Raw genomic sequence first — 40,624 nt, forward strand, 5'->3', positions numbered from 1 at the left:
AGCCCCCATCTTCCAGATCGCCGACTACGGACTGGTCGGCGACCTGTTCCAGGTGGTGCCGGAACTGACCGGGAAGCTGTGAGGGAAAGGGCAAAGTTTCATTGGCCCGGTTTTTCGCATGGCAGTTTCCCGAACCGATATGCATACTGACAATATCTAGGCGCACGAAATCCGCGGTATCCCGCTCGGTCGCAACCGCAGCCCTGCCGCATGACTGGAGGAGAGACCAACATGGCAAACGCACCCGCTTTCGAGGACATCATCTATGAAATCCGGGGCCGCGCGGCCTGGATCATCATCAACCGTCCGAAAGTCTACAACGCCTTTCGCGGTCAGACGCTGGAGGAAATGATCCAGGCCCTGCATCTGGCGGCGAACAACAAGGAGGTGGCGTCGATCGTCCTGACCGGCGCGGGCGACAAGGCATTCTGCACGGGCGGCGACCAGTCGGCGCACGAGGGAAATTACGACGGCCGCGGCGTGGTCGGCCTGCCCATCGACGAATTGCAGGGCCTGATCCGCGACGTGCCGAAGCCGGTGATCGCCCGCGTGAACGGCTTCGCCATCGGCGGCGGCAATGTCCTGGCGACGTTGTGCGACCTGACCATCGCGTCCGAAAATGCCAAGTTCGGCCAGGTGGGACCGAAGGTCGGCTCGTTCGATGCCGGTTGGGGAACCGCCCTGCTGGCCCGCATCGTCGGCGACAAGAAGGCCCGGGAAATCTGGTATCTCAACGAGATGATCCCGGCCCGCGACGCGCTTGGCTATGGCCTGGTCAACAAGGTCGTGCCGCTGGAGGAACTGGACGCCGCGGTCACGCAATGGACCGATACGCTGGCCGAACGCTCGCCCACCGCGCTGGCCTTCCTCAAGCGGTCGTTCAACGCCGACAGCGACGCGATCCGGGGCATCTCGAACCTGGCCCTGCACGCGGTCAAGCTGTACTACGCCACGCCGGAATCCAAGGAAGGGGTCAACGCCTTCAACGAGAAGCGCAAGCCCGACTTCTACAAGTTCCTGGAATAAGCGGTAACGGCCATGGCACCCCTGCGGATCGAACCGCGCGACATCGCCGGCCATCTTCCCGTCGGCTCCCGCATCTGGCTGCACGCCTGTTCGGGGGAAAGCGCGCTGATCCGCGAGGGGCTGGAGGCTGCGGATCTGCGCGGCCTTGCCTTTACGGGCATCTTCGTGCCCGGCCTGAACCGGCTGGCCGGGCTGCTGGCGGCGGGCGCGCGGATCGAAAGCTTCTTCATGATGCCCGAGTTTTCGGGCCACGAGGAACAGGTCCGCTTCCTGCCGTTCTGCTATCGCGAGATCCGGCTGCATCTGGCGGCGAACCCGCCCGATGCGGCACTGGTCATGGTGTCGCCGCCGGACGAGGCGGGCCTGTGCAGCCTTGGCCCCGTCAACGACTTCATCGCCGACCTTTGGCCGCGGATCCCGCGCATCATCGCCCATGTCAACCCGCTGGTGCCGCGGACCCATGGCCGGTCCATCCCCCATGACCGCTTCCATGCCGTGATCGAGGGCGAGGCGCCGCTGCCCGTCTCGGACCCCAGCATGGACGAGGTGTCGGCCCGCATCGCCGCGCTGGCCCGCGACCTGGTGCCCGAGGGCGCGACGATCCAGGCCGGCCTGGGCCGTACGCCCGAGGCCGTCCTGCGCGGCCTGACCGGCCACCGCGACCTGTCCATCCATTCGGGGCTGATCGGCGATTCGACCCTGGACCTGCTGGAAGCCGGCGCCTTGCGCGCGGATGCGCCGATCTGCGCCGGCGTCGCCATCGGCAGCCAGCGGCTCTACGATGCCGTGGCCCGGCCCGCGTTCCGCTTTGCCCCGCCCTCGGTCACGCATGACATCGCGCAGCTGGCGGGCTTCGGGCGTTTCGTCACCGTCAACTCGGCCATCGAGGTCGATCTGGCCGGCAACGGCTTTGCCGAAGCCACCCCCAAGGGCCTTGTTTCCGGTCCCGGAGGAGCTTCGGATTTCGCCGCCGGCGCCCGCGGATTGCAGGGACTGCGCCTCGTGGTGCTGCCCGCGACCGCCGCCGGCGGCACGATCAGCCGCATCGTCCTGCCCGGACGGGCGGCCGGGCCGGTGTCGCTGGGCCGGTTCGACACCGATGCCGTCGTCACCCAGTTCGGCATCGCGGATCTGCGGGGGGCCAGCCCCGCCGAGCGCCGCGAAAGACTGATCGCCATCGCCGCCCCCGAACATCGGGCCGCACTGGCGGATGATTGATCCCACCCCATCCGATTCGGCCTTGCGGCAACCGCCCTTCAGAAAGGACACACCATGATCGAACGCACCCTGTTCAACGAGGAACACGAGCTTTTCCGGGCCACGGTCAAGCGGTTCGTCGAAAAGGAGATCACGCCCCATCACGCCCAATGGGAAAAGGACGGCATCGTTCCGCGCGAACTGTGGCTGAAGGCGGGCGAACAGGGCCTGCTGTGCTGCACCGTCCCCGAGGAATACGGCGGGTTGGGTCTCGATTACCTGTTCGATGTCGTGGTGTTCGAGGAATTGTGGCGTGCGGGCGCCTCGGGTCCCGGCTTCCTGATCCACACCGACCTGGTGGCGACCTATATCCTGTCCTTCGGCACCGAGGAGCAGAAGCGCAGGTTCCTGCCCAAGATGGTGACGGGGGAATGGATCGGCTCGCTTGGCATGACCGAACCCCATGCCGGTTCCGACCTCAAGGCGATCCGCACCCGCGCCGTCCGCGACGGCGACGATTTCGTCATCAACGGGCAAAAGGTCTTCATCTCGAACGGGCAACATGCCGACGTGCTGGTCTGCGCCACCAAGACCGACCGCGACGCCGGGGCCAAGGGCGTGACGCTGTTCCTGATCGAAGGCGATCGCCCGGGCTTCCGCCGCGGGCGCAACCTGGAAAAGCTGGGGATGCACGCGCAGGACACCTCGGAGCTGTTCTTCGACGACGTGCGCGTTCCCGCGTCGAACATGCTGGGCGGCGAGGGCGAGGGTTTCGCCCTGATGATGACCAAGCTTGCCCAGGAGCGGCTGGCCCAGGCCATCCGGTCCGCCACCGTGGCCGAGACGATCATCGAATGGACGCTGGACTACACCACGCAGCGCCAAGCCTTCGGCAAGTCGATCTTCGATTTCCAGAACACCCAGTTCAAGCTGGCCGAACTGAAGACCCAGGCGACGCTGGGCCGCGTGTTCACCGACAAATGCATCGAGCTGTTCATGCAGGGCAAGCTGGATCCGGTGGATGCGGCCATGGCCAAGATGTACACCACCGAACTGCACTGCAAGGTGGCCGACGAATGCCTGCAACTGTTCGGCGGTTGGGGCTACATGTGGGAATATCCGATCTGCCGCGCCTATGCCGATGCGCGGATCACCAAGATCGCCGGCGGCTCGATCGAGATCATGAAGACGATCATCGCGCGCTCCATGAAGGCCGAGCATGATCGCCGGTAGAAACCGGCCTTGCCCTTTCGCCCGCCGACCTTGCCTTGACGGGGACCTGACCGGTCCCCGTTTTCTTCGGCCTACCGTGCCGCCTTGCCCGCGGCATATTCGGTTTCAAGGAACCGGACCATCGCCTCGGGGTCTTCAAGTCCCGCTTTCCGCGCGACATCGAACCAGTTGGCGCGGATCGGCTTCAGCCGCTCTTGCAGCGCGGCGACAAGGCTTTCGGGCGGGGTCTGCACCCGCACGCCTTCGTCGGGCATCGCCGCCAAGGCATCGGAAAGCGACCTTGCATAAACCTCGCCCATCTTCGTGACCAGGGGCAGGCCCGAAACCTCGCGGATGGCGGCCTGGTCCTCGGCCGAGATGCGGTCCCAGGCTTCATGGCTGAAGGCCAGCATGTTGACCGTGTTCACCACCCCGCCCGGCACCAGCACGTATTCCTTCATGATGCCCGCCAGCTTGAAGCTCAGCAGGGTATCGGGCGGAATGATCCCGCCGTCGATGGCGCCGCTGGAGGCCAGTTCATAAACCTCGGACATCGGCTTCGACACCGGCACCGCGCCCAGCAGATCGACCGAGGCCGAGGCCGCCTGCTGCGGGCTGCGCAGCTTTTTCCCCGCAAGGTCGGAAAGGTCGCTCACCTCGCCCGATCGCAGGGCGATATGGGCCGGATTGCCGGTGAACACGGCCAGCGGCACGACTTCCCTGAAGATCCCCTTTGGCTCCAGATAGGTTTCATAGGTGCGGTAGCTGACCGGCATCGAGACGCGCGGGTCGTCGCCCAGGAAGGGAAGCTCCAGCCCCTCGGACAGGGGGAACCGTCCCGGAGTATAGCCTGGCACCACCAGCGCCACATCGGCCAGCCCGTCGGCCAGAACGTCATATTGCCCTGCCACGGTGCCGACGACCTTCGGCGTGGGCACAATGGTCACCCGGCCCCCGGTCACGCGCGCGATCTCCTCGAACCAGGGCGCGATGATCTCGGCATGAAGCGGATAGCTCGCGGGTAGCCACTGGGAATAGCGCAGGGTCACGGCTTCCGCCCGGGCCGGTCCGGCCAGCGGCGCCGATGCCATGACCGCCAGCAGAATGCCCGGCAGCAGGTTCCTGGATATGAACGTCATGTGTCCTCCCTGCCCCGCGCAGGGGCCTGTTCCTGACGCCGCCCCCGTCTCAGGTCCGGTTCTTGAGGATCTGCGGCTGCACGGCACGGTGGAAGCCGTTGTATTCGGGGATGTTCGTTGCCGGATAGTCCTGGGTCCAGGTCTGCCGGCGGTTCGGGGCGCCCCCATCGACGCGCAGGCAACTGCCGGTCACATAGGCGGCCGCGGGCGACAGCAGATAGGTGATGGCGGCCGAGATTTCCGATTCGGTCCCATAGCGCGGCAGCGGCACCTGCGCCGGATAGGCCAGGAGACGCTCGGTGATCTCGGGGGTGTATTGGTCGAACCCCGACGAGGCGATGCCGCCCGGCGCCACCGCGTTCACGCGCACGCCGGAATGCGCCCATTCGCAGGCCGCGGTTTCGGTCAGCGTCCACATGCCCCCGCGCGCGGCGCCGGAATGCCCCATCTCGGGCCAGCCGTTCCAGATGTCGGCGATGATGTTGACGATGGCGCCGCCGTTGGCCTCCATCCAGCGGTTGTAGATTTCCCGCATGAAGATGAAGCCGCCCGTCAGGTTGTTGCGGACCACCGCCTCGAACCCCTTGGTGGAGATCGTCTTGAGTTCGGCCCGGTATTGCCCGCCGGCGTTGTTGACCAGCGCGTTGATGGCGCCAAAGCGTTCCAGCGTCCGGTCGATCAGGGCGATGACCTGGGCTTCGTCGCGGATGTCGCAGGGGGCGGCGTGAACATGGCCGCCGTCCTCGGTGATCTCCTGCCGGACGGTTTCCAGCTTTTCGGGGTTTCGGCCGACGATCACGACCTGCGCGCCCAGATGGGCCAGTTCGTGCGCGGTGCAGCGCCCGATGCCGCTGCCGCCGCCGGTGACGATGATGGTCTGGTCCTTGAACAGGCCAGGTGCATATACGGAATTGTAAGGCATTCAAATCTCGCTGCTGTTGCGGCGGCCCCGGGGCCGGCCTGTTGTCATGTCCCGCAGGGACCGCAAGGAAAGGTCTGCGGCGCAGCCTTGACGGCGCGCAATGGATCGCCCTGCCCCCGGGTCCGTACCCCCCCTCTTCCGATGCCGCGCCGGGCCTCGGCCCTCCGCTCCTCCAGACGGAAGTGAAGCATATCGTGTGCTGATATACTATATCTTTGGAAATGTGTCGCAACGATTATTTGCCGGGGTCCGCCAGGCCGAGCCTCCCTCGGGACGAAAGTCCCGCACGGCGGTAAAGCCGCTCGCTCTGGACCGAGACGATCACCGCCAGCCCGGCCACCACCCCGCCCGCCACGCCCAGCCAGTCATACCCCAACCCTGCCACGACGAGGCTGCCCAGGCCCGAACCAAGGGCAAAGCCCAGATAATTCATCGTGGCGTTCAGGCCCAGCACCACCGCCCCCCGGTCGGGATCGCGCTGCATCAGCAGGATCTGCTGCGGGATCATCATGCCGCCGGCCAGCAGGTGCCACAGCAGCGCCTGCGCGATCAGCAGCGGACCCGGAAGCGGCGCGATGCCGATCAGCGGCAGCGAAAGCACCGGCAGGATCACCACCTGGGAAGCGATGGCGATCATCCGCGTCCGCACCGGGCCAAGCCGCTGCGTCGCACGGCCCATCGTCAGCCCGGCGATCACTCCGCCGATACCGAAGGCCCCGACCGTCAGCCCGACATTGCCGCCATGCCGCATGACCAGCGGCGCGATCATCCCGTAGCAGAGGATCAGCGCGCAGGCGTGCAGCGCCATGATCGACACCGCCACCAGCGCCCTGATGTCGCGGCCCGCGTCCAGCAGCGTGCGCAACGAGGTCACCGGGACCACCACCCGCCGGGGCAGCGTCCACCACAACCCCGCCGCCGACACCGCGCCCAAGGCGGCCACGGTCATGAAGGTGGCCGGCCAGTCCAGTTGATGCGCGATGACCACGCCCAGCGGCAGTCCTGCCGCCTGCGAAAGCTGTATCCCGGCAAAGACAAGGCCAAGCGACCGGCCCCGCCGCGGCTCGGGCACGGTGGCGAACACGACCGAGGCGGCCACCGGCGTGTAAAGGCCGCCCCCGAAGGCCGCGGCCACCCGCGCCGCCAGCATCGCCTCGAACGAGCGGGTGGCGGCACAGACCAGCGCCGAAATCACCACCGTCGCCAAGGCGGCCAGCAGCAGGCGCCGCCGCCCGATCCCTCCGGTCGAGGAGATGAGCAGGGGCGAGCCGATCGCGTATGCCCCGGCATAGATGGTGAACAGCAGCGATCCCTGGGCCAGGCTGATGTCCAGCCCGGCGGTGATCTCGGGCAGGATGCTGACGACGACAAAGCCGCTGGTACCGACGACGAAGTTGCCTGCCGCCAGAAAGCCGATGGCAAGCGGTGATGCAGGAACCTGCTGCCCTCCGGCCGGATCGTCCATCTTTCCACGCCCCCGCCCGCTGCCGGATGTCCCGGCGTTCATATGCTTTATTACGATAAAGACATGTATCAGATGGGGGCAAGGAAAATGAACCCGGCCACGGGTCCGATCGGCATCGCGGCGGCGGCCCGCAGGGAACGCGCGCCTAGCTTGGGGTCAGCACCGCGCCGCCGCAGACGGAAATCACCTGCCCGGTGACATAGCCGGACAGGTCGCCCACCAGGAATTCCAGCACGTTCGCCATGTCCTCGGGCGTGGCAAAGCGGCGCAGCGCGATGGTCTCCAGCTGCTCGGGCGTGCCGACGCCGTTTTCGGGATCAAGCTTCATCAGGCGCGCGGTCAGCGTGATCCCGGGCGCGATGGCGTTCACCCGGATGCCCTTCGGTCCCAGTTCCGCGGCCAGGTTGCGGGTATAGGTGTTCACCGCCGACTTGGCCGCGCCATAGACCGCCATCGCCCCGCCCTTCAGCGGCTCCAGCGCCGTCTGGGACGACACGTTGACGATCACTCCGGCCCCCTGCCCCGCCATGATCGGCGCTGCCGCCTGACAGCACAGCACGCAGGACCGCAGGTTCACGTCGATCAGGAAATCGAAGCCCGCCTGCGTGGTCTGGCTGGGCAGCGGGCCGCTGTCGCGGTAAACCCCGGCCCCGGCGTTGTTGACCAGGATGTCCACGCGCCCGAAGGCCGCGACCGTTTCCCGGAACAGCCGCTCGACCGCTTCGGGTTTCCTCAGATCGCCCTCGACGCCCAAAGCGCGGGAACCAAGCGCCTCGACCTCGGCCATCACGGTCTCGGCGGTCAGTTCCTCGCCGATCTTGGCCGCGCCCTGCATGTTGAGGTCGGCGACCACGACATCGGCGCCCAGCCGTGCCAGACGCAGCGCATAGGCCCGCCCGATGCCGCGCGCCGCGCCGGTCACGATGGCCGTCTTTCCAAGCAAGGGCCTTGTCATCGCCTTCTCCGCTTATCCGCGCAACGTCGCATGGCCATGGGTCATGGCCACCACCCCGCGTTCGACCACCAAGGCACGGAAACGGACCGCCTGCCCTTCGCGCCACAGCTCGACCCGCAGCGTCTCGCCGGGAAAGACCGGCGCGCTGAACCGGCAGCCGATTTCCGCGATGCGGGCGGGGTCATGGCCGCACACCAGCCGCAGGATGGCGTGGCAGGCCATGCCCAGGCTGCACAGCCCGTGCAGGATCGGCCGGTCGAACCCCGCCGCGCGGGCCAGTGCCGGGTCGGCATGAAGCGGCATGCGGTCGCCGCTCAGCCGATAGATCAGCGCCGCCTGCGGCACCGTGGGCAGGTCGCAGGCCATGTCGGGCGCGCGGTCCGGCACGGGCGGCAGGGGGACGGGCGTTTCGCCATGCACGCCGCCGAACCCCCCGTCGGCGCGGGCAAAGGCAGTCCGCAGCGTGGTGGCGATCAGTTCGCCCGTGTCGGCGTCGCGCAGATCCTTGCGGCTGTGGACCAGCGCGCCGCGTCCCGCGCCCTTGTCGGCAAGGCCGGTGATTCGGGTCTGCCCGACCACGCGGCCCTCGGGCGCAAGCGGGCGGTGCAGGATCACCCGCTCCTCGCCGTGAAGGCACTGGCTCACGTCGATCCCCAGGCCGGGGTCATGGACCCAATCCATGGTCTCGCCCAGGACGACCGCCATGGTGGGCACCGCCTTCAGCCCGCGTTCATACACGAAGCCCAGTTGTCCAGGGTCGGTGGTGTCATGCCCGATGCCGATGCCCAGGGCGTAAAGCATCGTGTCCCGCTCGGTATAGGTTTGCGCCCGTTCGGGGATCCTGACCTGCAACGCCCTGTCCGGGATGATCGCCATGCCGTCAGCCCTGCGCCGGCGCGGGCTGAAGCATTGCCCCTTCGCTGTCCAGCCGCTCGCGCAGCGCCTGCGGCAGGTTCCAGTCGGCGCAGATCTCGCGGCCGTTTTCCCCCGGCACGGGCGTGGCGCGGCGCAGGCTGCCAGGGGTGCGCGACAGCCGAGGCGCGGGCGCGGGATGCACCAGCCCGTCGAAGGGGACATGCACCCCCCGCGCCTGCATCTGCGGATGCGTCCAGGCCTCGGCGATGCTCAGCACCGGCGAGAAACAGGCATCGCGCCCGGCCATGGCGGCTTCCCATTCCGCGCGGGTCCGCTGGCGGAACCGTTCGGCGAAAAGCTGCTTCAGCGCGGGCCAGTTCGCCCGGTCCGCCCGGTCGGGAATGTCCGCCGCATCAAGGCCCAGAACGTCCAGCAGCGCGGCATAGAACTGCGGCTCCATCGCGCCGACGGCGACATGCTTGCCGTCGGCCGTCTCGTAACAGCCATAATCGGGCGAGCCGCCATCGACGATGTTGTCGGCCCGCCGGTCGGTCCAGGTGCCCTGCTGGGTAAAGGCGATGAAGGCCGACATCAGATGCGACACCCCGTCGATCATCGCCGCATCCACCCTCTGCCCCTGGCCCGAGCGCCGGGATTCGTGCACCGCGGCCAGGATGCCGAAGGCCAGGTACATCCCGCCGCCGCCCAGGTCGGCGACCAGGTTCAGCGGCGGCGCCGGCGGCCGGTCGGGATAGCCGATGGCGTCCAGCGCCCCGGTCAGCGCCAGATAGTTGATGTCGTGGCCCGCCTCCATCGCCATGGGACCGTCCTGTCCCCAGCCGGTCATCGAACCATAGACGATGCGCGGGTTGGCCGCGGCGCAAGCATCATGGCCCAGGCCCAGCTTGTCCATCACGCCGGGCCGGAACCCCTCGATCACCACATCGGCGGCGGCAACCAGCGCCAGCGCGGCTTCCCGGCCGGCCGGAGACTTGAGGTTCAGGGCGATGGACCGCTTGTTGCGGTTGTAGAAGTCGTATCTCGGCGGCAGCAGCGGTTCGGCCGGGCGGTCGATGCGGATGACATCGGCGCCGAAATCGGCCAGCAGCCCCCCGGTGAACGGTCCCGGTCCCTGGGCCGAAAACTCGACGATCCGCAGATCGGACAACGGTCCGGTCATGATAGCCTCCTCCCTTCGCGGGCAGGGCGCCCGCCGGCGCAGCGGCAGGACGCTGAAGATGCCCGGATTGCGCTAGCCCACGAAAACGATGCTTGCGTTTATATTCGCTCTCATACAGTAATATTGCGAAACAAATATGGCAAGCCGGCGCAACGATTGGTCCCAGACAAGGACCACGGCTCTTTTGGGAGGAGGAGAGGCGCAGGATCCCCAGGCTCGACCGGGTACATCGTGAGCGGAAAAGGGAGGATGAGATGCAGGGAACGCTGCTGCTGAAACAGGCGGTGCATCGCAACCCGCAAGGCGTTGCCACGGTCTGCGGCACGCGCAAGCGCCTGTGGCATGAGGTTGGCGACCGCGTGCCGCGCATGGCGGCGGCGCTGCGCAAGCTGGGCGTGGAAAAGGGCGGCTTCGTCGCCACGCTGGCGATGAACTCGGACAGGTATCTGGAACTGTTCTATGCGGTGCCTTGGGCGGGCGGATGCTTCGCGCCGATGAATGTCCGCTGGTCGGCGCACGAGAACCTGTATGCGCTGCACGATTGCGATGCCGTGATCCTTTGCGTGGACGACGCCTTCGCCGAACAGGGCCAGCAATTGCGCAAGCAGTTCCCGACCCTCGGGGCCGTGATCCACATCGGGGACGCCCCGACCCCCGAGGGGATGCTGTCCTACGAGGATCTGATTGCCACCCACGAGCCGATGGAGGATGCCGACCGCAAGGGCGACGACCTTTATGCGGTGTTCTACACCGGCGGCACCACCGGCCAGCCGAAAGGCGTGGCGCTGAGCCATGCCGCGCTTGGCCATGCCGCGACCGCCTGGCTGGCCATGATCCCGGATGTCGAGGATCTGAGCTTTGCCTATGTCGGCGGCTTCTTCCATTTCTCGGGCGCAAGCCCGGTGCATTACATCACCATGGCCGGCGGCACCCATGTCGTGCTGCCCAAGTTCGAGCCGCTGCCGATGATGCAGGCCATCCACCGGCATCGGGTATCGAACGCGGTGATGGTGCCCACCATCGTCAACATGCTCATCAGCCACCCCGATTTCGACAAGTACGACCTGTCCAGCCTGCGCACCTGCGTTTATGGCGGCTCGCCCATGCCCGAGGCGTTGATGGCGGCGGCGGCGGCGAAACTGCCGCACCTGCGCTTTTATCAGATCTACGGCATGACCGAGACCGGCGGCTTTGCCACCATGCTGCGCTGGCGCGACCATGTGTTCAGCGGTCCCAAGGCCGAACGCATCCGTTCCTGCGGCCAGCCCGGGCCGGGGGTCGAGGTCCGGATCGTGTCGCCCGACGGCCGGACCCTGCCGCCGCGGCAATTGGGCGAGATCGCCATGCGTTCGGACTATCTGATGATGGGCTACCTGGGCAAGCCGGACCAGACCGCCGAGGTGCTGCGCGACGGCTGGATGCATTCGGGCGATGCGGGCTATCTGGACGAGGACGGCTATCTGTATGTCGCCGACCGAATCAAGGACATGATCGTCACCGGGGGCGAGAACGTCTATTCGATCGAGGTCGAGCGCGCGCTGTTCCAGCACCCCGCCGTGCACGAGGCCGCCGTGATCGGCATCCCGTCCGAGGAATGGGGCGAACAGGTCCATGCCGTCGTCGTCCTGAAGCCGGGCGCGACCGCGACCGACACGGACATCATCGCGCATTGCCGCAGCCTGATCGGCGGCTACAAATGCCCCAAGTCGGTCGAGTTCCGCACGGAACCGCTGCCGCTGGCGCCCAAGAACACCGTGATGAAGAACCTTCTGCGCGATCCCTACTGGGTCGGGCACAAGCGCAGGATCTGATCCATCGGTCGGCCCGATCGGGCAGGCTTTTTCATCCGCCCCCGGCGGCGGCAACGAAAGGGAGGACAGCATGTCGTTTTTCACCCGCTCCGGGCTTCTGGCCGGGCTTGTGCTGGCGGCCGGCGCTGCCGCGGCCCACGCGCAGGACATCACCTTGCGCTATTCCAACTGGCTGCCGGCGGGCTATGCGCTGGACACCCGATTGATCGAGCCATGGTTCGCCGCCATCGAGCAGGCGACCGAAGGCCGGGTGAAAATCCAGAAAACCCCCAAGGTCGTGGGCAGCGTCGCCTCGCAATACGACGTGGTGGCGGACGGCATGGCGGACATGTCGCTGATGGTGCTGAGCTATGCGCCTGGCCGCTTTCCGCTGGTCGAGGGCATGGAGCTGCCCTTTGCCAGCGACGACGAATCGCGCACCTCACCCGCCGTCTGGGCCACCTACGAGACGTTCCTGGCCGACAGGAACGTGTTCCCCGATGTCGTGCCGCTGGCCCTGTTCCAGACCGGCGTGTTCCACGCCTTCACCACCGGGCGCGACCTGTCGGTCGTGGACAACTGGGCGGGCGCCAAGATCCGCACCTCCAGCCCCTCGCTGACCCGCATCGTCGAGCTGATGGGCGGCACGCCGGTCAACAAGCCGGTGTCCGAGGTCTACGAGTTGGCGTCCGGCGGGGTGATCGACGGCGCGACCACGCCCCCCGACGCGCTGCTCGGCTTCAAGCTGGACGACGTGCTGAACACGATGACTTTCGTGCCCGGCAGCCTCGGTTCGACCACGGTGCTGGTTTCGGTCAACCCCGACACATGGGCCAGGATTTCCGAGGCCGACCAGCAGGCGATCCGCAAGGTTTCCGGCGCCGCGATTGCCAGGATGTCGGGCGACCTGCACCGCGCGGAAACCGAGGCCGCCATCGCCAGGATGCAGGCCAAGGGCATGGCGATCCACCGCATGGGCGACGCGGAACTGGCCGCGATGAAGGAACGCGTGGCGCCGCTGACCGCGGAATGGCTGGAAAAGGCCAAGGCTTCCGGGATGGACGATCCGCAAGAGATGCTGGATTTCTTCCATGCCGAACTGAACCGGGCTGCGCAGTAATCCCTCTTGTCTTGCGCGACCGGCGGGCGGGTCCTTCGGGACCCGCCCTTCCTTTTCGGGATGCCCCCGCTGCTGCCTTGCCGATGACTGCCCAAGGCCCTTCGCAGGGCCGCGCCTTCCCGCGCAGAGATCCTTGTTGATTTGCATGATAAAGATACCCTAGCTTAACATCCAGTCATGAGCGGCTTCGGATGGGGAAACCGGTTTCGCACGTCCATGTCAGGCATGACGCTTCTAGGGAGGAGGCCAAGGATGAAGACATACTGGACAAGGGCCGCGGTTCTGGCGGTCGCACTGGGCGCGGGATCGGCCCCGGCCTGGGCGGAGGTGACGATCGGCTATCTTGCGGCGATGACCGGCTCGACCGCCGACATGACCGGAGAGGCCGGCCTGCATGGCGTGAAGCTGGCCATCGAGGATTTCGGCGGCCAGGTCAATGGCGAGCCGATCACGGTTCTGGTCGGCGATCATCTGGGCAAACCCGACGTGGGGCTGTCGATCGCGCGCGAATGGATCGACCAGAAGGATGTCAACATCCTGATGAACGTGGACAATTCCGCAGTGGCGCTGGCCGTCAGCGACCTGATCCGCGACAAGGATGTCGCGATGGCGATGGGATCGTCCACCAGCAAGCTCATCGGCGAAAGCTGCGGACCCAACCAGATGATGATGCTGCTGGACAACACCGCGCTGGCGCGTGCCGTCGTGCTGCCGCAGATCGCCGCGGGCAGCGACAAGTGGTTCTTCATCACGGTGGATTATGCGCTCGGCCACGACCTTCAGGCCCAGGCCACGAAGGCCATCACCGAGGCCGGCGCCATGGTCGTCGGCTCGACGGTCCACTCGCCGCAGGCCACCGACTTCTCGGCGCAACTGCTCGAGGCGCAGGCGTCCGGCGCCACCAACATCGCCCTGGCCACCTTTGGCGCGTGGCAGAACACCATCACCAAGCAGGCGCAGGAGTTCGGGATCGAGGCAAGGCTGTCGCCCTTTTACCTGGCGGACACCGACATCAAGTCGGCCGGGCTGGACGCGCTTCAGAACGTCAGCGGCGCGATCCAGTTCTACTGGGACCAGAACGACGCCACCCGCGCCTTTGCCGAGCGGTTCCGCGCGGGCTTCGGCCGTCCGCCGGTCTTCACCAATGCCTACATGTACGAATTCACCCGGCATTACCTGAAGGGGGTCGAGGCCGTCGGCAGCACGGACGCCGCCAAGGTGACCGAATGGATGCGCCAGAACCCGATCGAGATGATCAACGGGTCCGAAGCCACGATCCGGGCCGATGGCTACACGCTGCGCGATGTGTATTCCTATCGGACCAAGACCCCGGCGGAAAGCAAGGGGGATTGGGACTATCTCGAGATCACCGGCACCATCGCGGCCGATGACATCGCCCCGCCGCTGGCCGAAAGCACCTGCCCGCTGGTCAAGGGCTGAGAACCCGAAGGATCGCGGGCAGGGCCATGTCGTGCCCTGCCCGCGCCCGGAACGACACAAGCCGGATGGCGGAAAAGCCGCAATCCCCGGGGGGAGACGCACGTGACGCAGACGGTACTCGAGGTACGGGGCCTTACCAGGCGCTTCGGCGCGTTCAAGGCGGTGGACGGGGTCGATCTCGACATTGCCGAAGGCGAGATTCATGCCCTGATCGGCCCGAACGGGGCCGGAAAGACGACCTGCTTCAACCTTCTGACCGGCAGCCTGCCGGCGAGTTCCGGCACCATCCGCTTGCGCGGAGAAACGATTTCCGGCCTGGGAATGGACCGGATCGCGCAGCGGGGGCTGGTGCGGTCCTATCAGATTTCCTCGATCTTTCCCGATTTCACCGCGCTGAACAACGTCCGCTTTGCCCTTCAGCAAGGGCGGCGGACGAATTTCGATTTCTGGCGGTCCGAGCTGAGCCTGACCGGCCTGAACGACGCGGCCATGGGGCTGCTGGACGACCTGGGCCTTTCCGACTGGGCCGAGGTGCGCGCCGGCGACCTGCCTTACGGCCGCAAGCGCGCGCTGGAGATCGCGACGACGCTGGCGCTGGACCCCCAGGTGCTGCTGCTCGACGAGCCGACCAGCGGCATGGGGCGCGAGGATATCGGCCGCGTCACCGACCTGATCCGCAAGGTCGCGGCGGGCCGGACCGTCGTGATGGTGGAACACAACCTGCCCGTGGTGAAGGGGCTTTGCGAACGGGTGACGGTCCTGGCCCGCGGGCAGGTGATCGCGCGCGGCACCTATGACGAGGTGGCGGGCGATCCCCGCGTGGTCGAGGCCTATCTGGGGAAAGCCCATGCTTGAGATCCGCAACCTGCACGCCTGGTACGGCGAAAGCCACGTGCTGCACGGCGTGACCATGGACGTTCCCGAGGGCAGGGTCGTGTCGCTGCTGGGGCGCAACGGCGCGGGCAAGACCACGACGATGCGCGCCATCATGGGCCTGATGGGCCGGACCGAGGGCGAGATCAACTTCGGCGGCGCCAACCTGCTGACGCTTCGCCCCCACCGGATCGCCCGCAAGGGCATCGCGCTCTGCCCCGAGGACCGGGCGATCTTTCCGTCGCTCAGCGTCAAGGAAAACCTGCTGCTGCCGCCCGTGATCGCCAAGGGCGGCATGAGCGTCGAGCAGATCTACCAGCTGTTTCCCAACATCCGCGAACGCGGGTCCAGCCGGGGAACGCAGCTTTCGGGCGGCGAGCAACAGATGCTGGCCATCGCGCGGATCCTCAGGACCGGCGCGCGGGTGCTGCTGTTCGACGAGCCGACCGAGGGGCTGGCCCCGGTCATCGTCCAGCAGATCGCCCGCACGATCGCGGACATCAAGTCGCGCGGCTACACCATCCTGCTGGTCGAACAGAACGCGCATTTCGTCGAGGGCCTGGCCGACATTCATTACCTGATCGAGAACGGAGCCATCGTGGACCGGCTGGAACCTGTGGAATTCGCCCGGCAGATCGGCCGCGTGGCCCAGCTGCTCGGCGTCTAGGAGGAAGCGATGCCATTCGATCTGAACGTCAACCTGCTGATCAGCCAGATGGTGCTGGGGCTGGTGAACGGGGTGTTCTACGCCATCCTGTCGCTGGGGCTGGCCATCATCTTCGGCCTGCTCGGGGTCATCAACTTCGCGCACGGGGTCTTCTTCATGCTGGGGGCGTTCATCGCCTACATGCTGCTGGAAACCATGGGCATCGGCTATTGGGGCGGGCTGGTCATCGCGCCCTTGATCGTGGGGTTGATCGGCATCGCGGTGGAGATCCTGCTGATCCGCCATCTCTACAAGCTCGACCATCTTTATGGCCTTCTGCTGACGCTGGGGCTGGCGCTGGCCATCGAGGGGCTGATCCGCATCGTCTTCGGCCAGCAGGGACTGCCCTATGCCATCCCGCCCAGCCTTCGGGGCGCGGTGAACTTGGGGTTCATGGTCCTGCCGCTTTATCGTGCCTGGGTGGTGGTCGCGGGCATCCTGCTGTGCGTGCTCACGTGGATCGTGATCGAATGGACGCCGCTTGGCGCCAAGCTGCGCGCCGCCACCGACAACCCCGCGATGGTCCAGGCCTTCGGCATCAACGTGCCGGTCATGCTGACGCTGACCTATGCCGCAGGGGTCGCGCTGGCCGCCGTCGGGGGCGTGATGGCGGCGCCGATCATGTCGGTCGATCCCGCGATGGGGACGAATGTGGTGATCGTCGTCTTTGCCGTGGTGGTGATCGGCGGCATGGGGTCGATCCTGGGGTCCATCCTGACGGGCCTCGGGTTGGGGCTTCTTGAAGGGATGACCAAGGCGATCTTCCCCGAGGCGTCCTCGACCGTGATCTTCGTCGCCATGGTCGCGGTGCTCATCATGCGCCCGCGGGGCCTTTTCGGGAAGACGGCATGACCAGCCCGGCCACGAAACCGCAGGACAGGGAAGCACCCCGCATGACCGAACGCACCACGCCCCAGTTCCTGGGCTTCACCCCGGCCCGGGCCGCGTTCTTTCTGGTCTTCGCCGCGGTCGTGGCGCTTTCGCCGCTGGTGCTCTATCCGATCTTCCTGATGAAGATCTACTGCTTCATCATCTTTGCCTGCGCCTATAACCTGCTTCTGGGCTATACCGGGCTGATGAGCTTCGGTCACGCCGCCTTCTTCGGCGCCGGGGCCTATCTTTGCGGCCATGCGGCGGCGCGGTGGGGGCTTTCGCCCGAACTCGCGGTGCTGAGCGGCACGGTCTTTGCCGGTCTGCTGGGGCTTGTCTTCGGCTGGATCGCGATCCGCCGGCAGGGGTTGTCATTCGCCATGATAACCCTGGCGCTGGCGCAGATGATGTATTTCATCGCGCTGAAGGTCCCCTTCACCGGCGGCGAGGACGGGATTCAAGGCGTGCCGCGCGGCCATCTGTTCGGCATCATCGACCTGTCGTCCAACACCGCGCTTTACTGGACGCTGGCGGTGATCGTGCTGGCCGTCGTGGCGCTTTACAACCGCATCGTCCATTCCCCCTTCGGACAGGTGCTGCGCGCGATCCGCAACAATCCCGAACGCGCCCGGTCGCTGGGGGTGAACGTGGACAGGTTCAAGCTGGTCTCCTTCGTGATCTCGGCGGCGATGAGCGGGTTCGCGGCCTCGCTCAAGACGGTGGTCTTCGGCATCGCCTCGCTGACCGACATCTCGGTGAACGTCTCGACCGAGGTGGTGCTGATCAACCTGGTCGGCGGGATCGGGACGATCTTCGGCCCGGTGGCGGGAAGCTACATCATCCTGTCGCTGGAACATTTCCTGTCCCCCTACGGACCGTGGTTGCTGCTGATCCAGGGGCTGGTGTTCATCATGTTCGTGCTGGTCTTCCGGCAGGGCGTGGTGGGCGGGCTGCAGAAGAAGCTGAAATCGCATCTTTGATCCGCGGGCGGACGGATCGTCCGGGCCGTCTTGCCCGCTGGATGCGCCGCGTGGGTCAATGCCACTTGCAGCGGCATGGTGATGTCTCTGGCAAACAATAAGGATGCGCATATAACCGACCTGCGCCGCCTCTTCCCGCCAGGTGCAAGGCCGCGACCGGGTTCCTGCCCCGCCCCATCCCCTCACCCCTTGGCAGAAGGGAGGCCAAGATGAGCTTGCCCCCAAGCGGTCCTGCGGGTCCGCGGCGCGGCCACAGCCCGCAGGCACGCGGCTTCTGCTGGGTGATGCTGGCGTTCTTCCTGTTCTCGGTTTGCGACATGATCACCAAGCAGGTCTCGACCGGCTATCATCCCGCGCAGGTGGCCTGGGCGCGTCAGGCCGGGCTTTTCGTCGGCACGGTGGCCCTGCTGTCCATGGGCGGGTGGTCGGTCCTGCGCTCGCGGCGGCCGGGATTGCAGTTCCTGCGCGGCGCGACCGCCGTCGTCTCGACCGTGTCCTTCGCGGCGGCGCTGCGCTATCTGCCGCTGGCCGATGCGACAGCCGTCACCTTCGTCGCCCCGCTGCTGATCACCGCGCTTGCGGCCGTCCTGCTGAAGGAGCGTGTCAGCCCGATGCGGTGGGCCGCCGTCGGAGTGGGGCTGGCCGGCACGCTGATCATGCTGCGCCCCGGCGCAGGGGTCGCCCACCCGGCGATGCTGCTGGTCCTGCTGTGCGCCGCGACCTATGCGCTGCGCCATATCCTGTCGCGCATCCTGACGGGCACGGACCCCCTGCGCACCACGATCGCCTGGTCCAGCCTGGTCACGACGCTTTCGCTGTCCGCTGCCCTGTCCCTTGTCGGCACCATTCCCGACAGCCTGCACGATGTGCTGATGTTCCTGGGCATCGCCGTCACCGCCGCATGTGCCGAACTGGCCTTGATCCGGGGATTCGCGCTGGCCCAAGCCGCAACGCTGGCCCCGGCTCAATACACGCTGATGGTCTGGAGCGTCCTTTGGGGCGTCCTGATCTTCGACCAGTTCCCGGATTTCTGGACGCTTGGCGGTGCGGCGATCATCATCGCCTCGGGCGCCTACAGCGTCTGGCAGGAAGCGCGGGAACGCTAGCAACCGTGTTCCCCGCCAGTTGCCGGATTGCCCGCCGGTTACATGCATGGTTACAGTAAGGATGTATATCAAGGGGAGGCAAGGAAGATGAAACCGGTCCTGGACCATATCGGAATCGCGGTGCCCGCGCTGGAGCCGGCGCTGGAATTCTATGGCGCGACGCTGGGCTTGGGCGAGCCGATCATCCGCCTGATCCCGGAACTGGGGCTGCGGCTTGCGTTCTTCGACAACCCGGACGGGCCGATCATCGAGCTGGTCGAAGCCTCGGGCAAGACCGAGCTTCGGCACGGCGACGTGGTGGTGGCGCTGGAGGTCGAGGACCTTGACGCCGCCATTGCGCAATACCGCGCGCGCGGTCTCAAGGTTCATGACCAACCCGCGACCGAGAACCTGCCGCTGCGACGGGGCTGGATCACCAAGGGCGCGGGACATGGCACCGTGGTCGAGCTGTGCCCCAAGGGCGCGGTCGCGGCCTTTGTCCGGGGAACGCGCGGCTAGCCGGGCGTCGGCACCGCGCCGCCGCAGCCGGAAATCACCTGTCCGGCGACATGGCCGGACAGGCCGCCGGCGCGAAAACGCCACGATCCGCGGACCGCTGCCCGGTTGCCGCCCCCGCGATCAAAGATGGTCGGTGGGCCGGATCACCACCTCGGACAGCGCGACCCGGCGCGGCCTGGTGACGATATGGGCGATCGCCTCGGCCACGTCCTCGGGGTGCAGGTGTTCCACCTCGGACAGGATCCGCGACAGCCGGGCCTGCGCGGTCGGGGCCTGATGGTCGAACAGTTCCGTGCGCACCGCCCCCGGCTCGACCACCGAGACGCGGACGTTGCGGCGGGCGAATTCCTGCCGCAACGCCTCGCTGAAGGCAGTGACGCCGAACTTGGTGGCATTGTAGACGCCCACCGTGCCCGCCGCGACCCGGCCGGCGATCGAGCTGATGTTGACCACGTCCGCCACGCCGCGCCCGGCCTTCGCCGCCTCGACCAGGTGGGGCAGCGCCGCCTTGGTGGCCGCCATCAGCGCCATCAGGTTCAGATCGACCATCCGTTCCCATTCCGACAGCGGGCGTTCGATGGAATCGCCGTTCAGCATGACGCCTGCGGCATTGACGAGGATGTCCAGCCGCCCCCCGGCCGCGACCGCGTCCGCCACAAGCTGCGCGGGCACGCCGCGCTGCGCGATGTCGGCGGCCAGCACCCGCGCCTCGCCGCCCGCCTCGGCGATCCGGCCCGCGATGTCGGCCAGCCGCTCGGCCCGGCGCGCCGCCAGGATGACGCGTGCCCCCTGCGCCGCAAGTTCGATCGCCGTCGCCGCGCCGATCCCGCTGGACGCACCCGTCACCAGCGCCACGCATCCTTCCAGCCGCTTCGTCATTCATCTCTCCTCGGGTTCGATCCGACGCTGCCGTGCCGCCAGGCGGGCGTGGAACATCAGTGCCCCGCCCGGGCGATCCGCTTGTTTCCGGGGCGCGCGATGCACCCACGCGCGCCTGCCCTGCAGTCCGCGTTCAGTTGGGGTGAAGAACGGCGCCCCCATCCGCGCAGATCACCTGTCCGGTAACATAGCGGGACAGGTCCGTGACCAGGAACTCGACCACGCCCGCACAGTCGTCCGGCTCGCCCAACCGGCGCAGCGGCAGGGATTCGGCCTGCGCGTTGGTGCCGATGCCGCGCGCGGCGGCCTGCGCCGCGACCCGTGCGGTCATGATGATCCCGGGCGAAAGGGCGTTCACCCGGATGCCGCAGGGACCAAGCTCGGCGGCAAGCGTGCGGGTCAGCGAGGCCACCGCCGCCTTGGAGGCCCCATAGACGGCAAGCAGCCCGCCCGGCAGCGTCGAGACGCCCGTCTGCGACGTGACGTTGACGATCACGCCCGCCCCTTGCGCCTTCATGATCGGCACGGCGGCCTGGCAGCACAGCAGGGTCGTCCGCAGGTTTGCGTCCATGAGCAGGTCATAGTCGGCCTGCGTCGTCTCGCTGGCCCGGGGACCGCTTTCCCGGGCGATGGCACCGCCGGCGTTGTTGACCAGGATGTCCACCCGGCCAAGGGCTGCCATCGTTTCGTCGAACAGCCGCGCCACGTCGGCCGGTCTGGAAAGGTCGCCCTGCACGCCGATGGACCGGCGGCCCATCGCCTCGATCTCCCGGGGCACGGTATCGGCGCCCAGTTGTTCGCCCCAGTCCCGCGCGCCGTCAAGGTTCAGGTCCGCGATCACCACGTCCGCGCCCAAGCCCGCCAGCCGCAGCGCATAGGCGCGCCCCAACCCGCGCGCGGCGCCCGTGACGATTGCCACCTTGCCGGCCAGTTGCCCGCTCATGCCGTTTCTCCGTCCCGATGGAAGATCACCGCCTCGTCCAGCCCGGCGCGGCCGACGCGCGCGCTGTTGGCCTCGACGGCCGGGTCCTCGTATCCGAACGAGATGCCGAAGATCAGCCGGTGCGTGTCGGGCAGGCCGAGATGGCCGCGGATGATGCCGGGATACAACCCCAGTGCCCCCTGCGCGCAGGAGGAAATCCCGCGCGAGGTCAGCAGCAGCATCAGCGTCTGCGCATAGATGCCCAGATCCACCGCCTCGCGTTCCTGGAACGTGTGGTGCAGGAAGATCAGCGCGGCGTGCGGGGCGCCGAAAAAGTCCAGGTTGCGGCGATAGGCCCAGTCCCGGCGCGGGCGGTCGTGCCGGTCGATCCCCATCGCGCCGTAAAGCTGCACGGCCGCGTCGATCTGGCGTGCCCGGTAGACGCCCTCGAACTTGCGGTCGGCGGTGAAATCGGGATCGGGCGCGATCCCGGCCTCGGCCGCCGCCACCATCTTGCGGCCAAGGCTGCGCAGGCTTGGCCCGGACAGGACATGCGTGATCCATGGCTGGATGTTGCAGTTCGAGGGCGCGAGCTGGGCAAGCCCCAGAACCTCGCGCAGGGTGTCCTGCGGCACCTCGTCGGGCAGGTAGCCCCGCACGGAACGGCGCTCGGCCAAAGCTTCGTCGAGGGTCATCATGCCGGCTCTCCCCTACAGGCCGCTGCGCGCGGCGATTTCCATGCCGCGGCGGGCATAGGCCAGGGCAAGCCTGCGGCCCACCTGCGCGGAATCGGGCAGGGTGCTGTTGCCCTGCTCGCCCCGCCAGGCGACGCCCGCGCTGCCGACCGCCCCCCGGAACATGGCGAAGGCCCGGTGGAAATCGCTTATCCGTTCGGTGGTCCCGGCCTCGGCGTAATAGGCTTCCAGGTAATCCGCCTCGGCCGGGATGCCCTCGGCCGCCAGGTCGATGCCCAGGACGCCGCCGTTCTCGTCCGGGGCCATGTTCCAGGCCTGGGTGTTGAACGCCACATCCACAAGCGGATGGCCCAGCGTCGAAAGCTCCCAGTCGAGCACGCCGATCACGCGCGGCTCGGTCGAGTGGAACATCAGGTTGCCGATCCTGAAATCGCCATGGCACAGGGCCAAAAGCTGGCTGTCGGGGATGCGGTTGCCAAGCCAGAGGATCATCCGGTCCAGGTCGGGGTTGTCGGCGTCGCCCTTGCGGTATTGCTGCCAGAGCTGCGACCAGCGGCTGATCTGGCGTTCGAAGTAATTGCCGGGCCGTCCGAAATCGCCCAGGCCCGCGGCCTGGAAATCAAGCCTGTGGATCGCCGCCATCGTCGTGGCCATCGACGCATAGATCGCGCGCCGCTGGTCCGGGGAAAGGCCGGGCAGCGCATATTCGGTAAAGACACGGCCCTCCAGCCATTCCATCAGATAGAAGGGCGTGCCCAGAAGGCTTGCATCCGCCTCGTAGTGATAAAGGTGCGGGACCGGCACGGCGCTGTCGCGCAGCGCGCCCATCACCCGGAACTCGCGGTCGATGGCATGGGCCGACTTGGCCAGCTTCATGCCCGGCTGCTTGCGCAGCACGGCCCGCCAGCCGTCGGCGGTGACGAAATAGGTCGGGTTCGACATGCCCCCCGCGGTCGGCGCGACCGCAAGATCATGCACCGCCCGCCCCAGGAAACCCTCCAGGAAGCCGCGCAGCGCCTCGATGTCGAGACCGGGACCGGGCGCCAGGGTTTCGGGCTGCGTGTTCATTCCGCCCCCCTGCCTCCGAAGCCAAACAGCTTCTGCGCGATGCGGCGCTTTTGCACCTCCTCCGATCCTTCGGTGATCTTGTAGCGCCGATGGTGGCGATAGATGTGCTCGAACGGCATGTGGCGGGAATAGCCGACGCCGCCATGCACCTGCATGGCGAAGTCCGCCGCCCGGCAGACCAGGTTGTTGGCCATGTAGTTGCAGATCGACACCTCGTCCGACATGGTGGCGGGATCCTGCCGGTCCATCTTCCAGGCGGTGCGGAAGACGTAGTTGCGCACCACCTCGCATTCGGCGTGCAGTTCCGCCAGGGGGAACTGGATCGCCTGCCGCGAGGCGAGGGACTCGCCGAACAGCACCCGGTCCTTGGCGTATTCCACCGCCTCCCGGATGCAATACCTGGCGGCGCCGACGCTGCCCGCCGCCTGGCGGATGCGGTTTTCGTGGATGAACATCATGGCGATCTTCAGGCCCTCGCCCTCGACATGAAGGATGGCGCTGTCGGGCACGCGGACATCCTGCAGTTCCACCTCGGAATGGTCGGTGGGCATGTTGAAGGTCCAGTGGTTCATCACGATCCGGTGGCCGGGCGTGTCGGTCGGCACGATAAAGGCGGTGATGCCGCGCGCCTCTCCGTCCTTGCCGCTGGTGCGGGCAAAGACCAGGTTCGCCTCGGCCCGGCCGACCTGGCTGTTCCAGCGCTTGCGGCCATTGATGATCCAGTGGTCGCCGTCCCGCACGGCCCGGGTTTCCAGCCAGGTCGCGTCCGAGCCATGGCGCGGTTCGGTCAGCGCAAAGCTGAGGTGGCGTTCGCCGGTGATGATCCCTTCGATATAGACCTTTTGCGCCTCGGTGCCGTACTTGGCGATGGCGGGCACGATCGGGAAGTTGCCCACGATCGAGTTCTCGTCCTGCAGGTCGTTGTGCAGGCCCAGTCCCTTGGCGGCCAGATGCTCGCGGATCGCGGCGTTCATCAGGTTGCCCGCCGCCTGGCCGCCGCAGCTTTCCGGCAGGCACAGCCGCAGGTGGCCTGCCTTGTCGGCCCGGCGCTCCATCTCCGACAGCAGCGCGCGCCATTCCCGGCTGGGCGCGCCGTCGTTTTCCCAGTCGGTGCGGTGATATTCGCGGCGGTGGTCGAAGAACCTGATGTTCTCGCGTTCCAGCGGCTTGATCTCGGTCTCGATAAAGGCGTCGAGTTCGGCCAGCTTGTCGGTGATGGCCTGCGGCAGTGTGAAATCCATGTGACTTTTCCGGGCTGGTTGCAGGAATGCGGGGCTTGGATCAAGGCGCCCCCGCGGCGCATGTTTCAGCCGGCGGCGTGTCTGGCCGCCTGCTCCTTCAGCAGGAATTTCTGGATCTTGCCCGAGGCGTTGCGCGGCATGGTCTTGATGACCTCCACCGCCTCGGGCCAGTATTGCCGGGCCGCACCGCTGGCCTCCATCCAGGCGCGCAGGTCGTCCATGGTGAACGGCCCGTCGTCGGCCAGCACCAGGAAGGCACAGGCCCGTTCGCCCATGCGCTTGTCGGGATAGCCCACGACCGCGGCGTCGGTGACGCGGGGGTGGCGGTAAAGGATCGACTCGATCTCGACCACGGGGATGTTTTCGCCGCCGCGGATCACGATGTCCTTGGACCGGCCGTTGATGCGGATATACCCCTCGGGGTCCATGTAGGCCAGGTCGCCGGTGTCGAACCAGCCTTCCGGCCCGCGGCCGTCCAGTCCGGGCCGCTTGTAATAGCCCAGGAACTGCTGCGCGCCGCGGAACCACAGCCGTCCGGTCTGGCCCTGCGGGAGGGGGGTCAGGTTCTCGTCGGCGATCAGCAGCTCCACCCCCTCGACCGCGCGGCCGTCGGTGGTGGCGGATTTTTCCTGCGCGCGTTCCGGTTCGGTCAGGCTGCCCGCAAGGCTTTCGGACATGCCCCACAGCGACGACACGCCCAGCTTCATCATGTCGCGCGCGCGTTCGATGACGACGGGCGGGATCTGCGCGCCGCCGCACAGGAAGGTGCGCAGCCCCGGCACCGGCCCGCCATGGGCGATCACGGTGCAGATGTCGGACAGGAACGGCGTCGCGGCGGCCATGTGGGTCGCGCCCTCGCGCACCATGATGTCCACCCCGGCCTCGGGTTCCCAGATGTCCTGCAGCACCAGCGTCCCGCCGCAATGGATCGCCTGCACCATCATCGCGGTATAGCCGGTCATGTGCCCGAAGGGGGCGACCGCGAAATGCACGTCGTCGGCCGTCAGTCCGAAGCGGTTGCCAAGCGCGGTGACGCAGGCGACCTGCGTGTTGAAGCAATGCATCACGCCCTTCGGCTCTCCCGTGGTGCCCGAGGTGTACATGAGTATCGCCATCTCGCCGGGATCGGCCGGCGTGCCCCGGTCTGCCGGAACGGGCGCGGCGCCCGAGTTCATGATCAGCCGGTCGAACGAACGCGGGCCGTCGTCGTCCACGACGATCACGTGCTCCAGCGCGGGAAGCTCGGGCTTCAGCCGGTCGATCATCGCCGGGAAGTCGTGCCCGCGAAAGCCTTTCGGGATCAGGATCGCCCTGGTCCCGGCAAAGCCCAGCATGAAGCGCAGTTCGCGTTCGCGGAAGATGTGCATCAGCGGATTGGGCACCGCGCCGATGCGGCAGACCGCAAAGGCGGCGACCACGAATTCCCACCAGTTCGGCAGCATCAGCCCCACGATGTCGCCCGGACCGACGCCCAGGGCGCGCAGCGACCCCGCGGCCTGCGCCACCGCATCGCCCAGTTCGGCATAGGTCATCACCCTGGCCGGACGGTCGAAGCCCCGGTCCTTGCGATAGGCGACGACGGCCCTCTTGTCCGGCGATCGGGCGATCGCCGCCTCCAGCAGATCGTCGAAGGTCTTGTCCTGCCACCAGCCAGCCGCCCTCATGGCGCTGGCGTGCGCCGCAAGATCGAATCCGTCGGTCATGGTTCCTCCTCCTGCCGGGGCATCAGCGCGGATTTGTCGGCTTGGCGAAATCCGCAAGATGATACGCTCGACTACTATATCCAAGCATAGCAAAATCGGGTGCGTCAAGCTTTCCGTGCCGCCGGGACGCACCGCGGACCCCGGCTTTCGCGGGGTGCGGTCCCTGCCCGTTCAGTAAACGAACTTTCCCGCCGGATGGGTGGCGGAAATTCCCCCGTCCACCGGCAGCAGCTGGCCGTCCATGTAGGCGGAATCGTCCGAGGCGAGGAAGGCCGCCACCGCGGCCATGTCATCGACATGACCCGGACGCTGCATCGGGGTCAGCTTGCCCAGCCGGTCCTCCTTGCCCGCCTGGCGCGCCCAGTCGAACATCGGCTTGGTCAGGCCCGTTTCCGTCAGGCCGGGCAGGATCGCGTTGACCCGCACATTCCGGCCGGCAAAGGCGCAGGCCGCCGTCATGGTCAGGTGGTTCACGCCGGCCTTGGCCGCGCCATAGGCTTCGGTGCCCCCCCGCGCGCGCAGCGAGCCGGTCGAGGAGTTCAGGATGATCGAACCGCCGCCATGATCGGCCATGTGCCGGCCCGCAAGCTTGCAGGCGATGAACGCGGGAATCACGTTGTCGCGGAACATGCCTTCCCATTGCTCGACGGTCTGTTCGGTGAAGGGCATCACGGAGTCGGTGTTTCCGGCATTGGCGAAGAACACCTCCAGCCCGCCCAGTTCGCCCAGGCAGCGGTCGATGGCGTCCTGGACGGCGGCCTCGTCCCCGGCGTCGGCGACATGGGCGATGCAGGTGCCGCCCGCGGCGCGCACCCGTTCCGCGGTTTCCTGCAAGGGGGCCTCGCGCCGGCCCATGGCCAGGACCAGCGCGCCCTCGGCCGCGAAGCGCAAGGCGCTTGCCCGTCCGATGCCGCTGCCTGCTCCGGTGATGATCGCCCTTCGGCCTTCAAGACGTTTCAAGTTCCCTCCTCCCGGACCGCTCTCCCCGGTCCGTTCCTGGCCTGACTATATGCCAAGGTGAAGCTACGCTATCACAAAGTAAACAAGCTTTCCATCTGTGTGACCAATCCAGGCCGCATTTCGCGGACCCGGAGGACGACGGCCCGGCCGCCCATCGCGGCGCAAGCGCAAGGCCAGGCCCATGCGCCGCCGGCCGGGGCGGCGGGTCCGGGCGTCACCGCACCAGGTCCAGCAGGGTCCGGTCCTTTTCCTCGATGATGGCCAGCTGGTCCCGGCGGATGAGCCGGTTGGCATGGGCCAGCGTTTCGGTAAAGGCGAAGCCCATCTGATGGGGATCAAGCTGGCGATGAAACAGCAGGGGGACCAGTTCCGCCGCCGAATGCGGGCGGCTGGCGCAGGCGGCCAGGATGATGCCGCAGCGGTTCTCGTGGTGCCGGATCAGTTCGCGGCAGCGGGTATGCAGCCCCCGGAAGGGACGCCGGTGCCCGGGCAGCACCAGCACGTCGCCGGGAATTTCGGCCTCGATCAGCCGCAGGCTGCGCATGAAGTGCCCCAGGGGATCGCTTGTCGGCTCGGTCGCCTCGACGCTGATGTTGGGGCTGATCTTTTCCAGCACCTGATCGGCGGCAAAGAAAAGGCCCTCGTCGGGGGAATGAAGCATGACCTGTTCCGGCGCGTGCCCGTCGCCGGTCAGGACGCGAAAGCTGCGGCCGCCGATGGTCAGGCTGTCGCCATGGACAAGGCGCTGGAAGGTCGTGGGAAGGGGCGCGACCCGGTGCAGGAACTCCTTGCCCTGGATCGCCACCAGACCGGCGGTTTCCGCACTCATGCCATGGCGCAGGAAGAAATCGAAGTTCTGCCGGACCGCCTGCTCGTTGCGCCCCTGCGAGATCAGCTGACACAGCGCATAGCTGCTGAGGCTGGTCAGAAGCTGCGCGCCGTGGCGTTCATGGAACCAGCCGGCCAGGCCGATATGGTCGGGGTGGTAATGGGTGATGATCACGCGGCTGATCCGCAGCCCCGACAGTGGGCCGGCGAACAGCGCCTGCCAGACCGCAAGCGCCTCGGGCGTGAGGATACCCGTGTCGATCACCGCCCATCCATCGTGGTCCTGCACCAGGAAGACGTTCACGTGATCCAGAAGGTAGGGCAGCGGGATCCTGACCCACAGCAGCCCGTCCGCGATGGCCTGCACCTCGCCATAGGCGGGCGGCTCGGCAAAGGGAAACTCCAGGCTGGAAGGGTTGGTCATGGGGAAATCTCCTGACGATCAATCGGCCCGAGGCCAAGCTGTTCCATGATGCGGGCGCCCCGCATCCGCGTTGATGCATCGCGCGGCCGCCGCCCGACCAATAGCGCGGTTCGTTCGGCATACGCCACCGCCGCGACGGTGCGGTCCGGGGGTGGAAGGATCAAACCGCAGGCCAGGCTTGCCATATTCGTTTGTATGCGTATCATAAGCTGGGAAATCAATGCCCGAAGCCGGCGCGAGAGGCGATCATGCTGCAAGACCCTGTCCTGGTGGACCAGACGAATCCGCGCGTCGCCGTCATCCGGCTGAACCGCCCGGCGCGGCTGAATGCCTTTGACGACGCGGCCGTCGATGCCTTCTTCGCCGCGCTCGACCGGATCGGCGCCTCGGACGCCAGCGCCGTCATCGTCACCGGCGAAGGGCGCGGCTTTTGTGCCGGGTTCGACCTGGGGGCGGCGGACGAGACCCGCGGCGATGCCGTCGAGACGGCCGCCCACTGGACCGGCCGCCAGGAACATTTCGCCGGGCTGGTCACGCGGCTGCGGGCGCTGCGCCAGCCGGTGATCGCCGCCGTCAACGGTCCCGCCTGCGGGGCGGGACTTGGCCTGGCGCTTGGCTGCGACCTGCGCATCTGCTCGGACAAGGCGAAATTCAACGCGGCCTTCATCAAGGTCGGGATGACCAGTTGCGACATCGGCGTCAGCTATCTGCTGCCCCGCGCCATCGGCACCTCGCGCGCGTTCGAGATGATGCTGACCGGCCGGATGGTGGGGGCCGAGGAAGCCTGCCGCATCGGTCTGGTGCATCTTGCGACCACGCCCGAGGGGCTGATGCCCGCCGCCCTTGAGCTTGCCGAGACCATCGCCGAAAACGGCCGGCTGAACACCTGGCTGACCAAGCGGGGCATGTGGGCCAACCTCGAGGCGGGCAGTCTGGCCGCCGCGATCGAGCTGGAAAACCGCAGCCAGATCCTGATGCAGGGCACCGGCAATCTCGAACGCGTGGCCCGCCAGCGCGGGTTCCTGTAAGCATTTTCCCCCGGACGAAAGGCCAGCGGCATGACCATGAATCGAAGCTGGGTGCTGGACAGCCATCCCGAAGGTCCGGCGCGGGCCGAGAATTTCCGGCTGGTCGAAAATCCCGTTCCCGAACCGGGCCAGGGCCAGATCCTGGTCCGCACGCTGTGGCTGTCGATGGACCCCTACATGCGCGGGCGCATCAGCCCGGCAAAGAACTACGCCGCGGGCGTCCGTCCCGGCGAGACCATGCACGGCGGCGGGGTGGGCGAGGTCGTCGTCTCGAACCATCCCGGCTGGCGGGCGGGCGACCTGGTCGAATCGATGAATCTGGGCTGGCAGGAATATGCGGTGATCGCGCCCGATCAGGGCGGCACCGCTGCGGCCAACCGGGTGCTGCCGGACACGCCGCCGCAGGCCGCGCTGTCCTGGCTGGGGATGCCGGGGCTGACCGCCTATATCGGCTTGTTCGAGATCGGCCGTCCCAAGCCGGGCGACACGGTGGTCGTGTCGGCCGCCTCGGGCGCGGTCGGACAGATCGCCGGGCAGATCGCCCGGCTGATGGGCGCGCGCGTGGTCGCCATCGCGGGCAGCGACGACAAGCTGGATTACTGCCGTTCCATCGGCTTCGATGCCGGGATCAATTATCGCACCGCGCCCGATCTGGCGGCCGCCGTGGCCGAGACCTGCCCCAGGGGCGTGGATTTCTTCTTCGACAACACCGGCGGGCCGATCCACGATGCGGTTCTGGCCAATCTTGCCGATTTCGCCCGCGTGGCCATCGTCGGGCGCATCGCCGTCATCGACAAGCCCGCGTCCGAGGATATCGGCCTGCGCTCCAGCGCGCGGCTGGTCGTGACGCGCGCGATGGTCCAGGGGCTGGTCGTCTTCGACTGGTGGCATCGCCGGGACGAGGCGTTCGCCCGCTTGCTGGACTGGCACCGCCAGGGCCATCTGCAATTCCGCGAGGATGTCCTGGACGGCATCGGCGCGGCGCCCGAGGCGTTCCTGCGCATGATGTCCGGGCGCAACAACGGCAAGCAGTTGGTCCGGCTTTAGCCGCGTCGTCCGGCGGGGCGGGCCAAGCCCGCCCCCCTGCTCAGCGCGGGCGGCCGATGCGATAAACCACGCTGGCGCGCACCGAAGGCGCCCCGTCCGCCGTCAGGACGCATTGGCTGAACAGGATGTTCCGGGTCCGGCGCAGGATCGTGGGCTGCGCCTCGACCCATTGCCCCAGCACCACGGGCGCGAAGTAATCCAGCGTCATCGAGATCGTCGGATTGACCTCTGCCAGTTCCTGGTAGCGGCTGATCGGCGTGATGTTCATGTCGGCCAGCGTCGCCAGAACGCCGCCATGGCACATGCCCGCGCGATTGAGATGCCGGCGCTTGACCCGAAAGCCGATGGCCGGCGCGTCCCTGTCCAGGCGGACGTAATAGGGACCCGCCAGCCGTTCGGATTCGGCGCAATCGGCCAGCGGCACGAAACCGGAAGGCGGATCGTCCGCCTCCTCGGCCTGGACCGGGATCGGCTGCTCATCCATTCCCGTTGCCGTCAGATCATGTTCATCCCGCCCGAGACCGAAATGGTCTGGCCGGTGATGAAACCGGCGTCATCGGACGCCAGGAAGGCGACGATGCCGGCATAATCCTCGGGTTCGCCCATGCGGCGCAGCGGGATGCCGCGCACCATGGCGTCCTTCCATTTCACCGCATCCTCGCCCGTGCCCAGCACCGAGGCCATCATCGGCGTGTTGGTCGGTCCCGGGCAGACCGTGTTCAGCAGCACGTTGCTGCGCGCCAGTTCCCGCGCCATGGACTTGGTGAAGGCGATGACGCCGCCCTTGCAGGCGGAATAGACCGCCTCGGTCGAGGTGCCGACACGGGCCGCATCCGAGGCGATGTTGATCACGCGCCCGCCCTTGCGGCCGACCATGTGCGGGCAGACCGCCTTGTGGGTGTTCAGCGGGCCGCGCAGGTTGATGGCGATGATCTTGTCCCACAGGTCGCTGTCGGTCTGCAGGAACATCGCGGGCTTGTCCCAGCCGGCATTGTTCACCAGCACCCAGACCGGGCCGAGATTGGCCTCGACATCGGCGACCGCCGCGTTCACCGCAGCCTCGTCCGCCACATCCAGGCCATAGATCCTGACCTCGACCCCGCTGGCGCGGGCTTCGGTGGCGGTTTCCTCGGCCAGATCCGGCTTGAGGTCGAAGATGGCGACATTGTAGCCGTCGCGGGCAAGGCGCAGGGTGATGGCGCGGCCGATCCCCTGGCCACCGCCGGTGACGATGGCAGTCTTGGTTGTGCTGGACATTGGTCGGTTTCTCCTCCTACGGCGGGGATGCAGGGGATCCTGCCGCACAGGCCCCTCCCGGAATTAACTTAGCAACAATACGATATGCTTGCATACGGTGTCGAGCAACAAAATTCTCGCCCCGCGCCGCGTTCCGCTTTACAGATATGATGTATGTCCATACCATAATGAAGCAAACAAATTCATGCCAAGGATCGCGACCATCGTATCGGTGTCCCGGTCATTGAGGAGGAGGAAGCCGTGCGATCATTCAGGAAGGTCATCGTGAGCTGCGCCATCACCGGCTCGATTCACACCCCGACCATGAGTCCCCATCTGCCGGTCAGCGCCGAGACGATCGGAACCCAGGCCATCGACGCCGCCCGTGCCGGGGCGGCGATCCTGCATCTGCACGCGCGGGTCGAAGGGACCGGCGCACCGTCACAGAAGCCCGAGGACTATGCCCGCTTCCTGCCGCGCATCCGCGACAACTGCGACGCGGTGATCAACATCACCACCGGCGGCGGACTGGGCATGTCGCTTGAAGACCGGCTGGCCCCCGCGCTGGCCTTCGCGCCCGAGCTTGCCTCGATGAACATGGGGTCGCTGAACTTCAACATCTCGGGCGCCGCCGCCAGGATCAAGGAATTCCAGCACGACTGGGAACGCCCCTATCTGGAGATGACCAAGGACTTCATCCTGTCGAACACCTTCACCCAGATTGAGCGCGGGATCCGCGCCCTGTCCGAACAGGGCACGCGCTTCGAATACGAATGCTACGATATCGGCCATCTCTACAACCTCGCGCATTTCCTGGATCGCGGGCTGGTCGATGGGCCGCTGTTCGTGCAGGGCGTGTTCGGGATCCTGGGCGGGATCGCCGCCGAAACCGAACATCTGCTGCACATGCGCCGCACCGCCGACCGGCTGTTCGGCGACCAGTACGTGATGTCGGTGCTGGCGGCGGGACGCCACCAGATGCCGATGGCCGTGACCAACGCCACGCTGGGCGGTCATGTGCGCGTCGGGCTGGAGGACAGCATCTATATCGCCAAGGGCGAGCTGGCCACGTCGAACGCGCAGCAGGTCGAGAAGATCACCCGCATCCTGAACGAACTGTCGATCGAGACCGCGACCCCGGACGAGGCCCGCGCGATGCTGGGACTGAAAGGAGCCGCCCATGTCAAGTTCTGAAATCCGCGCGCAAAGCCCCTACAAGCCCGACCTGCTGGCGGGCAAGCGCATCCTGGTCACCGGCGGCGGCACCGGCCTGGGGCTGGAAATGTCGCGCGGCTTTTCCGCCCTTGGCGCCCATGTCTTCATCTGCGGCCGGCGCGAGGACGTGCTGGCCGAGGCCTGCCAGACCATCGCGGCCGAAGGCGGCGCGGCCGACTATCTGATCACCAATGTCCGCGACCCGGAAAGCGTCGATGCGGCGGTGGCGAAGATCTGGGAAAGCGGCCCGCTGACCGGGCTGGTCAACAATGCGGCGGCGAATTTCATCGCCCCCACCGAATCGCTCAGCCCGCGCGGCTATCAGGCGATCACCCAGACGGTCATGGATGGATCGTTCTACGCCACGCTGGCCTGCGGCAAGCGCTGGATCGCCGGCGGGCTGCCGGGCACCGTGCTGTCGAACTTGGTCACCTGGGTCTGGACCGGCTCGGCCTTCGTCACGCCCTCGGCCATGTCCAAGGCGGCGATCCAGGCGATGACCATGTCGCTGGCGGTCGAATGGGGTCCCAAGAACATCCGCCTGAACGCGATCGCGCCGGGTCCGTTCCCGACCCCCAACGCCTGGGAAAAGCTGAACCCGATCCCCGGCTCGTCCGTGGGCGCGACGCAAAAGGAAAAGGTGCCGATGCGCCGTTTCGGCGAGATGCACGAACTGCGCGCCCTGACCGCCTTCCTGATGTCGGATGCCTGCACCTACATCAACGGCGCCACCATCGCGGTGGACGGCGGCCACCACCTGGCCGCGCCCTCGACCTTTGCCGATCTTTCGGATATGAGCGCCGACGACTGGGCAGCGGCGCGCGAGGCGCTGCGGGCCTCGGCCGAAAAGGAAAAGCAGGGCCGCAAGGCCTGATCCCTGCGCGCACCGACAGGAAAGCCCGCCGGACGGCGGGCTTTTTCGGTTCGCATCCCGCGCCCTTGTCGGGCCGGACAGGTCAGGCGCTGGCGCGCTGGTTGTAGTGATCCGCATAGGCTTCGCGCAGGTCCATCTTGCGGACCTTGCCCGTCGCGCTCAGCGGGAACTCGGCGATCTGCACCACGTCGTCGGGCACCCACCATTTCGCCACCTGGCTGCCGATCAGGTCCAGGATGGCGCGCGCGTCCAGCACCGCGCCCTCGCGCAGCCGCACGATCAGCAAGGGCCGCTCTTGCCACTTGGGGTGGTTGGCCGCGATCACGGCGGCCTGGACCACGTCGGGATGGCTGGCCGCGATCTTTTCAAGATCGGAGGAGCTGATCCACTCGCCCCCCGACTTGATGAGATCCTTGTCGCGGTCCACGATCTTCAGATAGCCGTCCGGGTCGATGGTCGCGATGTCCCCGGTGATCAGCCAGCCGTCGCCGTCCAGCGTGCAGTTCTCGGGCTGGTTCAGATAGCCCTTGGCGGCCCACTGGCCCTTGACGCGCAGATGGCCCCGCGCCTTGCCGTCGCGCGGCAGGACGTTGCCCTCGTCATCGACGATGCGGATGCGGGTCAGCGCGGTCTGGCGGCCGTCCTTGAGCAGATAGGGCATCCGGTCTTCCAGCGGCAGGTCCGCATGGCAGTTCAGCAGCGCCCCCGAGGTGCCGAACATGCATTCGGTCATGCCCCAGGTATGGGTGGTGGCGATGCCGTTGTCGTGCAGCCAGGCGATCAGCCGCGGCGCCGCGCCGGCCCCCGACGTGACGACGGATTCCAGCCGGCCCAGATCCAGCCCCTTCGACTGGACATGTTCGATGATGTTGGTCAGGATCGAGGGCACCATGGCCGCGCAGGTCACGCCCTCTTGGACAATGACGCGCTGCAGGTTTTCCGGCGACAGGTTGCGGCCCGGCAGCACCAGCGGAACCCCCGCGTAAAGCGCGCCGAAGGGAAAGTTCCAAGCGTTGGAATGGAACATCGGCGCGACGGCCAGCAGGACGGGCCGCCCGCGGCGCGTGGGCGGCAGCCACCCCATCGAGGTGAAGGTCATCGTCTGCAACACCGTCGCTCGGTGCGAATAAACGACGCCCTTGGGCAGCCCGGTCGTTCCCGAGGTGAAGCAGATGGTCGAGGCGGACCGCTCGTTGAATTCGGGCCACGCGAATTCCGCGGGTTCCGCCGCCAGCCAGTCCTCGTAGGATTCAAGGGCCAGCGGCCCGCCGTCGGGCAGGGTCCCGCGCGGTTCCAGCACGACGAAATGGCGCACATGCGGCAGCTTCCCGGCCAGCTCGATCACGCGCGGGACCAGGTCCGCGTCCAGGAACAGCACCTCGGCCGCGCCTTCGTTGATGACATATTCCAGATGCTCGGAAGTCAGGCGCGGGTTGACGGTGTGGATGGGGCAGCCCATTCCGGTCGCGCCATAGAACACCTCCATGTGCCGGTGCGTGTTCCAGGCCAGGGTGGCGACCCGCTTGCCCAGGGCCATGCCCCGCGCCGTCAGGGCATTGGCCAGCTGCTTGCTGCGCCGGTTCATGTCCAGAAAGGTGTAGCAATGGCGCTGACCCGCCAGGTCGTAGGAGACGATCTCCGTCCGGCCATGCGCCTCGGCGCCATGTTCGTTGATCGCAGAGATCAACAGCGGCAGGTCCATGCTCAGACCCAGAAGATGTGACATCGCTTTTTCCTCCCGCCCGCGGGCTTGTGCCGCGGACCCAATTCCGGTCAGGCCACGGGCCAGGGCCCGAATGCCTAGAGTTCGAACAGGGGGGCGTATTCCTCGGCCGCCATGTCGGCGCTGTCCCCCCCGCCCCTGATCTGCCCCTTGGCCATCACCACGAAGCGGTCGGTGACCGCCCGGATCAGCGCATGGTGCTGTTCGACCACCAGGATCCCGGTGCCGCTTGCGCGCACCTTCAGCAGCGCCTCGGTCAGGACATCGACCAGGACGGGGGCCAGCCCCTCGGTCGGCTCGTCCAGGACCAGCACCTCGGGGTTGGCCATCAGCGCCCGGCCAATGGCCAGCATCTGCAGCTGCCCGCCCGACAGCGCCACGCCCGGCTGGCGGGCGCGTTCGCGCAGGATCGGGAACAGGTCGAAGACGGCGTCCAGGTTCCAGTCGCCCTTGCGGCCCGTCGCCAGGCTCATGCACAGGTTTTCCTGCACCGTCAGGTTGGGCAGGATCATCCGCCCCTGCGGCGAGAACGACACGCCCAGATGCGCGGCGCGATAGGCGGGCAGACGGTCGATGCGCGTGCCGGCGACGTGGATTTCGCCGCCGAAGACGCGGGTCTGGCCGAAGATCGACAACAGCAGCGTCGATTTTCCCGCGCCGTTGCGCCCCAGGACGCCGACGGCTTCGCCGCGATCGACCGACAGCGACAGGTTGCGCAGGATCGTCGCCTTGCCATAGCCCGAGGACAGGTCCGAGATTTCCAGAAAGCTCATGCCGCGGTCCCCAGGTAAGCCGCCACGACTTGCGGATTGGCGCGGATCTCGGCCGGGGTGCCGGTCGCAAGATGGCGCCCCAGATCAAGCACCGTCACCAGGTCGGACAGGGCGAACACCGCCTCGACATCATGTTCGACGACAACGGCGGCGATGTTGCGCTCGGCCGCCAGGTTGCGCAGGTGCCGGAACAAGTGAACGGTCTCCTCGGCGGACAGCCCGGCGCCCGGCTCGTCCAGCAGCAGGATGTCGGGCCTTCCGATCAGGCCAAGCGCGACATCGACGCGGCGCTGCACGCCATAGGCGGCGCGGGTGGCCTCGACATGCAGAACCTCGCGCAGGTCCATCGTGTCGATGATCGCGTCCAGGTCGGGTTCGTCCAGATGGGTGGCGACCAGGTCGAGCTGCTCGAAGATCGTCAGTCCCGGAAAGATCGAGGTCTTCTGGAAGGACCGCGCCATGCCGTTCTTGCGGCGCCACTGGATGGTCTCGCGGCTGATGTCGCGGTCCTTGTAGAAGATGCGCCCGGCACTGGGCCGGCGCTTGCCGACGATGGCATCCATGAAGGTCGATTTCCCGGCGCCGTTCGGCCCGATGATGGAATGGACCTGCCCGCGCTGGCCCAGATCGACCGAGATGTCGGTCAGCGCCTTGAATGCGCCATAGGCGACGGTCAGGTTCTCGACGCGGATCATGCCCGGCCTCCTTTCCGCAGCAGCAGCCGCAGCGGATGCAGGACGCCGCGGGGGATGAACAGGATGACAAGGATCACCGAAATGCCCGTGAACAGCTGGGAATAGCCCATCGCGCCGAATTCGCTGATCGCCCAGGTATAGATGACCCCGCCCAGCACCGGCCCGACGACCGAGGACACCCCGCCGGTGATCGCGGCCAGCAAGGCATTGGTCGAGGTGATGATGCTGAACATCTCGGGCGAGGCGAAGCCGCTTGCCAGCGCCTGAAGCACGCCCGCGACCCCGGCGGCCAGCCCGACCCCGGCAAAGGCAAGGACGCGCGGCCAATAGGTGTCGAAGCCGGAAAAGCGCATCCGCTCCTCGTTTTCCTTGATCGCGCGCAGGCGGACGCCGAAATGTGACAGCGCGACGACCAGGAAGATGCCGGCGACCACCCAGGTCGCGGACCAGATCAACGGCCAGACCCGCGCGGAATCCAGCATGTCCATCGCGTCGATGCCAAGGATCCGCCCTTCGGGCATGAACACCAGGCCGTCGCTGCCGCCGGTCATCCCGCGCAGGCTTGGCAGCGCGACAAGGTGGCGCATCAGTTCGGCCAGCGACAGGCAGATCATCATGAAGGCCAGCGGCTTGACGCGGATGACGATCGCCCCGATCAGGAAGGCCGAGACCAGCGCGGCTAGCAGCGCCAGCGCGGCCGCCGACGGCGCGGAAAACCCGAAGCTGTTCACCAGGATGGCGCAGACGTAAGCCGCGATCCCGTAATAGGTGGCGATCCCGAACAGCACCAGGCCGCATTGATGCATGACGAAGGCCACGCACAGCGCCAGGATGCCGGTGATGAAACCGTTGTTCAGCATCGACTGGAGATAGCCCCCCTCGAGATAGCCCGGCAGCAGGAAACCGGCAAGAAAGACCGCCAGCGCAAGCCCGCCGAAGATCGGCAGGCGCACGCGCGAGGCGGGGCGGAGCGACAGCGTGGCGCTGGTCATTCGGCGCCTCCTCCGAAGTTGAGGCCCTGCGGACGCCACACCAGGATGCCGATCAGCATCAGATAGGGAAGGAGGACGGAAATCTCGTGCAGGTACACGGTGCCGAAGGTCTGCACGAACCCGAAGATCAGCGCGGCGAAGATCGCCCCCCAGATCGAGCCGGTGCCGCCGATCACCACCACGATCATGCAGGTGATGATCATCGCGACATCCATGCCGGGGTCGATCGACAGGTAAGGCCCGACCAACACGCCGGCCAGTCCCGCGAAGGCGGTCGAAAGGGTCGAGATCAGCAGGCTGAGCCGGTCGGCGTTGATCCCCATCATCGAGGACACGTCGGGGGCATGGCTGACGGCGCGAACGAACATGCCCGTCCGCGTCGCGTTCAGCCAGACCGCCAGCGCGACGACCGAACACAGGCCGATCACGGTGATGAACAGCCGATAGACCGGATAATCGGCCCCGAAGATCTTGACCGAGGACGCCAGAAGCGGCGGGGCCGACACCGAAAGCGGCGTGCCGCCATAGATGCGGATGACGATCTGCGCGATCACGATGCCGATGCCGAAGGTGATCAGCGCCACCTCGATCTGCTGGCGCCTTTCCAGCGGCCGCAGCACCAGAAGCTCCAGCAGGACGCCGAAGACCGACATGATCAGCGGCACGAGGATCAGCGCCGCCCAGAAGTTCATGCCCGAGGCGATGGTGTAGCCCAGATAGGCGCCGACCATGTAGATGGCGCCATGGCCAAAGTTCATCACCCGCCGCAAGCCGAAGATCAGCGCCAGACCGCTGGCCATCATGATATAAAGCGAGGAAACGGCCAATGCGTTCAGAATCAATGTGGGTATCATTCCGCCCCTCCCAAAGCGAAAAAGTCCCGGCAGGCCCTGATCGTCGGCCCTTCCCGGTCCCCCCCTGCGACGTATCGGCTGACAGCACAGCGGGTGTTTTGAAACGCTAGCAAACTATACGCTAGCAGTCAACCGGCTGCGCGGCGGAGGGGCTTCCTGTTTCCCCCCGACGGCACGCTGCCCCTTTGCGGCGCGACTTCCTGCGGGACATCCCCGGTCCCCACGCAAGGGGCTTCCCCGCGGACGGATGATTCGCTAGCATACATCATAGCCGGAATGCGCGGGGAGGCGCGGATGAAAGCCCGATCCGACGGGGCCATGAGCAGGCAGGGTCATCGCCATCCGTCGGTCGGGGCGTGCACAGGGTGATCCGCCGTTCGGAAAGCCTGTTGCGATGCTGCTGAACTTCCGCGAGGTTTCGGGCCTGCAGGGCCACGAAGGACGCATGATCCGGCCGGGGATGATCTTTCGCGGCGGCGCCGTCACCGACCCTGCCGCGGCCGCGCGCCTTGGGGATCACCGCGTGACCACGGTCTATGACCTGCGCAACCGGCGCGAGGAGGCCAGCCACCCCTCGGCGCTGCGCGGCCTGGGGATGCGCCTGCCGCTGCGCCATCACCGGATCGACCTTGCCGCGTCGGTCAATCTGGTGCGCGCCGGAACCGCCGACGCCGAAAGCAACCGCGCCGCGATGCTGGGGATCTATGGCGAATTCCACCGCGTGTTCCGGCCGACCTTCAAGGCCGTCCTTGCCGATCTGGCGACGGGCGAGGGACCGGTCTATATCCATTGCGCGGTAGGCAAGGACCGCACGGGGGCCATGACGGCGCTGCTGCTGCTGGCCCTGGGGGTCGGACGCGAGGAGATCAACCGGGACTATCTGCTCAGCAACCGCGCCTGCCAGGAGATCGCGGCCAGCATCCGGCTCCGCCACCCGAACCGGTTGTCCCCGGACGATCCCGCCCTGCGCCCGATCCTGCAGGTCGAGACGGCCTATCTGGACGCGTTCCTGGAGGGCGTGGGTCCGGCCGAACCCTATCTGCGCCGGAAGATCGGGCTTGACGGGGCGGCGCTTGCCGCGTTGCGCCGGCGCTTTCTGGAATGACGGCTGATCGCCCTGGGGAACCGCCCGGGCGGCACGTTCAGCTGTCTTGCGGCATGGCCGGGTCCCGATCGGTTCTCGCGGCCTTCCGTCCTCGTCGCAACGCCGCCCCCTTTCCTTTTCATCACATGTTCGGGTAGTTCGGGCCGTCGCCGCCCTGGGGGGTGGTCCAGACGATGTTCTGCGACGGGTCCTTGATGTCGCAGGTCTTGCAATGGACGCAGTTCTGGAAGTTGATCACGAAGCGCGGCCCCGATGCGTCCTCCACCACCTCGTAGACGCCCGCCGGGCAGTATCTTTGCGCGGGTTCCGCGTATTCCGGCAGGTTCACCCGGATCGGGATCGTCGGGTCCTTCAGCCGCAGGTGGCAGGGCTGGCTTTCCTCGTGGTTGGTGAAGGAGAAGGCCACGTTGGTCAGCCGGTCGAAGCTGAGCCTGCCGTCGGGCTTGGGGTAGTCGATCGGCTTGAAGTCGGCCGCCTTGCCGGTGGCTTCCGCGTCCGTCTTGCCGTGCTTCCAGGTCCGCAGGATGTTGCGCCCCGTCAGCCCCGCCCCCCACATGTCCATGCCGCCCAGCACCAGCGATGGCCACAGACCATAGCGCGACCAGGCGGGCTTCACGTTGCGCACCTTCCGCAGGTCCTGGCCGATGGCGCCCGTGCGCACTGCCGCGTCGTAGTCGGTCAGCCGGTCCCCCTCGCGCCCTGCGGCAATGGCGCGGGCGGCGGCCTCCGCCGCCTCGATGCCCGAGAGCATCGCGTTGTGGTTGCCCTTGATGCGCGGCACGTTGACCATGCCCGCCGAACAGCCCAGCAGCACGCCGCCCGCGAAGGACAGTTCCGGCAGCGACTGCCAGCCGCCCTCGCTGATCGCGCGCGCGCCGTAGGAGATGCGCTTGCCGCCTTCCAGCAGCTCGGCCACCATCGGGTGGTGCTTGAAGCGCTGGAACTCCATGTAGGGATAAAGATACGGGTTCTCGTAGTTCAGGTGCACCACGAAGCCCACCATCACCAGGTTGTCCTCGTAGTGATAG

At 67.1% G+C, this 40,624-nt stretch carries 40 protein-coding genes and 1 pseudogene; 18 read left to right on the forward strand and 23 right to left on the reverse strand.

Features of this window, described 5'->3' with window-relative positions; genetic code table 11:
- The 4 genes and pseudogenes from GIY56_RS18600 to GIY56_RS15595 all read left to right on the forward strand — a co-directional run.
- A pseudogene (locus GIY56_RS18600) lies at positions 1–82 on the forward strand (electron transfer flavoprotein subunit alpha); the annotation flags it as partial.
- A gap of 149 nt (positions 83–231) precedes the next feature.
- Positions 232–1,026, forward strand: a complete 795-nt coding sequence (locus tag GIY56_RS15585) for an enoyl-CoA hydratase-related protein (protein WP_154765789.1) — start codon at positions 232–234, stop codon at positions 1,024–1,026.
- Positions 1,027–1,038: 12 nt separating this feature from the next.
- Positions 1,039–2,244 (forward strand): acetyl-CoA hydrolase/transferase C-terminal domain-containing protein, encoded by a 1,206-nt coding sequence (locus GIY56_RS15590; RefSeq protein WP_154765790.1) that lies wholly within the window; start codon positions 1,039–1,041, stop codon positions 2,242–2,244.
- 54 nt (positions 2,245–2,298) lie between these two features.
- Positions 2,299–3,456 (forward strand): acyl-CoA dehydrogenase family protein, encoded by a 1,158-nt coding sequence (locus GIY56_RS15595; protein WP_154765791.1) that lies wholly within the window; start codon positions 2,299–2,301, stop codon positions 3,454–3,456.
- Positions 3,457–3,527: 71 nt separating this feature from the next.
- On the opposite strand, the gene GIY56_RS15600 is transcribed toward GIY56_RS15595, so the two are convergent.
- From GIY56_RS15600 to GIY56_RS15625, 6 genes are all read right to left on the reverse strand, one after another.
- On the reverse strand, positions 3,528–4,574 hold the full coding sequence (locus tag GIY56_RS15600) for a TRAP transporter substrate-binding protein (RefSeq protein ID WP_196053655.1): 1,047 nt from the start codon (positions 4,572–4,574) through the stop codon (positions 3,528–3,530).
- A gap of 49 nt (positions 4,575–4,623) precedes the next feature.
- Positions 4,624–5,496, reverse strand: a complete 873-nt coding sequence (locus GIY56_RS15605) for an SDR family oxidoreductase (protein ID WP_154765793.1) — start codon at positions 5,494–5,496, stop codon at positions 4,624–4,626.
- A gap of 235 nt (positions 5,497–5,731) precedes the next feature.
- The gene (locus tag GIY56_RS15610) at positions 5,732–6,961 is read right to left on the reverse strand and encodes an MFS transporter (protein WP_196053656.1); all 1,230 of its coding nucleotides are present in this window, start codon (positions 6,959–6,961) and stop codon (positions 5,732–5,734) included.
- Between the two features lie 145 nt (positions 6,962–7,106).
- Positions 7,107–7,916, reverse strand: coding sequence for an SDR family NAD(P)-dependent oxidoreductase (locus GIY56_RS15615; protein ID WP_154765795.1), 810 nt, complete (start codon positions 7,914–7,916; stop codon positions 7,107–7,109).
- Between the two features lie 12 nt (positions 7,917–7,928).
- Positions 7,929–8,792, reverse strand: a complete 864-nt coding sequence (locus tag GIY56_RS15620) for a MaoC/PaaZ C-terminal domain-containing protein (protein WP_154765796.1) — start codon at positions 8,790–8,792, stop codon at positions 7,929–7,931.
- A gap of 4 nt (positions 8,793–8,796) precedes the next feature.
- A complete protein-coding gene (locus GIY56_RS15625) occupies positions 8,797–9,951 on the reverse strand; it encodes a CaiB/BaiF CoA transferase family protein (RefSeq protein ID WP_154765797.1) in 1,155 nt (384 codons plus the stop codon).
- 254 nt (positions 9,952–10,205) lie between these two features.
- On the opposite strand from GIY56_RS15625, the gene GIY56_RS15630 reads away from it, so the two are divergent.
- From GIY56_RS15630 to GIY56_RS15670, 9 genes are all read left to right on the forward strand, one after another.
- Positions 10,206–11,762 carry a long-chain-fatty-acid--CoA ligase gene (locus GIY56_RS15630; protein WP_154765798.1) on the forward strand — a complete coding sequence of 519 codons (1,557 nt, stop codon included), beginning with the start codon at positions 10,206–10,208 and terminating at the stop codon, positions 11,760–11,762.
- A 70-nt stretch (positions 11,763–11,832) separates the two neighbouring features.
- A complete protein-coding gene (locus GIY56_RS15635) occupies positions 11,833–12,861 on the forward strand; it encodes a TRAP transporter substrate-binding protein (RefSeq protein ID WP_154765799.1) in 1,029 nt (342 codons plus the stop codon).
- A 252-nt stretch (positions 12,862–13,113) separates the two neighbouring features.
- Entirely contained in the window at positions 13,114–14,301 is a 1,188-nt protein-coding gene (locus tag GIY56_RS15640) for an ABC transporter substrate-binding protein (protein ID WP_196053657.1), read from the forward strand.
- A 102-nt stretch (positions 14,302–14,403) separates the two neighbouring features.
- A complete protein-coding gene (locus tag GIY56_RS15645) occupies positions 14,404–15,156 on the forward strand; it encodes an ABC transporter ATP-binding protein (protein WP_328288576.1) in 753 nt (250 codons plus the stop codon).
- The gene (locus GIY56_RS15650) at positions 15,149–15,841 is read left to right on the forward strand and encodes an ABC transporter ATP-binding protein (RefSeq protein ID WP_154765802.1); all 693 of its coding nucleotides are present in this window, start codon (positions 15,149–15,151) and stop codon (positions 15,839–15,841) included. Before GIY56_RS15645 ends, GIY56_RS15650 begins: the two co-directional genes overlap by 8 nt.
- 9 nt (positions 15,842–15,850) lie before the next feature.
- Positions 15,851–16,732 carry a branched-chain amino acid ABC transporter permease gene (locus GIY56_RS15655; RefSeq protein ID WP_154765803.1) on the forward strand — a complete coding sequence of 294 codons (882 nt, stop codon included), beginning with the start codon at positions 15,851–15,853 and terminating at the stop codon, positions 16,730–16,732.
- 41 nt (positions 16,733–16,773) lie between these two features.
- Entirely contained in the window at positions 16,774–17,730 is a 957-nt protein-coding gene (locus tag GIY56_RS15660; protein WP_230312569.1) for a branched-chain amino acid ABC transporter permease, read from the forward strand.
- A 209-nt stretch (positions 17,731–17,939) separates the two neighbouring features.
- A complete protein-coding gene (locus GIY56_RS15665) occupies positions 17,940–18,836 on the forward strand; it encodes a DMT family transporter (RefSeq protein ID WP_154765805.1) in 897 nt (298 codons plus the stop codon).
- Between the two features lie 87 nt (positions 18,837–18,923).
- Positions 18,924–19,334 carry a VOC family protein gene (locus GIY56_RS15670; protein ID WP_196053658.1) on the forward strand — a complete coding sequence of 137 codons (411 nt, stop codon included), beginning with the start codon at positions 18,924–18,926 and terminating at the stop codon, positions 19,332–19,334.
- Positions 19,335–19,454: 120 nt separating this feature from the next.
- Here the strand turns inward: GIY56_RS15670 and GIY56_RS15675 are convergent, their stop codons facing one another.
- The 9 genes from GIY56_RS15675 to GIY56_RS15715 form a co-directional block, all read right to left on the reverse strand.
- Entirely contained in the window at positions 19,455–20,213 is a 759-nt protein-coding gene (locus tag GIY56_RS15675) for an SDR family oxidoreductase (RefSeq protein ID WP_154765807.1), read from the reverse strand.
- 133 nt (positions 20,214–20,346) lie between these two features.
- Entirely contained in the window at positions 20,347–21,156 is an 810-nt protein-coding gene (locus tag GIY56_RS15680; protein ID WP_154765808.1) for an SDR family NAD(P)-dependent oxidoreductase, read from the reverse strand.
- Positions 21,153–21,833 (reverse strand): nitroreductase, encoded by a 681-nt coding sequence (locus GIY56_RS15685; RefSeq protein WP_230312570.1) that lies wholly within the window; start codon positions 21,831–21,833, stop codon positions 21,153–21,155. The genes GIY56_RS15680 and GIY56_RS15685 overlap by 4 nt, the downstream gene beginning before the upstream one ends.
- A gap of 12 nt (positions 21,834–21,845) precedes the next feature.
- The gene (locus GIY56_RS15690) at positions 21,846–22,898 is read right to left on the reverse strand and encodes a phosphotransferase family protein (protein ID WP_154765809.1); all 1,053 of its coding nucleotides are present in this window, start codon (positions 22,896–22,898) and stop codon (positions 21,846–21,848) included.
- The gene (locus GIY56_RS15695; RefSeq protein WP_154765810.1) at positions 22,895–24,139 is read right to left on the reverse strand and encodes an acyl-CoA dehydrogenase family protein; all 1,245 of its coding nucleotides are present in this window, start codon (positions 24,137–24,139) and stop codon (positions 22,895–22,897) included. The genes GIY56_RS15690 and GIY56_RS15695 overlap by 4 nt, the downstream gene beginning before the upstream one ends.
- Before the next feature lie 65 nt (positions 24,140–24,204).
- Positions 24,205–25,842, reverse strand: a complete 1,638-nt coding sequence (locus GIY56_RS15700) for an AMP-binding protein (RefSeq protein ID WP_154765811.1) — start codon at positions 25,840–25,842, stop codon at positions 24,205–24,207.
- A gap of 171 nt (positions 25,843–26,013) precedes the next feature.
- On the reverse strand, positions 26,014–26,802 hold the full coding sequence (locus tag GIY56_RS15705; protein WP_154765812.1) for an SDR family NAD(P)-dependent oxidoreductase: 789 nt from the start codon (positions 26,800–26,802) through the stop codon (positions 26,014–26,016).
- A 214-nt stretch (positions 26,803–27,016) separates the two neighbouring features.
- On the reverse strand, positions 27,017–28,054 hold the full coding sequence (locus tag GIY56_RS15710) for an MBL fold metallo-hydrolase (protein ID WP_230312571.1): 1,038 nt from the start codon (positions 28,052–28,054) through the stop codon (positions 27,017–27,019).
- Positions 28,051–28,239 (reverse strand): hypothetical protein, encoded by a 189-nt coding sequence (locus GIY56_RS15715; protein ID WP_154765813.1) that lies wholly within the window; start codon positions 28,237–28,239, stop codon positions 28,051–28,053. The genes GIY56_RS15710 and GIY56_RS15715 overlap by 4 nt, the downstream gene beginning before the upstream one ends.
- Positions 28,240–28,302: 63 nt before the next feature.
- Here GIY56_RS15715 and GIY56_RS15720 point away from each other — a divergent pair, with 63 nt between their 5' ends.
- On the forward strand, positions 28,303–29,082 hold the full coding sequence (locus GIY56_RS15720; protein ID WP_154765814.1) for an enoyl-CoA hydratase/isomerase family protein: 780 nt from the start codon (positions 28,303–28,305) through the stop codon (positions 29,080–29,082).
- A gap of 30 nt (positions 29,083–29,112) precedes the next feature.
- Complete coding sequence (locus GIY56_RS15725) at positions 29,113–30,129, forward strand: NADP-dependent oxidoreductase (RefSeq protein WP_154765815.1); 1,017 nt, start codon at positions 29,113–29,115, stop codon at positions 30,127–30,129.
- A 40-nt stretch (positions 30,130–30,169) separates the two neighbouring features.
- Here the strand turns inward: GIY56_RS15725 and GIY56_RS15730 are convergent, their stop codons facing one another.
- Positions 30,170–30,613: a PaaI family thioesterase gene (locus GIY56_RS15730; protein WP_154765816.1), complete on the reverse strand. Its 444-nt coding sequence runs from the start codon at positions 30,611–30,613 to the stop codon at positions 30,170–30,172.
- Positions 30,614–30,624: 11 nt separating this feature from the next.
- Positions 30,625–31,386 carry a glucose 1-dehydrogenase gene (locus GIY56_RS15735; protein WP_154765817.1) on the reverse strand — a complete coding sequence of 254 codons (762 nt, stop codon included), beginning with the start codon at positions 31,384–31,386 and terminating at the stop codon, positions 30,625–30,627.
- Between the two features lie 240 nt (positions 31,387–31,626).
- Between GIY56_RS15735 and GIY56_RS15740 the strand changes: the two genes are divergently transcribed.
- A complete protein-coding gene (locus GIY56_RS15740) occupies positions 31,627–32,559 on the forward strand; it encodes a 3-keto-5-aminohexanoate cleavage protein (RefSeq protein ID WP_456238463.1) in 933 nt (310 codons plus the stop codon).
- Positions 32,546–33,454 carry an SDR family oxidoreductase gene (locus GIY56_RS15745; RefSeq protein WP_154765818.1) on the forward strand — a complete coding sequence of 303 codons (909 nt, stop codon included), beginning with the start codon at positions 32,546–32,548 and terminating at the stop codon, positions 33,452–33,454. Before GIY56_RS15740 ends, GIY56_RS15745 begins: the two co-directional genes overlap by 14 nt.
- An 82-nt stretch (positions 33,455–33,536) precedes the next feature.
- On the opposite strand, the gene GIY56_RS15750 is transcribed toward GIY56_RS15745, so the two are convergent.
- From GIY56_RS15750 to GIY56_RS15770, 5 genes are all read right to left on the reverse strand, one after another.
- The gene (locus tag GIY56_RS15750) at positions 33,537–35,180 is read right to left on the reverse strand and encodes an AMP-binding protein (protein ID WP_154765819.1); all 1,644 of its coding nucleotides are present in this window, start codon (positions 35,178–35,180) and stop codon (positions 33,537–33,539) included.
- Positions 35,181–35,254: 74 nt separating this feature from the next.
- Complete coding sequence (locus GIY56_RS15755; protein ID WP_154765820.1) at positions 35,255–35,950, reverse strand: ABC transporter ATP-binding protein; 696 nt, start codon at positions 35,948–35,950, stop codon at positions 35,255–35,257.
- A complete protein-coding gene (locus GIY56_RS15760) occupies positions 35,947–36,645 on the reverse strand; it encodes an ABC transporter ATP-binding protein (protein WP_154765826.1) in 699 nt (232 codons plus the stop codon). The genes GIY56_RS15755 and GIY56_RS15760 overlap by 4 nt, the downstream gene beginning before the upstream one ends.
- Complete coding sequence (locus GIY56_RS15765; protein ID WP_154765821.1) at positions 36,642–37,637, reverse strand: branched-chain amino acid ABC transporter permease; 996 nt, start codon at positions 37,635–37,637, stop codon at positions 36,642–36,644. The genes GIY56_RS15760 and GIY56_RS15765 overlap by 4 nt, the downstream gene beginning before the upstream one ends.
- Positions 37,634–38,491 (reverse strand): branched-chain amino acid ABC transporter permease, encoded by an 858-nt coding sequence (locus tag GIY56_RS15770; protein WP_154765822.1) that lies wholly within the window; start codon positions 38,489–38,491, stop codon positions 37,634–37,636. The genes GIY56_RS15765 and GIY56_RS15770 overlap by 4 nt, the downstream gene beginning before the upstream one ends.
- Before the next feature lie 394 nt (positions 38,492–38,885).
- On the opposite strand from GIY56_RS15770, the gene GIY56_RS15775 reads away from it, so the two are divergent.
- Positions 38,886–39,596: a tyrosine-protein phosphatase gene (locus GIY56_RS15775; RefSeq protein WP_154765823.1), complete on the forward strand. Its 711-nt coding sequence runs from the start codon at positions 38,886–38,888 to the stop codon at positions 39,594–39,596.
- 121 nt (positions 39,597–39,717) lie between these two features.
- On the opposite strand, the gene GIY56_RS15780 is transcribed toward GIY56_RS15775, so the two are convergent.
- Positions 39,718–40,624, reverse strand: a 907-nt coding sequence (locus GIY56_RS15780; RefSeq protein WP_196053660.1) for an electron transfer flavoprotein-ubiquinone oxidoreductase, incomplete at its 5' end; no start/stop codon positions are given.

Origin of the sequence: Paracoccus lichenicola (assembly GCF_009708075.1) — a bacterium.
Taxonomy (GTDB): Bacteria; Pseudomonadota; Alphaproteobacteria; order Rhodobacterales; family Rhodobacteraceae; genus Paracoccus; species Paracoccus lichenicola.

Bases quoted from the DNA above. Each gene is read 5' to 3' on its own strand.
- GIY56_RS15745 (WP_154765818.1), top strand. From the start codon at position 32,546: ATGTCAAGTTCTGAAATCCGCGCGCAAAGCCCCTACAAGCCCGACCTG.
- GIY56_RS15770 (WP_154765822.1), bottom strand. From the start codon at position 38,491: ATGATACCCACATTGATTCTGAACGCATTGGCCGTTTCCTCGCTTTAT.
- GIY56_RS15635 (WP_154765799.1), top strand. From the start codon at position 11,833: ATGTCGTTTTTCACCCGCTCCGGGCTTCTGGCCGGGCTTGTGCTGGCG.
- GIY56_RS15605 (WP_154765793.1), bottom strand. From the start codon at position 5,496: ATGCCTTACAATTCCGTATATGCACCTGGCCTGTTCAAGGACCAGACC.
- GIY56_RS15585 (WP_154765789.1), top strand. From the start codon at position 232: ATGGCAAACGCACCCGCTTTCGAGGACATCATCTATGAAATCCGGGGC.
- GIY56_RS15760 (WP_154765826.1), bottom strand. From the start codon at position 36,645: ATGATCCGCGTCGAGAACCTGACCGTCGCCTATGGCGCATTCAAGGCG.
- GIY56_RS15670 (WP_196053658.1), top strand. From the start codon at position 18,924: ATGAAACCGGTCCTGGACCATATCGGAATCGCGGTGCCCGCGCTGGAG.
- GIY56_RS15725 (WP_154765815.1), top strand. From the start codon at position 29,113: ATGACCATGAATCGAAGCTGGGTGCTGGACAGCCATCCCGAAGGTCCG.
- GIY56_RS15710 (WP_230312571.1), bottom strand. From the start codon at position 28,054: ATGACCAACCCTTCCAGCCTGGAGTTTCCCTTTGCCGAGCCGCCCGCC.
- GIY56_RS15720 (WP_154765814.1), top strand. From the start codon at position 28,303: ATGCTGCAAGACCCTGTCCTGGTGGACCAGACGAATCCGCGCGTCGCC.
- GIY56_RS15690 (WP_154765809.1), bottom strand. From the start codon at position 22,898: ATGAACACGCAGCCCGAAACCCTGGCGCCCGGTCCCGGTCTCGACATC.
- GIY56_RS15765 (WP_154765821.1), bottom strand. From the start codon at position 37,637: ATGACCAGCGCCACGCTGTCGCTCCGCCCCGCCTCGCGCGTGCGCCTG.
- GIY56_RS15750 (WP_154765819.1), bottom strand. From the start codon at position 35,180: ATGTCACATCTTCTGGGTCTGAGCATGGACCTGCCGCTGTTGATCTCT.
- GIY56_RS15665 (WP_154765805.1), top strand. From the start codon at position 17,940: ATGAGCTTGCCCCCAAGCGGTCCTGCGGGTCCGCGGCGCGGCCACAGC.
- GIY56_RS15610 (WP_196053656.1), bottom strand. From the start codon at position 6,961: ATGGACGATCCGGCCGGAGGGCAGCAGGTTCCTGCATCACCGCTTGCC.
- GIY56_RS15660 (WP_230312569.1), top strand. From the start codon at position 16,774: ATGACCGAACGCACCACGCCCCAGTTCCTGGGCTTCACCCCGGCCCGG.
- GIY56_RS15650 (WP_154765802.1), top strand. From the start codon at position 15,149: ATGCTTGAGATCCGCAACCTGCACGCCTGGTACGGCGAAAGCCACGTG.
- GIY56_RS15615 (WP_154765795.1), bottom strand. From the start codon at position 7,916: ATGACAAGGCCCTTGCTTGGAAAGACGGCCATCGTGACCGGCGCGGCG.
- GIY56_RS15675 (WP_154765807.1), bottom strand. From the start codon at position 20,213: ATGACGAAGCGGCTGGAAGGATGCGTGGCGCTGGTGACGGGTGCGTCC.
- GIY56_RS15630 (WP_154765798.1), top strand. From the start codon at position 10,206: ATGCAGGGAACGCTGCTGCTGAAACAGGCGGTGCATCGCAACCCGCAA.
- GIY56_RS15700 (WP_154765811.1), bottom strand. From the start codon at position 25,842: ATGACCGACGGATTCGATCTTGCGGCGCACGCCAGCGCCATGAGGGCG.
- GIY56_RS15655 (WP_154765803.1), top strand. From the start codon at position 15,851: ATGCCATTCGATCTGAACGTCAACCTGCTGATCAGCCAGATGGTGCTG.
- GIY56_RS15595 (WP_154765791.1), top strand. From the start codon at position 2,299: ATGATCGAACGCACCCTGTTCAACGAGGAACACGAGCTTTTCCGGGCC.
- GIY56_RS15735 (WP_154765817.1), bottom strand. From the start codon at position 31,386: ATGTCCAGCACAACCAAGACTGCCATCGTCACCGGCGGTGGCCAGGGG.
- GIY56_RS15590 (WP_154765790.1), top strand. From the start codon at position 1,039: ATGGCACCCCTGCGGATCGAACCGCGCGACATCGCCGGCCATCTTCCC.
- GIY56_RS15680 (WP_154765808.1), bottom strand. From the start codon at position 21,156: ATGAGCGGGCAACTGGCCGGCAAGGTGGCAATCGTCACGGGCGCCGCG.
- GIY56_RS15620 (WP_154765796.1), bottom strand. From the start codon at position 8,792: ATGGCGATCATCCCGGACAGGGCGTTGCAGGTCAGGATCCCCGAACGG.
- GIY56_RS15640 (WP_196053657.1), top strand. From the start codon at position 13,114: ATGAAGACATACTGGACAAGGGCCGCGGTTCTGGCGGTCGCACTGGGC.
- GIY56_RS15600 (WP_196053655.1), bottom strand. From the start codon at position 4,574: ATGACGTTCATATCCAGGAACCTGCTGCCGGGCATTCTGCTGGCGGTC.
- GIY56_RS15695 (WP_154765810.1), bottom strand. From the start codon at position 24,139: ATGGATTTCACACTGCCGCAGGCCATCACCGACAAGCTGGCCGAACTC.
- GIY56_RS15715 (WP_154765813.1), bottom strand. From the start codon at position 28,239: ATGGCAAGCCTGGCCTGCGGTTTGATCCTTCCACCCCCGGACCGCACC.
- GIY56_RS15625 (WP_154765797.1), bottom strand. From the start codon at position 9,951: ATGACCGGACCGTTGTCCGATCTGCGGATCGTCGAGTTTTCGGCCCAG.
- GIY56_RS15775 (WP_154765823.1), top strand. From the start codon at position 38,886: ATGCTGCTGAACTTCCGCGAGGTTTCGGGCCTGCAGGGCCACGAAGGA.
- GIY56_RS15685 (WP_230312570.1), bottom strand. From the start codon at position 21,833: ATGATGACCCTCGACGAAGCTTTGGCCGAGCGCCGTTCCGTGCGGGGC.
- GIY56_RS15730 (WP_154765816.1), bottom strand. From the start codon at position 30,613: ATGGATGAGCAGCCGATCCCGGTCCAGGCCGAGGAGGCGGACGATCCG.
- GIY56_RS15755 (WP_154765820.1), bottom strand. From the start codon at position 35,950: ATGAGCTTTCTGGAAATCTCGGACCTGTCCTCGGGCTATGGCAAGGCG.